The 57671-nt window shown below is 62.1% G+C and carries 49 protein-coding genes (2 of these 49 cut by a window edge); 27 read left to right on the plus strand and 22 right to left on the minus strand.

The window, feature by feature from the left end; translation table 11 throughout:
• The 3 genes from I7X13_RS16320 to I7X13_RS16330 form a co-directional block, all read left to right on the plus strand.
• Positions 1-100: the end of a T9SS type A sorting domain-containing protein gene (locus I7X13_RS16320; RefSeq protein WP_198076293.1), read on the plus strand. The gene continues 1340 nt to the left of window position 1, outside the view; 100 of the gene's 1440 nt are visible here — the last part of the coding sequence; its start codon lies off the left edge, out of view; its stop codon occupies positions 98-100.
• A 94-nt stretch (positions 101-194) separates the two neighbouring features.
• Positions 195-1106 carry a LysR substrate-binding domain-containing protein gene (locus I7X13_RS16325; protein WP_198076294.1) on the plus strand — a complete coding sequence of 304 codons (912 nt, stop codon included), beginning with the start codon at positions 195-197 and terminating at the stop codon, positions 1104-1106.
• An 83-nt stretch (positions 1107-1189) separates the two neighbouring features.
• On the plus strand, positions 1190-2221 hold the full coding sequence (locus I7X13_RS16330; protein WP_198076295.1) for a YeiH family protein: 1032 nt from the start codon (positions 1190-1192) through the stop codon (positions 2219-2221).
• Positions 2222-2251: 30 nt separating this feature from the next.
• Here I7X13_RS16330 and leuB read toward each other — a convergent pair whose 3' ends face one another.
• From leuB to I7X13_RS16355, 5 genes are all read right to left on the minus strand, one after another.
• Positions 2252-3370, minus strand: a complete 1119-nt coding sequence (leuB, locus tag I7X13_RS16335) for a 3-isopropylmalate dehydrogenase (RefSeq protein WP_198076296.1) — start codon at positions 3368-3370, stop codon at positions 2252-2254.
• A 12-nt stretch (positions 3371-3382) separates the two neighbouring features.
• On the minus strand, positions 3383-3979 hold the full coding sequence (leuD, locus tag I7X13_RS16340) for a 3-isopropylmalate dehydratase small subunit (RefSeq protein ID WP_198076297.1): 597 nt from the start codon (positions 3977-3979) through the stop codon (positions 3383-3385).
• A gap of 4 nt (positions 3980-3983) precedes the next feature.
• Complete coding sequence (gene leuC, locus I7X13_RS16345; RefSeq protein ID WP_198076298.1) at positions 3984-5378, minus strand: 3-isopropylmalate dehydratase large subunit; 1395 nt, start codon at positions 5376-5378, stop codon at positions 3984-3986.
• Positions 5379-5496: 118 nt separating this feature from the next.
• Positions 5497-5676 carry a hypothetical protein gene (locus I7X13_RS16350; RefSeq protein WP_198076299.1) on the minus strand — a complete coding sequence of 60 codons (180 nt, stop codon included), beginning with the start codon at positions 5674-5676 and terminating at the stop codon, positions 5497-5499.
• Positions 5677-5691: 15 nt separating this feature from the next.
• Complete coding sequence (locus I7X13_RS16355; RefSeq protein ID WP_198069956.1) at positions 5692-6858, minus strand: 2-isopropylmalate synthase; 1167 nt, start codon at positions 6856-6858, stop codon at positions 5692-5694.
• Between the two features lie 166 nt (positions 6859-7024).
• On the opposite strand from I7X13_RS16355, the gene I7X13_RS16360 reads away from it, so the two are divergent.
• From I7X13_RS16360 to I7X13_RS16370, 3 genes are all read left to right on the plus strand, one after another.
• Positions 7025-8569 carry a hypothetical protein gene (locus tag I7X13_RS16360; RefSeq protein WP_198076300.1) on the plus strand — a complete coding sequence of 515 codons (1545 nt, stop codon included), beginning with the start codon at positions 7025-7027 and terminating at the stop codon, positions 8567-8569.
• A 159-nt stretch (positions 8570-8728) separates the two neighbouring features.
• Entirely contained in the window at positions 8729-9265 is a 537-nt protein-coding gene (locus I7X13_RS16365) for a DUF4833 domain-containing protein (RefSeq protein WP_198076301.1), read from the plus strand.
• A 78-nt stretch (positions 9266-9343) separates the two neighbouring features.
• On the plus strand, positions 9344-12667 hold the full coding sequence (locus tag I7X13_RS16370) for a cyclic nucleotide-binding domain-containing protein (protein ID WP_198076302.1): 3324 nt from the start codon (positions 9344-9346) through the stop codon (positions 12665-12667).
• Positions 12668-12710: 43 nt separating this feature from the next.
• Here the strand turns inward: I7X13_RS16370 and I7X13_RS16375 are convergent, their stop codons facing one another.
• From I7X13_RS16375 to I7X13_RS21560, 6 genes are all read right to left on the minus strand, one after another.
• Positions 12711-13757: an adenylate/guanylate cyclase domain-containing protein gene (locus I7X13_RS16375; RefSeq protein WP_198069952.1), complete on the minus strand. Its 1047-nt coding sequence runs from the start codon at positions 13755-13757 to the stop codon at positions 12711-12713.
• 164 nt (positions 13758-13921) lie between these two features.
• Complete coding sequence (locus I7X13_RS16380) at positions 13922-14299, minus strand: response regulator (protein ID WP_198069951.1); 378 nt, start codon at positions 14297-14299, stop codon at positions 13922-13924.
• 50 nt (positions 14300-14349) lie between these two features.
• Positions 14350-16350 carry a tetratricopeptide repeat-containing sensor histidine kinase gene (locus I7X13_RS21555; protein WP_233454817.1) on the minus strand — a complete coding sequence of 667 codons (2001 nt, stop codon included), beginning with the start codon at positions 16348-16350 and terminating at the stop codon, positions 14350-14352.
• 156 nt (positions 16351-16506) lie between these two features.
• The gene (locus tag I7X13_RS16390) at positions 16507-17904 is read right to left on the minus strand and encodes a sensor histidine kinase (protein ID WP_211532092.1); all 1398 of its coding nucleotides are present in this window, start codon (positions 17902-17904) and stop codon (positions 16507-16509) included.
• Positions 17905-18041: 137 nt separating this feature from the next.
• Positions 18042-20237, minus strand: coding sequence for an ATP-binding protein (locus I7X13_RS16395; RefSeq protein ID WP_198076303.1), 2196 nt, complete (start codon positions 20235-20237; stop codon positions 18042-18044).
• 3 nt (positions 20238-20240) lie between these two features.
• On the minus strand, positions 20241-22478 hold the full coding sequence (locus tag I7X13_RS21560) for a tetratricopeptide repeat-containing sensor histidine kinase (protein ID WP_233454818.1): 2238 nt from the start codon (positions 22476-22478) through the stop codon (positions 20241-20243).
• 537 nt (positions 22479-23015) lie between these two features.
• Here I7X13_RS21560 and I7X13_RS16405 point away from each other — a divergent pair.
• Positions 23016-23621, plus strand: coding sequence for an HD domain-containing protein (locus I7X13_RS16405; protein WP_198069949.1), 606 nt, complete (start codon positions 23016-23018; stop codon positions 23619-23621).
• Here the strand turns inward: I7X13_RS16405 and moeB are convergent.
• Positions 23618-24721 carry a molybdopterin-synthase adenylyltransferase MoeB gene (moeB, locus tag I7X13_RS16410; RefSeq protein ID WP_198076304.1) on the minus strand — a complete coding sequence of 368 codons (1104 nt, stop codon included), beginning with the start codon at positions 24719-24721 and terminating at the stop codon, positions 23618-23620. The two genes, I7X13_RS16405 and moeB, sit on opposite strands and share 4 nt — an antisense overlap.
• Positions 24722-25248: 527 nt before the next feature.
• Here moeB and I7X13_RS16415 point away from each other — a divergent pair.
• The 7 genes from I7X13_RS16415 to I7X13_RS16445 all read left to right on the plus strand — a co-directional run bounded on the left by I7X13_RS16415 (position 25249) and on the right by I7X13_RS16445 (position 35914).
• Complete coding sequence (locus I7X13_RS16415; protein WP_198076305.1) at positions 25249-26322, plus strand: tetratricopeptide repeat protein; 1074 nt, start codon at positions 25249-25251, stop codon at positions 26320-26322.
• Between the two features lie 143 nt (positions 26323-26465).
• Entirely contained in the window at positions 26466-28520 is a 2055-nt protein-coding gene (locus I7X13_RS16420; RefSeq protein WP_198076306.1) for an OmpA family protein, read from the plus strand.
• A gap of 189 nt (positions 28521-28709) precedes the next feature.
• Positions 28710-32414: a hybrid sensor histidine kinase/response regulator gene (locus I7X13_RS16425; RefSeq protein WP_198076307.1), complete on the plus strand. Its 3705-nt coding sequence runs from the start codon at positions 28710-28712 to the stop codon at positions 32412-32414.
• A gap of 56 nt (positions 32415-32470) precedes the next feature.
• The gene (locus I7X13_RS16430) at positions 32471-33199 is read left to right on the plus strand and encodes a LytR/AlgR family response regulator transcription factor (protein WP_198069944.1); all 729 of its coding nucleotides are present in this window, start codon (positions 32471-32473) and stop codon (positions 33197-33199) included.
• Positions 33200-33234: 35 nt separating this feature from the next.
• Positions 33235-33858 carry a PKD domain-containing protein gene (locus I7X13_RS16435; protein ID WP_198076308.1) on the plus strand — a complete coding sequence of 208 codons (624 nt, stop codon included), beginning with the start codon at positions 33235-33237 and terminating at the stop codon, positions 33856-33858.
• A gap of 20 nt (positions 33859-33878) precedes the next feature.
• The gene (locus tag I7X13_RS16440; protein ID WP_198076309.1) at positions 33879-34949 is read left to right on the plus strand and encodes an ABC transporter permease; all 1071 of its coding nucleotides are present in this window, start codon (positions 33879-33881) and stop codon (positions 34947-34949) included.
• The gene (locus I7X13_RS16445) at positions 34937-35914 is read left to right on the plus strand and encodes an ABC transporter permease (RefSeq protein ID WP_198076310.1); all 978 of its coding nucleotides are present in this window, start codon (positions 34937-34939) and stop codon (positions 35912-35914) included. Before I7X13_RS16440 ends, I7X13_RS16445 begins: the two co-directional genes overlap by 13 nt.
• A gap of 783 nt (positions 35915-36697) precedes the next feature.
• On the opposite strand, the gene I7X13_RS16450 is transcribed toward I7X13_RS16445, so the two are convergent.
• The 7 genes from I7X13_RS16450 to I7X13_RS16480 form a co-directional block, all read right to left on the minus strand.
• Positions 36698-37609, minus strand: coding sequence for an SDR family oxidoreductase (locus I7X13_RS16450; RefSeq protein ID WP_198076311.1), 912 nt, complete (start codon positions 37607-37609; stop codon positions 36698-36700).
• Positions 37610-37629: 20 nt separating this feature from the next.
• The gene (locus tag I7X13_RS16455) at positions 37630-38283 is read right to left on the minus strand and encodes a peptidylprolyl isomerase (RefSeq protein WP_198069939.1); all 654 of its coding nucleotides are present in this window, start codon (positions 38281-38283) and stop codon (positions 37630-37632) included.
• An 85-nt stretch (positions 38284-38368) separates the two neighbouring features.
• A complete protein-coding gene (gene hemC / locus I7X13_RS16460) occupies positions 38369-39295 on the minus strand; it encodes a hydroxymethylbilane synthase (RefSeq protein WP_198076312.1) in 927 nt (308 codons plus the stop codon).
• A 96-nt stretch (positions 39296-39391) separates the two neighbouring features.
• Entirely contained in the window at positions 39392-40522 is a 1131-nt protein-coding gene (locus I7X13_RS16465) for a DNA polymerase III subunit (protein ID WP_198076313.1), read from the minus strand.
• Between the two features lie 3 nt (positions 40523-40525).
• Positions 40526-41065, minus strand: a complete 540-nt coding sequence (locus I7X13_RS16470; protein WP_198076314.1) for a hypothetical protein — start codon at positions 41063-41065, stop codon at positions 40526-40528.
• Position 41066: 1 nt separating this feature from the next.
• Positions 41067-42284 carry a GlmU family protein gene (locus tag I7X13_RS16475; RefSeq protein WP_198076315.1) on the minus strand — a complete coding sequence of 406 codons (1218 nt, stop codon included), beginning with the start codon at positions 42282-42284 and terminating at the stop codon, positions 41067-41069.
• A 172-nt stretch (positions 42285-42456) separates the two neighbouring features.
• The gene (locus I7X13_RS16480) at positions 42457-42723 is read right to left on the minus strand and encodes a type B 50S ribosomal protein L31 (protein ID WP_198069935.1); all 267 of its coding nucleotides are present in this window, start codon (positions 42721-42723) and stop codon (positions 42457-42459) included.
• A 234-nt stretch (positions 42724-42957) separates the two neighbouring features.
• On the opposite strand from I7X13_RS16480, the gene I7X13_RS16485 reads away from it, so the two are divergent.
• The 13 genes from I7X13_RS16485 to I7X13_RS16545 all read left to right on the plus strand — a co-directional run bounded on the left by I7X13_RS16485 (position 42958) and on the right by I7X13_RS16545 (position 54415).
• Entirely contained in the window at positions 42958-43383 is a 426-nt protein-coding gene (locus tag I7X13_RS16485; RefSeq protein WP_198076316.1) for a hypothetical protein, read from the plus strand.
• A 118-nt stretch (positions 43384-43501) separates the two neighbouring features.
• Positions 43502-44083 carry an RdgB/HAM1 family non-canonical purine NTP pyrophosphatase gene (gene rdgB, locus I7X13_RS16490; protein WP_198076317.1) on the plus strand — a complete coding sequence of 194 codons (582 nt, stop codon included), beginning with the start codon at positions 43502-43504 and terminating at the stop codon, positions 44081-44083.
• 136 nt (positions 44084-44219) lie between these two features.
• Positions 44220-44843, plus strand: a complete 624-nt coding sequence (locus I7X13_RS16495) for a uridine kinase family protein (RefSeq protein ID WP_198069932.1) — start codon at positions 44220-44222, stop codon at positions 44841-44843.
• A gap of 215 nt (positions 44844-45058) precedes the next feature.
• Positions 45059-45439 (plus strand): hypothetical protein, encoded by a 381-nt coding sequence (locus tag I7X13_RS16500; protein ID WP_198069931.1) that lies wholly within the window; start codon positions 45059-45061, stop codon positions 45437-45439.
• 111 nt (positions 45440-45550) lie between these two features.
• Positions 45551-46012: a DUF4268 domain-containing protein gene (locus tag I7X13_RS16505; RefSeq protein ID WP_198069930.1), complete on the plus strand. Its 462-nt coding sequence runs from the start codon at positions 45551-45553 to the stop codon at positions 46010-46012.
• A gap of 20 nt (positions 46013-46032) precedes the next feature.
• Positions 46033-46407: a hypothetical protein gene (locus I7X13_RS16510; RefSeq protein ID WP_198076318.1), complete on the plus strand. Its 375-nt coding sequence runs from the start codon at positions 46033-46035 to the stop codon at positions 46405-46407.
• Between the two features lie 135 nt (positions 46408-46542).
• A complete protein-coding gene (locus I7X13_RS16515; RefSeq protein WP_198076319.1) occupies positions 46543-46917 on the plus strand; it encodes a hypothetical protein in 375 nt (124 codons plus the stop codon).
• A 158-nt stretch (positions 46918-47075) separates the two neighbouring features.
• On the plus strand, positions 47076-50057 hold the full coding sequence (secDF, locus tag I7X13_RS16520; protein WP_198069927.1) for a protein translocase subunit SecDF: 2982 nt from the start codon (positions 47076-47078) through the stop codon (positions 50055-50057).
• 139 nt (positions 50058-50196) lie between these two features.
• Positions 50197-50808, plus strand: coding sequence for an RNA polymerase sigma factor (locus tag I7X13_RS16525; RefSeq protein ID WP_198069926.1), 612 nt, complete (start codon positions 50197-50199; stop codon positions 50806-50808).
• The gene (locus I7X13_RS16530) at positions 50798-52360 is read left to right on the plus strand and encodes a porin family protein (RefSeq protein ID WP_198076320.1); all 1563 of its coding nucleotides are present in this window, start codon (positions 50798-50800) and stop codon (positions 52358-52360) included. The genes I7X13_RS16525 and I7X13_RS16530 overlap by 11 nt, the downstream gene beginning before the upstream one ends.
• Positions 52361-52443: 83 nt before the next feature.
• Positions 52444-52842: a c-type cytochrome gene (locus I7X13_RS16535; protein WP_198076321.1), complete on the plus strand. Its 399-nt coding sequence runs from the start codon at positions 52444-52446 to the stop codon at positions 52840-52842.
• A gap of 23 nt (positions 52843-52865) precedes the next feature.
• Positions 52866-53456, plus strand: a complete 591-nt coding sequence (locus I7X13_RS16540) for a YceI family protein (RefSeq protein ID WP_198069923.1) — start codon at positions 52866-52868, stop codon at positions 53454-53456.
• Between the two features lie 41 nt (positions 53457-53497).
• Positions 53498-54415, plus strand: a complete 918-nt coding sequence (locus I7X13_RS16545) for a DUF5777 family beta-barrel protein (protein WP_233454819.1) — start codon at positions 53498-53500, stop codon at positions 54413-54415.
• A 75-nt stretch (positions 54416-54490) separates the two neighbouring features.
• Here the strand turns inward: I7X13_RS16545 and I7X13_RS16550 are convergent, their stop codons facing one another.
• From I7X13_RS16550 to I7X13_RS16560, 3 genes are all read right to left on the minus strand, one after another.
• On the minus strand, positions 54491-55093 hold the full coding sequence (locus I7X13_RS16550) for a NifU family protein (RefSeq protein ID WP_198069922.1): 603 nt from the start codon (positions 55091-55093) through the stop codon (positions 54491-54493).
• A 105-nt stretch (positions 55094-55198) separates the two neighbouring features.
• Positions 55199-56278, minus strand: coding sequence for a chorismate synthase (gene aroC / locus I7X13_RS16555; protein WP_198076322.1), 1080 nt, complete (start codon positions 56276-56278; stop codon positions 55199-55201).
• 59 nt (positions 56279-56337) lie between these two features.
• Positions 56338-57671 carry the 3' portion of a BatD family protein gene (locus I7X13_RS16560; RefSeq protein ID WP_198076323.1) on the minus strand. 205 nt of this gene lie beyond the right edge of the window, so the window shows 1334 of its 1539 coding nt (coding positions 206-1539); the start codon falls outside the window, past its right edge; its stop codon occupies positions 56338-56340.

Raw genomic sequence — 57671 nt, forward strand, 5'->3', positions numbered from 1 at the left:
CACCGCCGAGCTCAACGCCGCCAAGCTGGCCCCCGGCCTCTACACCTGCCGCCTGACCGTGGACGGCGTGGCCCTGAGCCGCCCGCTGAGCGTGGAATAATTTGCCCTTTCTTTTCCACATTGAAAAGCTCCGGTCAATTCTGGCCGGGGCTTTTTTGTGTGCGTTTGAAAGCGGCCAGCGCGTACTTTCGGCCATGTCTGATTTTCGCCTTCGCGTGTTCCAGGCCGTGGCCCGGCACCTGAGCTTCACCAAAGCGGCCCAGGAGCTGTTTGTCACGCAGCCGGCCGTCACCAAGCACATCCACGAGCTGGAAAAGCACTACGGCCAGCGCCTGCTGGAACGGCGCGGCAACCGCGTGGCCCTCACTGAAGCCGGCCGCCTGCTCCAAAGTCACGCCGAGGCCGTGGCTGCCTCCGCCCAGCAGCTCACCGACCAGCTCCTGACTCTGCGCGACCCCGACGAGGCTGCCGGCCGCCTGCGCCTGGGCGCCAGCACCACCCTCTGCCAGTACGTGCTGCCGGGCGTACTGCCCGCCTTTCAGGCCCGCCACCCCAACGTGCAGCTCACCCTGGCCAACGCCAACTCGGAGCACATTGCCGAGGCCCTGCTGCGCGGCGAACTTGACCTGGGTTTCGTGGAAGGCCGCTCCCGTAGCCGCGACCTGCACTACGAATTGCTGCTGCCCGATGAGCTGGTGGCCGTGCGCCGGGCCACGCCCACCGGCCCGCCCGCCACGCCCCTGCCGCTAGCCGAAGCCCTGGCCCACCCGCTGGTGTTGCGCGAGCGCGGCTCGGGCACACTCGAAGTGCTGGAGTTTGCCCTGCGCGAGCTCAAAATCAAGCTCAACACGCTGCCAGTGGCTTTTTATTTCGACAACACCGAATCCATCAAAGGCTACCTCGAAGCTGCGCCCGAGGCAATGGGCTTTGTATCGTGCCGGGCGCTGGCCCGCGAACTCACCGCCGGCCGGCTCGAAATTGTGCCCGTGGAAGGCCTGCGCCTCACCCGGCAGTTTGAGGCCGTGTGGGTGCAGGGCAAGCAATTACCACGCGCCGCCCAGCGGTTTCTCAGCTTCGCCCAGCAGCAGCTTAACCCCAATGTATAACCACTGGTAATTTAGAATAACCTTTTTCAATTACCTATCCCCTAGGCGTCGCCGTAAATTTGAGGCACTCACTCTCCTGCCTCATGGCCCATCCCACCCTGTTGCCTCCTACCGCGCCGGCCCCCGCCAGCCCGGCCGATACCACTGGTATTTTCCGACACTTCCACACGCCCCATCTGGTACTGGGCCACCCCATTACGGGCCGGCAGGTGGTTTTTGGGCTGCTGTTGGTGTTCTGCCTCACGCCGTGGGCCTCGCCGCCGGTAGCGCTGGCGCTGGGCCTGCTGCTGGCCCAAACGCTGGGCAACCCATTCGCCCGCCAAACCAAAATGGCCACGGCCAAACTGCTGCAATACTCGGTGGTGGGCTTGGGCTTCGGCATGAATGCTCACGCGGCGGTGCAGGCCGGCCGCGAAGGCATTCTGTTCACAGTAGCGTCCATCTTCGGCACGCTGGTACTGGGATATTTTGCGGGGCGCTGGCTGGGCCTGGGCCGCCACGTCACGCATCTTATATCCTGTGGCACTGCCATTTGCGGGGGCAGCGCCATCGCGGCCGTGGGGCCGGTTATCAAAGCGAAGGACGAGGAAATGTCGGTGGCGCTGGGCACGGTGTTCGTGCTCAATGCCATTGCACTGTTCGCCTTCCCGCCCATTGGCCACGCCCTGGCCATGACGCAACAGCAGTTCGGCCTGTGGTGCGCCATCGCCATTCACGACACCTCGTCGGTGGTGGGCGCGGCCAAAGTCTACGGCGACCAGGCCCTGCAAGTCGCCACCACCATCAAACTGGCCCGCGCCCTCTGGATTATCCCGGTTAGCATCGGCACCGCCCTGCTTTTCAAACAGAAGGGCGTTAAAATCAAAGTCCCCTATTTCATCTTCGGCTTCATCGTGGCTATGCTGCTGAACACCTACGTGCCCGCACTGCAACCATTAGGACCAATTGCGGTGAAGTTGGCCAAAATCGGCCTCACGGTCACGCTGTTTTTCATCGGGGCGGGGCTGTCGGCGGCCACGCTGCGCACGGTAGGGGCCAAGCCATATTTGCTGGGCGTGCTGCTGTGGGGAGTGATTTCGGGCGTCTCGCTCTACGTTATTCTGCACACGATATAAGAAGCAGGGCCGAAAAAGGACGCCCTATCATCAAATAATCGTGCTGACGCCAATTTCCACGTTGTTCTTGTTCCACTGCTTCTCGTTGGAATCGGCAATCCAGAAGGCGATGTAATTGCCCACTTCCTCGGTGGTATAAGGCGCGGTAGGGTTCAGCTCGGGCGTCAGAATCCCGTTGTTAAGGGCCTCGTCCACGGCCTCGCGCACCAAGGCCGCTTCGGCAGGTAGCTCCAGATGCTCCAACAGCATCGCGGCCGACAGAATGGCGGCAATGGGGTTAGCAATGCCCTTGCCCTTCGCCTGCGGGTAGGAGCCGTGAATGGGCTCGAACAGCGCCACCGCCTCGCCGATGGAGGCCGAGGGCAGCAGGCCCATGGAGCCGGCAATGACCGAAGCCTCGTCGGAAATAATATCGCCGAACATGTTCTCGGTCAGAATCACGTCGAACTGCGTGGGATTGAGAATGACCTGCATGGCGGCGTTGTCCACAAACAGGTAATCCACCGTCACTTCTGGGTAATGCGAAGCCATTTCGCGCACCACTTCGCGCCAGAGGCGGGAGGTTTCCAGCACGTTGGCTTTATCAACCAGCGTCAGCTTCTGCCGGCGGCCGGCGGCGGCCTGAAACGCCAGGTGCGCGATGCGCTCCACCTCGGGGCGGCTGTAGGTGCAATGGTCATAAGCGGCCTCGCCGTCGGCGGTGCGGCCTTTGTTGCCGAAGTAGATGCCGCCAGTCAGCTCCCGGAAGATGACCAGGTCGGTGCCCTGGATGCGCTCCTTTTTGAGGGGCGAATGGGTCAACAGCACGTCGTAAGCCGTGACAGGGCGGATGTTGGCGAACAAACCCAATTCCTTGCGCAGGCGCAACAGGCCCTGCTCGGGGCGTACCCGGGCGCTGGGGTCGTGGTCGTACTTCGGGTCGCCGATGGCGCCCAGTAGCACGGCATCGGCGGCGCGGCAGGCTTCGAGGGTTTCGTCGGGCAGCGGGTTGCCAGTGGCGTCGATGGCACAGGCGCCCATCAGGTGCGAGCTCAGGTCGAAGCGGTGGTCGAACCGCTCGGCTACGGCTTCGAGCACTTTTACGGCTTGCCGGCACACTTCCGGCCCGATGCCATCGCCGGGCAACACAGCTATTCTTTTGCTTACCATCTTCTTAGTTGCTTACCAGGTCCAGGTTCGGTTTTGTTCGTAGGTTTCGATGGCGGGCTTCTGGCTCACCAGATAGTCGATGTCGTCGTAGCCATTAATCAGGCATTCCTTTTTATAGGCGTCGATGTCGAAGTGGAAGCTGTCGCCGGTGGCGGGCACGTGCAGCGTCTGCTCAGGTAGGTTCACCACGAATTGGGTGTCGCCGTCCTTTTCGGCGAGGGCAAACAGGCGGGCCAGCTCGGCCTCCGTCACTTGCAGCGGCAGCAGGCCGGTGTTTAGCGCGTTGCCCCGAAAAATATCGGCGAAGTAGCTCGAAATCACCACCCGAAAACCGGCATCATATAGCGCCCATGCCGCGTGCTCACGACTGGAGCCGCAGCCAAAATTCTTGCCTGCCAGCAGAATCTGGCCGGCATAGCTCGCATCGTTGAGCACAAAGTCGGGTTTCGGCGTGCCATCGGCGTGGTAGCGCCAGTCGCGGAACAAGTTTTCGCCGAAGCCTTCCCGCGTGGTCGCCTTCAGGAAACGGGCCGGAATAATTTGGTCCGTGTCGATGTTTTCGAGCGGCAGCGGCACGGCGGCGGAGTACAGGGTTTGAAACTTTTCCATGGCTCTAGTTCAAATACTGCGTGATATCCACAATCCGCCCTTGCACCGCCGTGATGGCCGCCACTAGCGGACTCGCCAGCAGCGTGCGGGAGCCCGGCCCTTGCCGCCCTTCGAAATTTCGATTTGAAGTGGCCACGCAGTAAGCGCCGGCCGGAATTTTGTCCTCGTTCATAGCCAAGCAGGCGCTGCAACCGGGCTCGCGCAGCTCGAAACCGGCGTCGGCCAGAATCTTGTCGAGGCCCTCGGCTCTGGCCTGCTGCTCCACCTGCTTCGAGCCGGGCACAATGATGGCCTCCACGTGCCCGGCTTTTTGCTTGCCCTGCACGTAGGCCGCCACCGCCCGTAAATCCTCGATGCGCGAGTTGGTGCAGCTGCCGATGAAAACGTAGTTAATTTCCTTGCCCAGCAGCGACTCGCCCCGCTGAAAGCCCATGTATTGCAACGACTTGTCGAAGCTTTCCGCCTCGCTGGCCGGTACTTCGCTGGGGATGTGGCCGTTCAGGGCGATGCCCATGCCGGGGTTGGTGCCGTAGGTTATCATCGGCGCGATGGCGGCGGCATCGAAGCGGTGCTCGGCGTCGAACACCGTGTCTTCGTCCGAAAACAGGGTTTTCCAGTAAGCCACGGCTTGGTCCCAGGCAGCTTCTTTGGGCGCATACGGCCGTCCTTTCACGTAAGCGAAAGTCGTTTCATCCGGCGCGATGAGGCCGCCGCGGGCGCCCATTTCGATACTCATGTTGCAGACCGTCATGCGGCCTTCCATGCTGAGGGCGCGCACGGCGCTGCCAGCGTATTCTACAAAGTAGCCGGTGGCCCTGCCCGTACCAAGCTGCGAAATCACGTAGAGAATCAGGTCTTTGGCCGTGACGCCGGGCCGTAGCTCGCCATCCACCGAAATGCGCATGCGTTTGGGGCGGCTCAGCAGCAGGCATTGGGTGGCCATCACCTGCGCCACCTGGCTGGTACCGATGCCGAAAGCCACCGCGCCAAATGCGCCGTGCGTGGAGGTGTGGCTGTCGCCGCACACGATGGTGGTGCCGGGCAGCGTAAGGCCCAGTTCCGGACCAATGACGTGCACAATGCCCTGGCGCGAGTGGCCCAAGCCGTATAGCTCCACGCCGTATTTGGCGCAGTTGGCTGTCAGCGTATCCACCTGCGAGCGGCTCAAAGGCTCTTCAATCGGCAGGTGCTGACGGCGGGTGGGCACGTTGTGGTCGGCCGTGGCCAGGATGCGCGCCGGGCGAAACAGCGGCAGGGCACGGGCTTCGAGCTCGTCGAATGCCTGCGGGCTGGTCACCTCGTGGATGAGGTGCCGGTCGATATACACGATGTCCAGACCGCCGGGCGCGGCTTTCACCACGTGCGCCTCCCAGATTTTATCGAATAAGGACTTGGCCATGGGAGTTGGGTGTAGAGACGCAATATTTTGCGTCTCGGCGTAAGGGTGGTTTTAGAGGGGAAAACGGGGGCAATATTGTTCGGACGAACCTTACGCCGAGACGCAAAATATTGCGTCTCTACATCGTGCGTCCTTCCGCTTGCGTGAAATCAGCGGCAGTGGGTGCTGCCTGCTGAATCACGGCGACGGCGTAGCTAATCCAATCGGCGCAGCGCTGGGGGAGCGACGCCGGTTGGTCGGGCTGGTGGTTTTCGGGGGAAGCGGTTAGGCTGGTATAAACTACTTCGTTGGCAAGCATAGTGTTAATTTTTAATCAATTAGCGGTTACGAGTTTTTCCTGCTCCACCAAGCGGTGCAAGTCTTTATCGACGACCTCGCGCTGGCGGTCGGCGAGCTGCAGGAAGCTGGCGTAGGCCTTGTTCAGCTCAGGCTTTTCGAAATCGTAGCCCAGCTTCTGGAGGCGGTAGGCCAGCGCGGCGCGGCCCGAGCGGGCCGTGAGCACGATGGACGAATCGGCCACGCCCACTTCGCGCGGGTCGATGATTTCGTAGGTTTCGCGGTGCTTGATGATGCCGTCCTGGTGGATGCCGCTGCTGTGCGAAAAGGCGTTGGCGCCCACAATGGCCTTATTGGGCTGCACGGGCATGGTCATCAGGTGCGACACGATGGCCGAGGTTTCGGCCAGCAGGCGGGTATTGATATTGGTATTTAGGTTTAGATAAGGGTGCTGGCGCAGTATCATCACCACTTCCTCCAGGGCCGTGTTGCCGGCGCGCTCGCCCACGCCGTTTATCGTGCACTCAATCTGCCGGGCGCCGTTCATCACGCCCGCGATGGAATTGGCAGTGGCCAGGCCCAGGTCGTTGTGGCAATGCGTGGACAGCCGCACGGTGTGGATGCCGCGCACGTTTTCGTGCAGGAATTTGATTTTGGCGCCGTACTCCTGGGGCAGGCAGTAGCCGGTGGTGTCCGGAATATTGAGCACCGTAGCGCCGGCCCGAATGGCCGCCTCGCACACTTGGGCCAGAAAGTCGTTATCGGTGCGGCCGGCGTCTTCGGCGTAAAACTCCACATCCTCCACAAAGCTTTTGGCGAGCTTCACGGCTGCAATGGCGCGGGCCAGCACGTCTTCGCGCGTGGTGCAGAGCTTGTGCTGAATGTGCACATCGGAAGTGCCGATACCGGTGTGGATGCGTGGATAGCGCGCCGGGCGCAGAGCTTCAGCGGCGGTGCGAATGTCATTTTCGACGGCCCGCGAGAGGCCGCAGACCGTTGCTTCGCGGGTTTGGGCGGCAATGGCCTGCACGGCGGCAAAATCGCCGGGGCTCGACACCGGAAAGCCGGCCTCAATCACGTCGACGCCGAGCTGTTCGAGCTGGCGGGCAATGAGCAGTTTCTCGTCGCGGTTTAGCTTGCAGCCCGGCACCTGTTCGCCGTCGCGGAGCGTGGTATCGAAGATTTGGATTTGCTGGGTGGCCATGCGATAATCGCCCGGAATCGAGGGGCTGCGGTTGTGAATAGATTGGCAAGAAGGCCCCCGCGCCAGCGCCGCAAAACCGTGTTTTTGGAAAATCTACTATTTCCAAAAGTTGGTTTTTATCAAATAACCATTTGCTTATCAAAAACTTGATTTATCATTCCATACAATGCCTACCAAAAGTCCGGAGCCCGTTTTTCAGCTGATAAAGTCCTTGACGCGGACCGAAAAGCGCCATTTCCGGCTGTTCACCAGCCGGCCGGGCGCGGGCGAAGACCTGAAATTTCTGCTCCTTTTCGATGCTCTCGACGCGCTGGAAACGGCCGACGACGCAGCTGTGCTGGCCCAGGTGCCCAGCCTGAAACGCGCCCAGCTGGCCAACCTCAAGGCCAACCTCTACCGCCAGCTGCTGGCCAGCCTGCGCGTGTACCACGCCGGCCAGAACCCCGACATTCAGCTGCACGAGCAGCTCGACTACGCCCGCGTGCTCTACAACAAGGGCTTTTACCAGCAGGCGCTGCGCATGCTGGAAAAGGTGAAGCAGGGCGCGCGCCAGGCCGAAATGCCGCACATCGTGCTGCTGGTCCTCGATTTTGAGAAGCTCATCGAAAGCCAGTACATCACCCGCAGTCTGAAGGACCGCGCCGATACCCTCACCGCCGAAGCCACCGACACCGTGGCCCACCTGGCCAACCAGCACGCGCTCAGCAACGCCTCGCTGCGCCTCTACGGGCTGTATCTCAAGGCCGGGCACGCCCGCAACCGCGCCGACCACGAGCGCATCACGGCGTTTTTTCGGACCCACATGCCCGCGGTTCCGGCCAACGAAGGCGGCTTTTTTGAGAAGCTGTATTTCTACCAGGCCCACGTGTGGTACCACACGCTCGACCAGGATTTCCGGGCCGGCTACCGCTACGCCCAGAAGTGGGTGGACTTGTTTGAGGCCGCCCCGCAGATGAAGGAGCTGCAAACCATGCTCTACATCAAGGGCCTGCACAACCTGCTGGCTTCGCTTTACAACCTACTTTACTACAGCAGATTCAAGCAGGTGCTGAACATCCTCGAAGAGTTTGCCGCCAACCAGACGCGCCGCAGCAGCCCGAACACCGAAATACTGCTCTTCCAGTACCTTTTCACCAACCGCATCAACGCCTACTTCCTTGAAGGCCGCTTCACCGAGGGCCTGGAAATCATTCCGGACCTGCTGGAGCAACTGGAGCGCTACAAGCCCCAACTCGACCTGCACCGCACGCTGGTGCTCTACTACAAAATTGCCAGCCTGTACTTCGGCAGCGGCGAGTTTGAAAAAGCCATAGAGTACTTGAACCTTATTATTCAGCACAAGGAGCTGAGCCTGCGCGAGGACCTGCAATGCTTCGCCCGCATCCTGAATTTGATTGCCCACTACGAGGCCGGCGACGACGCCAGCCTCGATTACCAGATTCGCTCGGTGTACCATTTCTTGGGCAAGATGGACGACCAGCAACCCATGCAGGTCGAGATTTTCCGGTTTCTGCGCACGGTGGGCAGCATTGCGCCACACGAGGTGCGCGAGGCGTTTATCCGGCTGCGCAACAAGCTCATCGTCATCGCCGCGATGCCCTACGAGGGCCGGCCATTTCTCTATTTGGATATCATTTCGTGGCTGGAAAGTAAGATTGCCGGGGTGCCGGTACAGGAGGTGATGCAGCGGAAGTTTCGGGGGATGAAGTGATGTAGCGTGGACCTCACCCCCGGCCCCTCTCCCGCGGAGCGGGGAGCCAGTCGTTAGCAGGATAAAAGCCGTCAGGCTCCCCCTCTCCGCGGGAGAGGGGGCCGGGGGTAAGGTGACGCCGGCCGTACCTTTGCGGTCCCATTCACGCGCTCAAAAACAATGTCGGCAACGACCTTCCTGCTGCTTTTCAACCTGCTTTTTGCTCTGCCGCCAGCCCCGAAACCGGCCACCGTATTCCCGGTGCCCAGCGGCGTGCCCAATCAGCTTTTCTACCTGCAGCGCGACCCGAATACTAACACCGTCATCTACCAGCTGAACGTGGACCGCGCCGGCCACCTCAACGAAGACGAGCCCGTGAACGTGTTCTGGATTCGCTACGACGAGCACGGCGAGCGCAAGGACCTCAACTTCATCCAGCGCAAGTTTGCCTACGGCCTCACGGCCGAAAAGCTGGCGACGGATAAGTACGAGCTAAAATTTGCGGCTTACAACAAGGTCCGGTTCTACCTGCTGCGCTCGCCCACGGACAAGGCGCTCCACGTCTACACCACCATCGCCGGCAAGCAGATTCAGCTGGAACGCGTGTTTTTGCGCATTGAGGGCGGCACGTTCTGGGTGCCGAATGTGAAGTACATCGAATTCAAGGGCCTAAATACGGCTACCCTCCAACCGATAGTGGAGCGGATAACGCTGTAGCGTGCACTCTGCGAGTCCGCGCTTCACTCCGTGTATCTTTGGCTACGGCCGTGCCCCTTGGCCCGGCCTCTTTTCTGCATGATTTCGGCCGCTTCTCTGCAAAACCTGTTCGGCATCAAAGCCAGCGAAACCCGCACTGTGGGGCTGTTTTTGCTGCATAATTTCCTGCTTGGCATTGGCTCGGTGCTGGTGTACGTGGCGGCCAATGTGCTGCTGCTCGAGCACAACCCCGAGCACAGCCTGCCGCTGGGCTACATCGTGGGCGCGCTGGCCATGATGGCCGTGGGCAAGGTTTACACCCATTTCGAGCATCATTACCTGCTGAAAAAACTGGCCGTACGCGTACTGCTGGCCGTGGTGGCGCTGGTGGGCGTGCTGGGCGTGCTGGTGGTGCTGGGGCATTCGGTGGCGGCGGCCGTGGCCATTATGGCCGGCTACCGCGTCATTTACTTGCTCACCAATCTCGAATTCTGGGGCGTTTCGGCGGTGGTGTTTGATGTGCGGCAAAGCAAGCGCCTGTTCAGCATCATCAGCTCGGGCGACATGCCGGCCAAGGCTCTAGGCGCAGTGCTGGCGGCCCTCATTCACGGCGACGCGCAGCTGCCAGTGCTGCTAGGTGTGTCGTTTGTGGCCTACCTGGGGGCGTTGCTCACGCTGCGCGCCACGCTTAGCTCGCACGTGGTGGAGGCTACGGCGCGGCCGGTACGGGCGGTGGCCCGGCCCCAGAAGAAACTGGTGCAGCAACTGTTCGGCGGCAGCCAGCTGGTGCTGGCTATGTGCCTGAGCTTGGTGACCATCGCGGGGGTGATTACGGCCGTGGAATACATGTTTTTCCTGAACGTGAAGCACAAATTTCATGCTTCGGAGGACGTGATGCAGTCGGTAGGCTGGATACTGGCGGCCACGTACTTAGCCGCCACATTCTTCAAGCTGCTGGTGAGTCGGCAGGCGTTGGAGCGCTACGGCGTGCAATGGTCGTTGCGGCTGCTGCCGGTGGTGGCGCTGGTAGCGCTGGCCGTGTTTGGCGGCTACAAGGTAGCCAGCGGCTACTCGGCCACCGGGCAGCTGGCGTTCTACTGCGGGCTGTACCTGCTGCTCGAAGTGCTGCGCCGCACCGTATTCGACCCTGTGTTTCTGGTGCTGTTTCAGCCGCTGGCCCCGCCGCAACGGCTAGCTGCTCACACGTTGGCCAAGGGCTTTTACGAGCCGGTGGGCATGGCGCTGACGGGCGTGCTGTTCTTCGCGCTGCGCTCGTCGGGTTTGCTCGATGGCAGCCTGCCGTTCTTCTGGATGGGCGCGCTGCTGCTGTTATCCCTGCTGTTTCTGCGCCGCACTTACTTGAATTATCTGGCCGAGTTGAAGGAAGGCCTAGGCCGCCGCTTCGCCGAAACCGCCGACCTGGCCCTGCCCGATGCGGCCCGCCACGTGGTGCTGGCTCATCTGCTCAGCCCCCACCCCACCGAGGTACTGAATGCCGTGGCTTGGCTGCGCAAGCACGAGCCCAAGTCGTTGCCCGAGCACACCCCGCGCCTGCTGGAATATCCCGACGAGCGGGTGCGCCTGGCCCTGCTGGCCACGCCCGAAGCCCGCCCCCTGCCCGTAGAAGCCCTCCAGGGCCTGGCCCTGCGCGACCCCGCCGCCGCCGTGCGTGAAGCCGCCGCCCATCAACTGGCCGCCGCGATTCCCGACGCGCCGGCCGTAGCCGCCCTGCTCACCGCCGACGACTTGGCTGCCCGCCAGGGAGCCATTCGGGGCAGTCTGGAAGCAGATTCTCAGCACGAGGCCGCCCAGCATAGCCTCTACCGCCTGCTACCGGGTGCGGGAAATAACCCTGGCCCCACGGCCGAACTGGCCGCGCTGGCTTTGCTTCGGTTTTTTCCACTTGATATTCAGAACGAGTTAATCAAACGCCAGCTAGCCAGTCCCAAAGTGGAAGTAGCACAGGCCGCCCTCCGCGCTATCGGTGCGACGGGGCATCTCGAGCTGGCTCACCACCTGCTGACGGCCATCAACGACAAGCACCGCTGGCAAACGGCCGCCGATAGCCTTGTGGCACTGGGCCCCGCCGTGGTGCCGCTGGTGCGCGAGGCCCTGCTGCACGACGCGGAGCCCGCCCACCCGCAGCGCTTGGCTTCGGTGCTGGAGCGCCTCGATACGTCGGCCAGCCGCGCCGCGCTGGTGGAGCTGGCCCGGCACCCGCACCTGTTTTCGCGCGGGGTGGCGCTGCGAGCGTTGCGCCGCTTCCCGGCCCGCACGGCCGACCGGCCGGTGTTCGAGCAATTGCTGCGCGAAGAATTTGCCCTGGCCGCGCAGCTGCTGCAGGGGCTGGTGAATACCGGCGGCAAGCACTTCGCAGCCACTATCGACTACGAGCTGACCTTGCTGCACCAGCGCGTGTTTGGCCTGCTGGCCCAGCTTTACGATGCCGAGCTGGTGGCCACCGCGCAGCGCAACGTGGCGCACGCCGCCCGCGAGCGCCAGGCCAACGCCCTCGAAATTCTCGACAACCTTATTCCGCGGCCCATTTATCAGGGCTTGCAGGCTTTGCTTGATGATTCGCCGGTGGCGGAAAAGGCCCGGCTGTTTGCCAGCCTCACGGCGCGTAGTGCGCCCGCCCGGCCGCACCCGATGGTGGCCATGGGCGCGGCCTCGGCAGCGGGCAGCGCGGTAGCCCCGCCCCCGCACTTGGTGGCCGAGGTGCCGCCCACCTCCGAGCCCCTGCCCACGCTGCTGCTGCGGCGCGGCCATGCCGCTTTCACGTCGTGGACGCTGAGCGTGGCCCTGCGCCACTGGCAGCCCACCGAACCCGATGCGCTGGAACTACTGCGCCCCTACCTCACTTCGCATTACCTGCTGCTGCGCGAAAGCGCCCAACTGGCTGCTGCCGCGCTGGCGGCCCACCGAGGCCAGCCCTTATCCGCCCTCAACCTGCCCGTCATGAGCCATTCGCACGCGACCACTGAGTCTAAAATCTCCGCTCTGGAGCGGGTGGTGGTGCTCAAAAGCACCGCCCTGTTTGCCACCACGCCCGAAAACGTGCTCAGCAGCATCGTGCCCATCATGAAGGAAGTGACATTCCGGGAGGGCGAGGAGATTTTTGCCAAAGGTGACATTGGCACCTCGCTTTTCATTGTACACGATGGCCAAGTGGGCGTATTCAACGGCCCGCAGCAGCTGGCCACGTTCGGGCCGGGCGACTTCTTTGGCGAGCTGGCCCTGCTCGATGCCGAGCCGCGCTCGGCCACGGCGGCGGCCCTGAGCGAGGTGCTGGCTTTCCGTATCGACCAAGAAGATTTCTACGACGTGATGGAGGAGCGCGGCGAAGTGCTACGCAACATCCTGCGGATGCTGTGCCAGCGCATCAGGACGCAAAACGAGAAGATGCGGGATTTGGTAGGGTAAACATCTGTCATCCTTCGCTCCGCTCAGGATGACAGATGTTTATCTACTCCACCACCTCGTAAATCTTCACCGGCAGGGCCTTGTTCTTCAGCGTTACCTCGCTCACAAACTGGCAGTGGAAAGACTCTTTCACCCGCTCGTACACGGCTTCGCTGATAATAATCTGGCCAGCTTTGGCGGCCGACTGCAGACGCTGCGACATGTTTACCACGTCGCCAATAACGGTGTAATCCAAGCGCTTGAGGGAAGCCGAGCCGATGTTGCCGGACACGACTTCGCCGGTGTTTACACCAATGCTCACTTGGGGGCGGTAGTCGAAGCCGGGGGGCAGCGGGGCTTGGCTTTGCTGCAGGGCGGTGCGGGCCGAGAGGGCCGCATCGATGGCACGGTCGAGGTGGTGTTCGCCGCGGAATACGGCCATCACGGCGTCGCCCATGAACTTGTCGACGTGGCCGCCCTGGGCTATGAACTCCTTCACCACCAGGTCAAAATAAGTATTGAGCAGGCTTACTACGTCGGTGGGCGGCAGCTTTTCGGCCAGGGCCGTGAAGCCGCAGATGTCGAGGAAAACCACGGTGGCTTCCACGGTTTCGGAGGCCAGGAGGCGGTTTTCGAAGTCGGGCCGCGTCATGAAATTGAGCACGGTTTCATCCACATACATCTTCAGGATGTTATTTTCCTGGATGGCACGTAGGGTGTCGCGCAGCTGGCGTACCTGGTCGGCGGTTTTTTCGATGGTCAGCTCCAGGTCGGCAAAATCGACGGGCTTCACCACGAAATCGAACGCGCCTCGGTTCATGGCCGTGCGCAGGTTGCCCATGTCGCCGTAGGCCGACACGATGACCGTTTTCATGGCCGGGTGCTCGGTGTGGGTGCGCGTGAGCAGCGTGAGGCCGTCCATCACCGGCATGTTGATGTCGCTGAGGATGACGTCGGTATCCGGGTTTTCGGTGATGCGCTCCAGGGCTTCTTGGCCGTTGGTGGCGAAGAGAAACTCGTAGGTACTCTCCCGGATTTTGCGCCGAAACTTCTGCTTGATAAGCAGTTCGAGGTCGGCTTCGTCATCGACCACCAGAATCTTGGTTTTCATAGGGGTTGGCAGAAGGCGAATAATTGGACGAAAATACGTCAGAAAAGGATGGCACTCATGTGGCCGCTGTCATTCCGACGAAGGAGGAATCTGAGGACTGTTCACTACTTGGTTTTCTCAGATTCCTCCTTCGTCGGAATGACAGCCTGTGCTCGGATGCTCTCTTACGGAAGCAGGTGCTGAAGCTTTTCTTTCAACACGGCAAAATCCACGGGCTTGGTCAGGAAATCATTGGCGCCCAGGCTCATGGCTTGCTGGTAGCTGGCGTTGTCACCGTAGGCCGTAATCATCATCATGGTGGTGGGCGGCATTTCAAACTCCTCCTTGACGTGGCCGAGCAGGTCGAGGCCGCTCATGCCGGGCATGTTGATGTCGGAGAGAATGATGAGGACTTCGGAGTGGTGGGCGCGCAGGTAGGTCAGGGCTTCCTCGCCCGAAAAGGCGAAACTGAAGCTCATCTCGCCGCTGCGGATTTCGCGGCGGAAGCGCTGCAGAAACAGGTCGCGCACATCGGTTTCGTCGTCAACAACCAGAATTTGCATGGGGCGGAGGCGGGGAAATTAGTCGGGCCAAAGGTAGGGCGCGGGGCGGCTTAGGCCGGCAGGCCGATGATGAATTCGGTGCCTTCGCCCTCGCGGCTTTGCACGGCCAGCGTGCCACCATGGCCCTTGGTCACAATCTCGTGGCTCATGGACAGGCCAAGGCCCGTGCCCTCGCCCACCGGCTTGGTAGTGAAAAAAGGCTGGAACACCTTGGCTCTTATCTTCTCCGACATGCCCGTGCCGTTGTCGCGAATACTGATTTCAACCTGCCCCGCCACCACCCGGCTGCTCACCGTGAGGGCCGGCTGGTACTCGCCCCCGGTCCCGTCGTGCTGGCGCTGGCGCTGCTGCACGGCATGAAAGGCGTTGGTAAACAGATTAATCAGCACTCGGCTCAAGTCCTGCGGCACTACCGATACCGGCGGCAGGGCGGGGTCGAGCTGGGTGATGAGCTCGGCGGTGAAGTTCTTCTCCTTAGTGCGCAGGCCCTGGTAGGCCAGGCGCAGGCTTTCCTCGATGAGGGCATTGAGGTCAGTGGGCAGGCGCTGGCTGGTGCCGGTGCGCGAGTGCTCCAGCATGCCTTTAATGATGGACGTAGCCCGCTGCCCGTGCTGACTGATTTGCTTGAGATTCTGCTTCAATCCGTCCAGGATTTCGCGTTCCAGGGTGGTGTCGCGGGTGGGGTTTTGCGGGTCGCCGTTTATTTCGTCCACCAGCTCGGTGCTGACTTCGGCAAAGTTCTTCACGAAGTTGAGCGGGTTTTGCAACTCGTGAGCAATGCCGGCGGTGAGTTCGCCCAGAAAGGCCATTTTCTCGCGCTGCACCAGCTGGTCCTGGGCGGTTTTTAGTTCGGCCAGCGACTGCTCCAGCGCCCGGCGGGCGCGCTCTTCCTGGCGGCCGTGGCGGGCCAGAATAAAGGCCAGCACCAGCAGGCCCACCAGCCCCGCCACCAGCCCGGCGGTGCGGTAGCGGGCGCGCAGCGCGGCTTGGCTAGCAGCCACTTCCTGCATGCGCTGCTGCTCGCGGTAGTTGAGGCTTTGCAGGCGCATCACCTTCTCCTGGCCAAACAGCGTGTCCTTCATCACCAGCATGAGGCTCTGGTACTTGAGGGCGCTATCGGGGCGGCCGCGCTGCCGAAAATCCTGGGTGAGCAGGGTGCTGGCGTTGAGCACGCCGCGCAGGAAGCCGTTGGTCTGAGCTGCCTGGCAGCCCAGCCGGGCGTAGTAAATGCTGGAATCGGCCTGGCCTATTTTCTGATACAATTCGGCCAAACCCACGTAGGCAAAATTGAGGCTGCGCAGGTGGTGCACCTTCTTCGATTCGGCAATGCTTTGGCGGTAGAAGGTGCGGGCCTGCGCCACTTGCCCGCTTTTGCGGGCCACGTTGCCCAGGCCGTACAGAATGTAGTTGGTGGGCGTGTGCAGGCGGCGGGCCAGGGCATAGGCGCGCTCCTGATAAATCCGGGACGAGTCAATCTGGCCGAACAAATCATACGCCAGCCCGATGTTGCTTAGCTCAATCACCATCCGGTGCTCGTCGTGCAGCTGCTCGCCAATTTTCAGGGCCCGGAAGTAATACCCCAAGCCTTGGCGCTTGTCGCGCAAATACACGTAGATGATGCCGATGCTGCGCAGGTTCTGGGCTATCAGGCCTTGGTCATGAGTAGCTTCGGCGATGCGTAGCGACTGCTGGAACACCTCCAGCGAGCGCGCCAGGTTGCTTTCGCGCAGGGCGGCCCCCAGGCGGTTGAGGGCCGCGCCCTCGCCCTGCTGGTAGTGGATGCGGCGGGCCAGGGCCAGCGCTTTGTTGGCATACACGGCGGCCGAATCGGTGTGCTGGGTCCAGAGCTGGTCACTGATTTGGCAAAGCAGCGTCACCCGGTCGTAGTCGGTTTGGGGCAGCGTCAGCAGATGGCGCAGGCTGTCCACGGCCGCGCCAGGCGAAGGGACAAAAGCCGCCGCCGGCCCTGGGCCAGCCAGCAGCACGGCCAGCAATATGCCCAGCCAGCCGAGCCTGCGAAAAGCTGAAACCCGGGTAATAAGAGAAATCAACGAACCGGTTCTTAGAAAGACAAACAATGAAAGCCGGCACTTATTCAATTAAGCAGCAGGCCAAAGCCCAGCCCTAACCGCTAAGTATGCGCCATAGTTCAGCGGCTTAGCATTGGGGGCTGGTGGTAGAACCAGAAAGAGACAATAGCGAGCAATTTAGCCCACTTGATTAATAGGCAAGCTAATCAGAAACTCTGTAAAGCTGCCCTCCTGCGACGTGACGGAGAGCGTACCGCCGTGGCCCTGGGTCACAATATCATAGCTCAAACTCAGGCCCAGGCCGGTGCCCTCGCCGGTGGGCTTGGTGGTGAAGAAGGGCTGGAAGATTTTGGCCCGCACGGCTTCCGGTATGCCTTGGCCGTTGTCGCGCACCCGGATTTCTACCTTGTCGCCCACCCGCCGCGTGCTGATGCCCACGGTGGGCGCGTAGCCGGCCTCGGCGCCGCGCTGCTGGCGCTGCCGCACGGCGTAAAAAGCGTTGCTGAGGAGGTTGAGCAGCACTCGGCCCAGGTCCTGAGCAATGGCCTCAACGGGCGGCAGGGCGGGGTCGAAATCGGGCTTGAGCGTGGCGTTGAAGGTTTTGTCCTTAGCGCGCAGGCCGTGGTAGGCCAGGCGCAGGTACTCGTCGGCCAGCTGGTTGATGTCGGTGGGGGTGCGCTCGCCGGAGCTGGTGCGCGAGTGCTCCAGCATGCCGCGCACGATGCTGGCCGCCCGCCCGCCGTGCTGGCTGATTTTGAGCAGGTTTTGCTTGAGGTCGGCCAGCAGCTCGGCTTCCAGCTCCAGGTCGCGGGTAGGCTTGGCTTGCTCTTCTTCGAGCTCCGTGATGAGCTCGGCGCTCACGTCGGCGAAGTTGTTGACGAAGTTGAGCGGATTTTGAATCTCGTGGGCAATGCCAGCGGTGAGCTCGCCCAGGCTGGCCATTTTTTCGGACTGCACGAGCTGGGCCTGGGTAGTGCGCAATTCTACCAGGGCACTGCTTAGCTCCTGGGCCTGGTGCGTGAGGGCGACGGTGCGCTCGGCCACCAGGCGCTCCAGCTCCGCGTTTTGGGCTTCAATGAGGCGCTTGGCTTTTTCTTCTTCTTCGCGCAGCGCCTGCTCTTTTTCGAGCTGCTTTTTCTGGCTGCGGGCAATGAAAATAAACGTAATCAGCCAGATAATGACGAAGCCCTGCGTGGTATCGAGGAAGGCATCGAAGCTCTTGGGAATCTTGCCATTGGAGTCTTCGATAATGATTTCGAGCACCTTGTAGACCACAAACGGGGCCATGGCAAACAGCAGCGTGCGCGCCGGGCGGTAGTGCCGCAGGGCCAGCAGCACGCCCAGCAGCCCAAACAGCACCAGCAACCAGTACACATCGCCCAAAATCGGCGACTTGAAATTGAAGGCCAGGGAGATGACAAACAACAACGCCGCCGGCGCCCAGATGTAGTTTAATGCTTTGTTCCAGCGGGGCAGCCGCTGCGGCAGGTCCAGAAACCGGCTCAGGCCGCGTGCCATGCCATACGCCATCGGGGCCAGGAAGAAGAGGTCGCCGTAACCAGCCGAGTGAGCCATAGAAAAAGGAGCGCAGAAGCAAGAAAGTAGAGCAGATGGGGCACGCGGGCCGCTACAAAGTTGGGCAGTGCGGCCGAATTTTCTTCGTATCGGGTTTTGGCTCCGCCCAAGCGGATAGAAATGTACTGCCCCGGCCGTTAGGCTTTGCCGCCCGGCGGCAGGCTGATGATGAATTCCGTGCCTTCGCCTTCCTGGCTTTCCACGGTCAGCGTGCCGCCGTGGCCCTTGGTCACTATTTCATGGCTCAGCGACAGGCCCAGCCCCGTGCCCTCGCCCACCGGCTTGGTAGTGAAAAAGGGCTGGAAGATTTTTTCGCGAATATGCGCCGGCATGCCCGTGCCGTTGTCGTGCACGGTAATTTCGATGGCGCCGGCGGCGGTCTGGCGCGTGCACACCGTCACGGTGGGCTGATAGGCTGCCGCGGCGCCTCCTTCCTGCTGGCGCTGGCGAACAGCATGCAAAGCATTGGTGCACAGGTTCACCAGCACACGGGTCAGGTCGGACGGCACCACGGGCACCGGGGCCAGATTGGGCGCAAAGTCCTGCACCAGCGTGGCGTGGAAGGTGGCATCCTGCACGCGCAGCCCCTGGTAGGCCAGCGCCAGGGCCTCGGCTACCAGGGCGTTGAGCTCGGTGGGCACACGCGGGGCGGTGCCGGTGCGGGCATGGGCCAGCATGTCGGTGATGATGGCAGAAGCGCGCTGGCCCTGCTGGCTGATTTTGAGCAGGTTTTGTTTCAGGCCAGCCATTATTTCCTGTTCCAGGCCGGCGGGCTGCGCGTTGGGGCTGTGGTCGAGCAGGCCCACGCTCACGTCGGCGAAGTTTTTCATGAACGCCAGCGGGTTCTGGAGCTCGTGGGCAATGCCGGCCGACAATTCGCCCACGAAAGCCCATTTCTCGGCGGCCACCAGTTGGCTTTGGGCGGCGCGCAGCTCGTCCTGCTGCTGCTTAAGCAGCGCATAGGCCCGCTGCTTTTCCCGGTTGTTGCGCCAGAGCACGGCGCTCAGGGTGCCCACGGCCCCCAGGCCCAGCAGAGCCCCCAGCAGCAGCCAGCCCTGCTGACGGTTGCGGGTCTGGATAAGCCGGCTATTGCTGGTGAGTATACCAATCTGGGCCTGTTTTTTGGCCAGCTCGGCGCGGTATTCCAGCACGGCAGCCTGCCGCTGCAAGTCACTACTGCTAAGGCTGTCACGGTACGCACCAAACAACTCCTCGTAGCGGTAGGCGGCCGCGAAATCACCGCGCCGGGCCGAGGCCTGGGCTAGTATCTGGCTGGCATCGCGGCTGTACTGCCGGGCCCCGCTGCGGCGCGTTGCCTGCAAACTCCGCAGGGCATAGATAATGGCGCTATCGGGGCGGCCGGTATGCAGGAACGCGCGGGCCAGTACGATCTGTGCCCGAGGCACTTCGCCCACGGTTTGCAGGCGCTGGGCACGCTGCAGGCTGCGGCGGGCGTTGGCAAACGCTTCGGGGTAATGGCCCTGGCGCTCCTCCATATCGCCGATGTTAATTTCCTCAAAAATCAACCCGGTTTCGTCATTGGTCCGCCGGAAGATGCTGGCATCCTGCTCGTAGCTGCGCTGGGCCGCCGCCCACTGGCCCTGCGCACGGTACAGGTTGCCCAGCCCGGTGTAGGCATGCCCGATGCCGTTCTGGTCGCCCGAGCGCCGGGCCCAGCGCAGGCCCTGCATAAGGTAGCGCCGGGCATCTTCATACTCGTGCAGGTAAGTGCTGGTAATGCCCAGTTGGGTATTGAGAAAGGCCAGCCACTTCTGGCTGTGGGCCGCTTTGGCCAGGGCCAGCCCCCGCAGGTTGGCTTGCAACGACTTGGCATACAGCCCTTGCTCCGAGTACACGCTCGACTGGTTGTAGAGGCTGCGGGTTTGCCCCAGCCGGTCGCCGCTCAGCTCAAAGTCGTGCCGGGCCTGCTCCGAAAGGCTTTCAGCCAGGGTGTATTCGCTGCGGTGGCGATGATAAAACCCCAGGCCCAGCTCGGCCTCGGCCGCGCCGGCGGTGTAGCCCAGCAGTTGCGCCAGCTGGCGCGCTTCCTCAAATAAGGCTGCCGACTCATCCGGAGCTTTGTTGCGCAGCTCCAGGGCCAGGCCATTGAGGCTTCTGACGCGCGCGGCGTCGGGCTGGGGATTGGCGCGCACTTCGGCCCGAAGGCTATCGATAGCGTGGGTTTGGAGTTGCGACTGAGCGTGCGCGGGCACAGACGCGCTCAGCAGCAAGCCGCCGGCCATGACTCCGCACAGGCCCCACGCCCGCACCGTGCGGCGCAGGCGGCTGGTCCAGCTGGCGGCACCCCGCGTCCGATTGGCTGACTTATCCACGGCTCAGGCGGGTAGTGTAATCAGAAACTCGGTGCCCTCGCCCTCGCGGGTTTCCACGGTGAGGGTACCGCCGTGACCCTTGGTCACAATGTCGTAACTCAACGACAAGCCCAGGCCGGTGCCCTCGCCGGGCGGCTTGGTGGTGAAGAAGGGCTGGAAGATTTTTTCGCGCACCTGCGGCGGCATACCCGTGCCATTGTCCGAAATGAGAATTTCTACCACTGGGCTACCGGTGGGCCGGCGGGTGCGCACCGTCACGGTGGGCTGGTAGCTGACGGGCCCGCCGGTTGCCTGCCGGGCCAGGTCGCGCTGGCGCTGGCGCACGGCGTGCAGGGCGTTGGTGCACAGGTTCAGCAGCACGCGGCCCATGTCCTGCGTCACCAGGGCCACCAGGCCCAGGCGAGGGTCAAGCTCCTTGCTCAGAGTGGCGTAAAAGTCTTTGTCGGTGGCGCGCAGGCCCTGGTAGGCCAGCGACAGCGAATCGGCGGCCAGGGCATTGAGGTCGCTGGGCACGCATTGGCCGGTGCCGGAGCGCGAGTGCTCCAGCATGTCCTTGATAATGGACGAAGCGCGCTGCCCGTGCTGGCTGATTTGCTGCAGATTCTGTTTCAGGCCGGCCAGAATCTCGGTTTCCAGCGCCGGGGCCTGGCCGTTGCTTTCGCCGTTCATGCCCTCCACGAGGTCGGTGCTGACTTCGGCGAAATTTTTCATGAAGGTGAGCGGGTTTTGCAGCTCGTGGGCAATGCCGGCCGTGAGCTCGCCCAGAAAGGCCATTTTTTCGGCCTGCACCAGCTGGCTTTGCGTTTGCCGCAGCTGGGCCAGGGTGCGCCGGTTCACCTGTAGCTGGCGGTAGATAAACAGACCCAGGCCCGATACCAGCAGCACGGTTACCAAGGCCCCCAGCAGCAGCCACTGGCCCAGGCGTAGGCGCACGGCCTGCACGGCCTGCGCCTGTTGTAGGCTGGCAATCTGCGCGTTCTGGGCCTGCTCCGTCCGCTCGCTTTCGTACTGCGCCACGTGAAAAGTGTTTTGGGCGGCATTCAGCGTGTCGGTCAGGGCTATGTAGGCGCGGGAATAGCGTTGGGCCTCAGCTGGCCGGTTGCGGTCATCATAAAAGGCGATAAGCTGCTTCAAATATTCGGGCCGCAGGCGCTCGATGCGGGCGGCCGTGGCCTTGTGGTAGGCTTGCAGCCAATGGCTTTCGGCGCGGGCATCGTCGTGCCGGGCCGTGTAGTACCTCGCCCAGGCGGCATCCAGCTCAAACTCGCCGGGCTTGCCCGACATGGGGATGTGCAGCGAGTCATCGAGCTGCTGGGCGCGCTTCAGGAGCTCGCCGGCCGGCCCTACGCGCTGCATCTGCAGCAGCACCCGGCCCTTTTGCACCAGCGCATAGGCCCGGCTGAGCTTGCGCTCGGCGGCATCGCCGCCGCGGGTGGCCAGCACCGAGTCCACCATGCGCAGGGCGGTGGTGGGGTGGTCGCCCTCGGCATATAGGCGCGACAAGGCTAGGAAGGTAAACACGCGCTCCATGCCCTGGATGCGCCGAAACGCGGGCAGGCGCAGGGCCTGGCCCAGGTACTGTACGGCCTTGGCGCGGTTGCCCCAGTCGGCGTACACGGCCCCGGCCACCAGCAGCTCGCGCACGTAGAGCGGCCGGTCGTAGGCGCGCACCAGGTCGGCGGCGCGCAGCGCGCTGTTTAGGGTGCGGTTGTAGTCGCCCATGCGCCGGTAGTAGCCGCCCTGCGATACATAGCAGGCGGCCACGTTTTCGGTGGCCCCGCGCAGGCGGTAGTACGCCAATTTTTCCTCGTAGTAGCGCTTGCGGGCGTCCGGGCGGTTCAGGCGGTTGTAGAGCGTCACCAGGTCAATCAGCAGCCACGGAATGGGACGGCCCAGGCGGTCGAACTCCGTCACGACTACTTTCATGGTATCCAAGGCAGCCGCGTCGGCGCCGCCCTGCTGCCAGAGCACCAGCCCGTTGCGCAGGTGGCGGTAGGGGGTCGCATCCAGCAGTTGTAGCTGCTGGTTCAGGCGCAGCAGTTGGTCGAGCAAGGGCAGGGCCTGCACGTTGGTGGGGTGCAGGTCGAGCAGGTGCTGCACCACCCGCAGGCGGGCAGTATCGGAGGTTTGTTGCGGCAGGGCGCGGGTCAGCGAATCATAATCGACCTCCCAATAGGATTGCCGAGCAGCCACCGACCCGCACATCACCCAGAAAATCAACGCCGTAAAAATCCATCTCATGGGCAAAGCTGGGTTTTGGCGGCGACAGAAAAGCTGATGACCTGCACGTATCGCATTCCGGGGCGCGCCAACGGCGGCCGGAACGAAAGGCGGTAGGGTTGGCGGGGCATCATCGCGGGTAGAAGCGAGTAAAAAATGGGTAAAATTATGGCCCGACCGCCGGGCCGGCCGTTAGCGCCAGGCACCGGCTATGCGCCGGTTTCCTTTGTTCCTGTAAAGATGAATTAATTACTCCACTTCCCTTATTATTAGCATCAACCCCAAAGAATACCTGGCTAATTTTCAATAAATTACCTTCTCACAAATCCATTATGGCGAGACAGTACACAGCTTCATCGCCAGTTAGGCGAATACGATATTTAATCAAGGTAGCGAATTATCTTGCCGCGCAATAAATCATATCTAAATTTATTACAGCGCCTCAATGCTTTAGGAGTGGCGCAGTAGTTGCGGGCGGCTTTCCGCGTGTTGCTTTTTTCGTTTTTTGGCCGGCGCGCCCGCCGGGTTTCATCGTCTCACCGCGTCCGTTCCCTCCGTATGCGAGCCCCATCTGCCGAAGCGTTTATCGTGCGCAAGCTGCGCCAGGGCCTGGCCCCCACCCTTTATTACCACAGCCTGGCCCATACCCTCGACGTGGCGCAGGCGGCCCAAACGCTGGCCGCTGCCGAAGGCGTGACCGACGGGGAAAGCCTGACGCTTCTCCGCACGGCGGCTCTGTACCACGATGCGGGCTTCCTGCACACCTATGACGGCCACGAGGCCCGAAGCTGCGACATAGCACGCGCCACGCTGCCGGAATTCGGCTATTCGCCGGGCCAGATTGAGAAGATTTGCGCCCTCATTACCGCCACCCAGTACCCGCAGGAGCCTCATTGCCACCTGGCCCAAATCCTCTGCGATGCCGACCTCGACTACCTAGGCCGCCCCGATTTTGTGCCCATCTCCACCAGCCTTTTCCGCGAGCTGACGGCCCGCCAACTCATCGCCAGCGAGCATGCCTGGTTCCAGCTACAGGAGCGTTTCCTCACGGGCCATCGGTACTGGACGGCCACGGCCCTGACCCTGCGTGCTGCCCCCAAGCAAGCCCGGCTCGACCACATCCGCGCCCGCCTGGCGGCCTGGCCCAGCCCGGCGACGGCTTAGTAATCGGCCAGGCCATTCCGAAGCGAGTACACTTCGGCAAAGCCACTGGCCAGCAGCAGTTGCGCGGCTTTTTGGCTGCGCATGCCGCTGGCACAATGCACCACTACCAGCACTTCGGGTTTCAAATCGGCTAGGTGCGCGGCCAACTGGCCCAGCGGAATCAACTGCCCGCCAATGCTGCGGCGGGCGTGCTCGTGCGGCTCGCGCACATCCAGCAGCTGGAGCGGCCGGCCGCTGGCTTGCCAGGTCTTTAGCTCGTCGGCCGAGACTTCGGGGGCGCGGGCCGGGGCCGCTTCGAGCGGCGCTTCGCCGCAAAACGCCGCGTAGTCGGGGGCCAGCGCGGTGCGCTGCTGGTTGGCCGCCACGGCCCGGAAACGGATGGCCTGGAAGCGCATGCCGAGGGCATCGAACAGCAGCAGGCGGCCGCTCAGCACCTCCCCTATTTCGAGGATAATTTTTAGCGTCTCGTTGGCCTGCATGGTGCCAATGAGGCCAGGTAGCACGCCCAGCACGCCGATTTCGGCACAGTTGGGGGCGTCGCCGGGGGCGGGCGGCACTGGGTGCAGGCAGCGGTAGGTGGGGCCGTTCTGGTAGTTAAACACCGAAACCTGCCCCTCAAACTTGAAGATGGCCCCGAACACCAGCGGCTTGCCCAGCACCACGCAGGCATCGTTGACGAGGTAGCGGGTGGCGAAATTATCGGAGCAGTCCACCACCACATCGTATTCCGCAAACAGGGCCAGCGCATTGGCCGCCGATAGCACCACCTGGTGCGGCTGCAATTCGATGAAGGGATTCTGGGCGTGCAGTTTTTCGGCGGCCACCACGGCTTTGGGACGGCCTACGTCGGCGGTGGTATAGAGCACCTGGCGCTGCAGGTTGCTGTCGTCCACTGTGTCAAAGTCGAGCAGGCCGAGCGTGCCCACGCCGGCGGCGGCCAGGTATTGCAGCACCGGGCAGCCCAAACCGCCGCAACCTACTACCAGCACCCGCCCTGCTTTCAGCTTCTGCTGGCCGGCCGCGCCAATTTCGGGCAGCAGCAAGTGGCGGCTGTAACGGTGGGTTTCGGCGGCGGAAAGCGGGGCGGTGGCTGGGGTCATTTTGGTGGCAGATTTTCGGTGCAGGATGTTGATTCGGTTAAACAATCGGCCGGGACGATTGGCGCGATATATCAGCAAATTTCGGGCAAATGCCACGCATCAGCAGCTATTGCGCTTACGGCTTCGCTCCGGCCAACGCTACAGCGGGCCGTTGCATTCAGGCCAGCCACCGCCCTACATTTGCCGGATTAGCCCCAAGCTCGGCCAATTGGAAAACGGAATTTCATACCCGCTTTCTAGTTAACATAATAATAAAATGGCTTGAAAAACTCGATTTTAAGCCACTGTAGGCTTGTTTGAGGCCCGCATAAATGGCATTCACGCCTAACCATAGCCTATTACCCGGCCGCCGCTCAGGTCTACTGCTCAAGCAATCGAATCAGCAACCGGCGTCCACATCAGGCTCTCCCCTCCAAGAGAGAGGGGTCGGAGGTGAGGTGTCTTGCCTGGTGCATTATCAGCAGTCTGAAATCAGAAAATCCAATATCTTCGCTACCCACGCTTTCTATTTGCCCTAGCATCTGGCTATGATACAAAAGACTCTGTTTTTCTTCGTGTTGCTGGGTGCGCCGCTGGCCGGATGGGCCCAGGTCGATACCGTGCGGGCCAGCACGCTGCCCGGCCCGCAGCTGGCGGAGAAGGCGTATAACAGCGGCCTGGTTAGCTTCAGCAAGCAGAGCTACCCGGCGGCCCTGGCCAGCTTCGACCAGGCCATTGCCGCCAAGCCCGATTTTGCGGCCGCCTACACCAACCGCGCCGCCACCCACTACGAGCTAAAGGAGTACCCGCAGGCGCTGGCCGACTACGACCAGGCCCTCAAGCTGGAGCCCGGCAACTACGCCGGCTATTTCGGTCGGGGCCGCACCCACGAGGCCCAAAACCAGCTCAGCGAAGCCGAAACCGACTATTCCGAAGCCGTGAAAGCCAAGGTCGACTACGCGCCGGCTTGGTACAACCGCGCCGTGCTGCGCTTTGAAAAAGGCGACTACCAAGCCGCCCGCGACGATTTCGACGGGGCCATCAAGGCCGACCCCAAGCTGGCCTACGCCTACCACGACCGCGCCAGCACCCAGCAGAAGCTCGGCAATTACGCCGCCGCCGCCCTGGACTATACCGAGGCGCTGAGCTTGCAGCCCGAGCTGCTTTCGGCCCTGCTGAACCGCGCCACCGCCGAGCGCCACACCGGCCAGTTGCCCCAGGCCCTGAAAGATTACGACGCTTATTTGGCGAAGAAAACGGATAACGCCCTGGCCTACAACAACCGCGGCAGCGCCCGCTTTGAAAATAAGGACTACGCCGGCGCCATTGCCGATTTCAGCCAGGCCCTGCAGCTCGACCCAAAGTACGCCTACGCCTGGAACAACCGCGCCGCCGCCCAGCTCAAGCTGGAGAAATACGCCGATGCCGCCGCCGATGCCAGCGCCGCCCTCAAGCTGAAGCCCGACTACGCCGAGGCTTACCTCAACCGCGGCCACGCCCGCGAAATGCTCCGCCAGGCCGATGAAGCCTGTCAGGACTGGCGCAAAGCCGCCGAGCTGGGCATTGCCGTGGGGAATAACTACGCCGCTGCCGCCGGCTGCGCAGGCGAGGCGGCGGAGTAGTGCTGTCAGTTCAGATTATAATTAAGCCCGTCATGCAGAATGCAGCGAAGCATCTTGCCCGCAGCAAGTAATTCCATCGCTCCAACGAAGCGGTAAAGATGCTTCGCTGCGCTCGGCATGACGACCTTTTATTCCTAGCCACCATGTATTTCCGCCTGCTATTCCTCCTGATTCTCGCCAACGCAGCCCGGCCAGTTGCGGCACAAAGCGTGGCCTTCACCAAGGACAACTTTGGCGATAACAAGGAAGGCTTGCGCGAAGCCAACCGCGAGCTGAAAGCCGGCGACGACGACTACCGCGCCGACCCACCGCGCTACGCCCAGGCCCTGCCGCACTTTCTAGCGGCCCAGGAATTTAACCCCAACAACGCGGCCCTGAACGTTAAAATCGGCGACTGCTACCTGAATTCGGCCACCAAAACCGCTGCCCTGCCCTACCTGCAAAAGGCGGCCAAGCTGGACGCCACCGCCGATGCCCGCACCCACTACCTGCTGGCCCGCGCCCTGCACCTAAGCGCGAAGTGGCGCGAGGCCATGGCCGAATACCAGCTGGCCACGCCCGTGGGCAGCAACACGCGCAACGGCAGCGCCGGCACCATCACGCCCAACGACTTGCAACGCCGCATTCAGGAATGCCGCAACGGGCAGCAGCTGATGGCCAAACCGACGCGGGTGTTTATTGATAACGCGGGGCCGGAGCTGAATTCGCAGGCGTCGGACTACGGCCCGGTAGTGTCGGCCGATGAGTCGACTATTCTGATTACGTCGCGCCGCGAGGGTTCGACTGGCGGCAAGAAGGACCCGGAGGGCAACGGCTATTTTGAAGATATTTACCAGTCGACCTGGAAGGGCAAGGCCTGGAGCCGCGCCGCCAACCTGGGCGCGCCCGTGAACACCGACGACCACAACGCCACCGTGGGCCTGGCCCCCGACGGCCAGCGCATGCTGGTGTACGTGGGCACCAACGGCGGCGACCTGCTCGAAACCACCCTCAGCGGCACGGCCTGGGACAAGCCCCGCCGCCTCAACAGCCGCATCAACACCAACGCCCACGAAACCTCGGCCAGCTATTCACCCGATGGCCGCTACCTCTACTTCGTGAGCGACCGGGAGGGCGGCGCGGGCAGTTCCGACATCTATAAAGTCGACCTCGACGGCAAAAACACGCCCGTGAGCCTGGGGCCGGCCATCAATACCGCTTATGGCGAGGAGGGCGCCTTTATGGCCCCCGATGGCAAAACGCTGTACTTTTCGTCGGAAGGGCACAACTCGATGGGCGGCTACGACATCTTCAAATCGGTGTTTGAAAATGGCAAGTGGAGCACGCCAGAGAACCTGGGCTGGCCCATCAATACGCCCGATGACGACGTGTTTTTCGTGACCTCGGCCTCGGGGCGGCACGGGTACTACAGCAGCGACCGGCCCGGCGGGCTGGGGGCGAAGGACATCTACCGCATCACTTTTCTCGGGCCCGAAAAACAGCCTTTGCTGAGCGAGGAAGACCAATTATTGGCCTCGCGCCTCGCGCCCATCAAGCAGACGGTGCTGGCCCCGGCGGTGGCGGTGGCCACGGCCCAGGTCACGATTCTGAAAGGAACCGTGACCGACGACGCCACCAAGCAACCGCTCGACGCGGCCATTGACCTGATTGATAATACCAGCGGCCAGACCATTGCCAACTTCCGCAGCAACGCCACCTCGGGCCGCTACCTCGTGAGCCTGCCTTCGGGCACCAACTACGGCATTGTGGTGCGACAGGACGGCTACCTGTTTCACTCCGAAAACTTCGACCTGCCCGCCGGCGCAGCTTTTGCCGAAGTGGTGAAGGACATCCCGATGAAGAAGCTGGAAGTGGGCACTACCATCGTGCTGCGCAACATTTTCTTCGATACCGGCAAGGCCACGCTGCGCCCCGAAAGCACCGCTGAGCTGGAGCGCCTGCAAAAGCTCCTCACCGAAACGCCCGCCCTGAAGCTGGAAATGGCCGGCCACACCGACGACGTGGGCGAGGCTGCCATGAACCAGGACCTCAGCCAGCGCCGCGCCCAGGCCGTGGTGACCTACCTCACGCAGCATGGCATCGCGGCGGCCCGCCTCACGGCCATGGGCTATGGCGAAACCCGCCCCGAAGTGCCCAACACCAGCAAAGGCAACCGCCAGCTCAACCGCCGCACCGAATTCAAGGTGACAGCAAAGTAGGTAGCGCGCACATTTAGTCCTCTGGTCCACTCGAATGCGCGGACTCGCAGAGCCCACGCTACAATCGAGCAAAACCCCGATTTCACCGAGCCTAACTCTGTGATAACCGGAAAGTACGCCCGCCGCTCATCGGCCCGTTCTACCTTGCAGTGTCAAACAACTGCCCATTCGGCAAGTGGCGTTTTCTGCTTGAAACTACTTCTCCGCTTTCTCTACATTCGCCGGCTGGGCTTCGTGCTATTGGCGTTGCTCAGCTTCCTATTGCTATGGACGCGGCCGGCCAGCGCCCAGCAGGCATACCTGCGCCAGTTTGGTCCTGCTGAAGGGTTTCGGCCCGCCTTTGTATATGCCCTGCTGCAGGACCGACAGGGCTACCTCTGGCTGGGTACCGGCGAGGGTCTCGTGCGCTACGACGGCACGCAGTTTACCACCTTCACAAAAAAAGACGGGCTGGCCGAGGACTTTGTGGTGTCGCTGCGCGAGGAGCCCGCCACCGGCCGGCTGTGGGTGGGCCATTACCAGGGCGGCATTTCAGTAAAAAAAATGGCCAGCGGCGCATTCAGCCCCGCTAAGCGCAGCGCCGTGCCCGCCGGCCTTAGACTGCCCGCCGATGGACCGCCCCCCATTGATTCTGCCGCCATTGGCCGCTACCTGCGCCGCTACCACCTGCGCCTACCCGAAGGCACCGAGGCCACCTGCCTGCTCGAAGACCGCGAAGGCAACGCCTGGCTGGGCACCGCCGGCCAAGGCCTGCTGCGGCATTCGGACCGGCACCTGCGGCTGGAACCGTACCCAGCTACCTCGACGGGCCAGCTGCCGGCCCTTGCTACAATGCATCAAAAAGGGTTGGCAGAAGCCTGGGCCGCTTTTGGCGGCAATCGGTTTTTTCAGCTTCACGCCAATCGCCTCGCTCCGGCTCATCAGGGTGATTTCGTGGCCCCGGCTCTGAGCGGCGGCTCGGTGAAAGCGCTGCTGCCACGCCCAGCGCGGCTAGGCGGCGGGTTCTGGATGGGTACCTCTACGGGCCTCTACATGGCTGCCACGCCTGGTCGTACCCTGCAGGCAGTAGCAGGATTATCAAACAACTCTGACATTAACGTCACGGCCCTGGCCTACGCGCCCGGCTCCGGCCTGTGGGTGGGCACCGCCGCCGATGGCCTCTACCTGCTGCCCGCCGATTCTTCGCAGCGCATCCGCCATTTCACCACTGCCAACGGCTTGCTGCACAACACTACCTACGCCCTGCTGGCCGACCACACCGGACGCATCTGGGTAGCAACGCACGGTACCGGCATTGCCGCTTACGACCCCGTGATGGACGATTTTGTGCATTACCGTCTCGGTTCTGTGGGGCTCGATGCCAGCAGCCTGGCCGAGGATGCCGACGGTCGCATTTGGGTGGGCACCGAGGGCCAGAGCATCTACTGCCGCCAGCGTTCCGGGCAGTGGCAGCAGCTCACTGCCGCCAGCCAGCTGCCATCAGACTACGCATACGGGATGCTGCCGCTGCCCGCCGCGCCTGGCCACGTCGGCCCGCAGCTGCTGCTGGTGCACCGGCAGAGCCTCACGCTGCTCGATTGCCGCACCCGTGCTTTCACCTCCCTCGCCGCCACCGACGACCCGCTGGTGCGCGACTGCCTCGGCCCGGCTGCTCTGGCCGCCGGCCCCAGCTCCGGCGCGATAGCGTGGCTGAGCACCCGCGCCGGCCTGCTGCGCGTGGACGTGGCCGCCGCCCGCCGCCTCGCGGCCGCCCGCCAGCCCGGCCTGGCCATTACCGCAGTCGAAGTCGACGGCGAAGCCCGCGTCCTCGATGCCCTGGGCTGGCTCTCGGCCACCCGCCACCGCGTCAATTTTACCTTTCAGGGTATCAGCCTCAATCCCGGTGCCGCCCTCACCTACCAGCACCGCCTGCGCGGCCTCTCCGACGAATGGAGCCGCCCCAGCGCCGCCCCCGAAGCCCAGTTCCCGGGCCTCGATGCCGGCCAGTACGTATTTGAGGCGCGGGTGCGGCGCGGCAATTCTGGTCCGTGGAGCCCGGTGGTAGCCGCTTCATTCGGCGTGGCCACGCCGGTGTGGCGTACCTGGTGGTTCCGCACGCTGGCACTGCTGGTGCTGGCCGGACTGGCCTACGGGGTGGTGCGCTTCCGCGAGCGCACGCTGCGCCGCACGCAGCTGGTGCTGGAGCGCACTGTGCGCGAGCGCACCGCCGAGCTACGCCAGCAAAAAGCCCATATCGAAGACATTAACGCCGATTTGGTGGTGGCCCGCGACGCGGCCGAGGCCTCGCGCCGGGCCAAGGCGCAGTTTCTGGCCAACATGAGCCACGAAATCCGCACGCCGATGAATGCCGTCATCGGCCTCACCAACCTACTGCAAGCCACCCACCCCAACCCCGAGCAGGCCGAATACCTCACGGCCATCGAGTCGTCGTCGCAAAACCTGCTGGTCATTATCAACGACATCCTCGACAGCTCGAAGATGGAGGCCGGCAAGCTGACGCTGGAACAAGTGCCCTTCCGCCTGCCCGAAGCCGTGCGCCGCCTGGGGGCCATGTTCAAGTTTGCCACTGAAAGCAAGGGCCTGTTTTTGAAGGTAAACGTAGCCGACAACGTGCCCGCCGCCGTGCTCGGCGACCCCGTCCGCCTCAACCAGGTACTGGTGAATCTGGTGGGCAACGCCATCAAGTTCACCCGCGCCGGCGGCGTCACGGTAACGGTGGAAGCAGTGGCCGGGCCGGATTCGCCAACCCATCAATCCACCAATCCGCGCATCCGCTTCGCGGTGCGCGACACCGGCATTGGCATCCCGCAGGACAAGCTGGGGGCCATTTTCGAAGATTTCTCCCAGGCCAACACCTCCACCACGCGCGAGTTTGGCGGCACCGGCCTGGGCCTGAGCATTGCCCGCAACCTGGTGCAATTGCACGGCGGCCAGCTCGGCGTGACCAGCGAGGAAGGCCAGGGCTCCGAGTTTTTCTTCGAGCTGCCCTACGAAGTGGCCGACGCCAGCGCCGCTCAGCCCGAAGCCCACGCCGGCCTGCTCACGCCCTTCGAGCCTGCCCTGCGTGTGCTGGTGGCCGAAGACAACGCCCTCAACCAGCTCGTGGCCCGCAAAACCCTTGAAGCCTGGAACGTGCAGGTCGTCATCGCCGACAACGGCCGCCTGGCCGTGGAGGCCGTCACGGACGCGGCCCAGCCTTTCGACGCCATCCTGATGGACGTGCAGATGCCCGAGCTCGACGGCTACGGCGCCACCCGCGAAATCCGCCGGCACTTTCCCAATGCCGACCAGCTGCCCATCATCGGCCTCACCGCCTCCGTGCTGCCCGAAGACCGCGCCCTGGCCCTGGCCGCCGGCATGAACGACACCCTCGCCAAGCCCTTCGAACCGGCCGTGCTCTACGCCCGCCTGGCCCACTTCACTTTAGGGCAGGAGGGTATGGGGGTAAGAAGGCAAGAAGTAACTGATACGCTCATCCAGCACGATGAATCTACTGAGAAACAATCAACTCATACCCTCGCCCCCTCCTACCCTCCTACCCTAAAAAACCCTCCTACCTTAATAAAGCCCGACTGGCACCTGCTCGAAGAACTGGCTGGCGGCAACGAAGGCTTCCTGCGTCAAATCATCACCACTTTCCTGTCCGAGGCCCCGGCCCTGGAGGCGCTGATGGCCGCTACCTGCCCCAGTGACCCCGCCGCGCTGGCCAGCACTGCCCACAAGCTCAAGGGCCAGGTGGCCTACTTCGGCGTGCCCGTGCTGCACACCCAGCTCGACGAGCTGGAACGCGCCGCCCGCCACCCGGCCCTGCCCTACTGCGAGCCGTTGCTCGACACCATCCGCCAGCAGCTGGCTGAGCTGTACCCGCAGTTGGAGGAGCGGGCCGGAACTTGAAAACTGAGCGGTACGCCCTACATTCGTTACCCAAACTCCCACTGTTTTGCTTTCTCATGGCTGTTTCAAATCTGCGTTGCTTGGTGGTTGATGACGACCCGCTGTCGGTTCAGATAGTGCTCAACTGCATTAATAACACGCCATTTCTGACGGCTGTTGGCAGCTTCACCAATCCCGTCGAAGCCGCCGAAGCGCTGCGCACCGCGCCCGTCGACCTGCTGTTTCTCGACGTGGAAATGCCCCTGCTCTCGGGCATCGAACTGCTGGGCATGCTCCAGAACCCGCCGCTGGTGGTGCTCATCACCAGCAGCAAAGACTACGCGGTGCAGGCCTTCGAGCACGCCGTGGTCGACTACCTGGTGAAGCCCGTCAGCTACGCCCGTTTTCTGCAAGCCTCCCAAAAAGCCCTGGAAATGGCCGGGCGCCGCGCCACCACCGCTGGCCCCGACGGCATTGAAGCGTCCGATGCCGACGCCGATTTCACCTTCGTAAAAGTCGACAACAAGCTCGTGCGCGTTGGCTTCGACGAAGTGCGCTACGTGGAAGCCCTTGGCGACTACGTACACATCGTCACGGGCCAGAGCAAGCTCATCGTGTACAGCACCATGAAGGCCGTGGAAGAGAAGTTTCCCAGCAGCCGCTTTGTGCGCGTGCACCGCTCATTTATCGTCAATTTCAACCGCATTCAGGCCCTCGAAGACAATTCGGTCATCGTGGAAGGCAAGCACATTCCCGTGGGCCAGACCTACCTGCGCGAGGTCATGCAGCGCCTCAACAAATTCTAGCCGCCGCGCCTTTTTTCCTTGCCGAACCTTCTGCTATGCGCTTTTCACCAGCCATTATTTCCGCCAAAACTGCGCTGCTGGCCGGCCTGCTCGTCTTAGCGGGCTTTGCCGCCCAGGCCCAGCAGGCCGGCGATACCACCAGCGTGGGCTGCGGTCCGCCCCTGCCGCGCATGCTGTGCGTCGACCTCGACGGCCGCCCGTCCATCGACGAGCCCGCCGGCCCCTTCACCTACCAGTGGCACATGGGCGACGGCACCACCCTCACCGGCCCCACGGTGAGCCACTGCTACAAAGAGCGCAAAAACTACGTGGTCGAGCTCGACGTCATCGTGGACAAAACCGGCGAAATCCGGCGCGGCCAGAAGTACATCCCCGTCAACCTCGTGCAGCAGGACATCGTAGACTTCACCGCCTCGGCCACCCGCGTGCGCGTGGGCCAGCCCGTATCCTTCGATTCGCCCGAGGCCCAGCTCCTTACCTGTCGCAACGTGCAGTTCATCTGGGACTTTCGTGATGGCACCATCGTGCAGAGCCGCACGGCGCAGCACGTTTTCCGCCGGCCCGGCACCTACGCGGTGCGCTTCAGCATGCGCGGCTACGGCTCGCAGGCCTGCGTAGCCAGCCACTGCGTCTCGCGCGAAATCGTGGTTGAGCCCTAAATGCCAGTGTGGCGTAGCGCATGGGCCGTTTTATTTTCCGGCGTCTGGTCCGCACCTTCCTCGCAATCTGGGCTCTGGCCTCGGCCGTATTTCTGCTGAGCCGCCACGACCTCGACACTGCCCTCCGTCTGGCCCTGCCCGATGCCGCCAGCCAAACAGGCACTAGCCCCGCCTTGCTCCCCCAAAGCCAGCAGGCTGCCCTACAAGCCCTCCGCCAGCGCTTCGGCCTCGATTTACCCGTTTTCTACGTGAGCTACGGGCCGGTTTCGCCCGCTGGAGCACCAGCCTGGCGCTGGAACGGCCGCCGCAACCAGTACCACCAATGGCTGCGGGACCTGGCGCGCGGCAATTTGGGTACCTCATTTAGAACGGGACAAGGCGTGGCCGGGCGCCTGCGTCACGCCCTGGCTTTCACGTTGCCGCTCACGGGCACAGCGGCCGTGCTTGCGGTGCTGGGCGCGCTGGCCCTGGCCCAGCGCCTGGCCACAACGCCGTGGTGGCAACGTCCTCTGCGCGTGGTGCTGGTGGCCGTGCACGGGCTGCCGCTATTCGTGGTAGCCCTGATACTGCTGCTGGTGTTTGCCAATCCCGACGTGCTGGACTGGCTGCCCGCCTACGGCTTCGGCCAGTCCAGCGACCTGGATTTGGACGCGGGCCAGCATCTGGCGGATATACTCCTGCACTTAATTCTTCCCGTGTCAGCCCTGGTGCTCACGGCCATGCCCGAACTCACGCTTCAGCTCACCGCCGCCATACAGCAGGAATTGGGCAGTGCCTACGCCACTACGGCCCGCGCCAAAGGCCTTTCCGAAGCGGCCGTAGTCCGGCGCCATGCCCTGCGAAATGCTCTGCTGCCCACCCTCGCCCAGATTGCTGAATTTCTGCCGGCCCTCGTGGCCGGGGCCGTGGTGGTGGAGGTGGTATTCGCCCTGCCCGGCATGGGCCGCCTGTTGGCCGAAGCCTCCGCCGCCCGCGACTACCCCGTGCTGATTGGCGGCGTACTGCTCACCGGCGCGGTTCGCCTGCTGGCCCTGCTCCTCGCCGACCTTTGTTACTTTTGGGTCGACCCTCGCATCCGTTGGCAGTCCTGACCACATTCCGTCCCACCTGGCTGCAACGGCTGGCGCTGGCCTGGCTGGCCTTGCTGGTACTACTGGCAGCAGCAGCGCCCCTGCTTCCCCTGCCCTACCCCCCCGGTGTGCCCGACTTGGCTTATATGGCCGAGCCACCATTCAGCGCCGCTCGCCACTGGCTCGGCACCGACCCTCAGGGCCGTGATGTGCTGAGCACGCTGGTATTCGGTGCCCGCACAGCTGTACTGCTCACCTTGCCGGCCGCCCTGCTGGCGGCACTGGTTGGGGGCTTGGCCGGGGCCGCCGCCGGCTTTTGGGGAAATACGGCCCGGGTTTCCTTGCCCTATTGGTTAATGGGGGCGGGCAGCGTGTGGTGGGGCTTGCAGCTGCCATCTCCCGTACTGGGCCTGGGGCTGATACTCATTGGCGCCATTCTGGCTACAATCTCACATTTCCAAAGCCGCACACTGCCCACCTGGTCCTTCCCAATCAATGCGTTGGTAATGGGTACGGCCACGGCCCTCGATACCGTTCCGCGGCTGATTGTAGTAGTAGCACTCGTCGCCAGCATTGGCCTGTCGGCTTCCGGCCTGCTGGCGGTGCTGGTCCTGACCACCTGGCCCCAGTTGGCCCGGCTGGTGCGCGCCCAAATGCTGCGCGTTCGCCAGTTGCCGTTTGTAGAAGCCGCACGGGCGGCCGGTCTTTCGGAGTGGCAAGTGTGGTTCCGGCATGCCCTGCCGCATGCCTTGCACCCGCTCCGCACCGCATTACCGCTGAGCATAGCGGGCCTGCTGGGCCTGGAAAGCACCCTGTCATTTCTGGGCATTGGCTTGCCCCCGGAGGTAGCTAGTTGGGGCCGGCTGCTCGCCACTGTGCGCGATGAGCCCAGTGCTTGGTGGGTGTTACTCTTCCCATCATTACTACTCACCATGAGCATATTAAGCCTTAATGCTCTGAGCCGCTTCTCAACACCCAAGGCTTAGTCGCTTGGCGGTTATAGGTGGCACTTATTTGATGCTTCCGAAGGGATTAAGCAGGTGAATTGAATGTCACAAACCGTTATTTTTTGTAATGACAAAGCAGCGATTCAATAGCTCAGCATTATAATACAATGGATTGAAAAACAGAATAATATTACAAATAAAACCTTTTTCCAAATCTTATAATTTAACATTTTATTTATTTAAAATAGAATCAATTCAATAAATACACCTAATTTATCTATGTCACAATTACCACCAATCTGTCCTTTTCCTGGCGTAGTAGAGGCCGTAACATTGTATTGCTTTTAATAAGAAACCCTCGTTACTCTCCTGAGTATCGCACCTTTTCTACCCCTCGTTTTATCTATATCCGTATGTATCTGCTCATCTACCCATCGTTAAGCACTCCTCGCCGGCCGAAAGCCCCGAAAGAAGCCGCTCGTCCTATTTCCGTAGGCATCGATTTCGTCACTCCCGACGGAATGGTAGTGCCCCGGGCCCTGGGCGAAGCTGCGCTACTGGGCCACACCGCAGTTTTGGTCGGGGGACTTCTGGTTGGAGTATGGCCCCAGGCTTAAGCCGGCATTTTCGCCGCTATTCCGCCTTTCCTGCTTTTTAATTTCCAGTCCCTAACTACCTACCCTATCTGGTATCATATTCTACCCATAATCCAGTATCTACCGCTCACCGGCTACCCCTGCTGAGCTTCAACCCGCCGTCTGCCCCGGCGGGTTTTTTTTTGCCCGATTCATAGGAGGTTAATACTCGCTAACGGGCTAAGCGCTAGCGTGCGCTGATTTCGTTTTGGGCGCTTACCAAGGCAATGCCTTCGGCAAAGGAGCGGGGCTGGTAGCTAAGGTCACGCTGAGCTTTGCCGATGATGAAGCCGGTGCGGGCAGGCCGCCGGGCCGGCTGCGTAAAGGTGGTGGCATCTACCCGCTCAATCAGGCCGGCATCAAGGCCAAAATAATCGGCTACGCGCAAGGCCATGGCATAGGGCGTGAGCATTTCCTCGCCGCTGATGTGGTAGATGCCCTGAGCAGACTGCCGGGCCAATAGCCAGCAGCCTTGGGCTAGGTCCTCGGCCAGGGTGGGCGTGCGCCACTGGTCGGCCACTACTTTGATGGGCTTGCCGGCGCGCAGTGAGTCGCGGACCCAGAGTACCAGATTGGTGCGGCCGTAGTCGTGCGCCACGCCGTACACCAGCACGGTGCGGGCAATGGCCCACGGGCCGGTGCTGGACTGCACAGCCAGCTCGGCGGCCAGCTTGCTTTCCCCATAGAAATTGACTGGCCCCGGGGTAGCATCTTCAGCCATTGGGCCGGCTTCGCCACTGAAAATGAAGTCGGTGCTGAGGTGTGTGAGGTGAATGCGCTGCCGGACGCAGGCCTGCACCAGGTTCTCGACGGCCGTCACGTTGTGCTGCCAGCAGGCTTCGCGGTTGAGCTCGCACTCGTCCACGTTGGTCATGGCGGCGGTGTGAATGAGGTGCGTGGGCTGCTCCTGGGCCAGCACCTGCTGCACCTGGGCGGCGTCGCTCACATCCAGCACCACGAAACGGACGTCAGGATAAAGGGCGGCCAGCTTATTACCCCCCCGCGACGTGGCCACGAGCTCTACCTCGGGCTGCTGCCGCAGCAGGGCCACCAGCTTCTGGCCCAGCAGGCCATTGGAACCCGTGAGAAGGATTTTCATGCGGTGCCCTTTGCAGTCGGTTACGGATAGGTGTAGCCGTATTCCTTCGTGATTTTTTTGCGTTTCAGCTTCTCCACTTTCATGGTCATTTTGGCGTCGCCCAGCGGGTGGTCGCGGCCGTCTTTCGGGAGCTTGGCAATTTTATCAATCACGTCGAGGCCCTGGATTACCTGGCCAAATACGGTGTACTGGCCATCGAGGAAGTGGGCGCCGTCGTGGTTTTCAACCAGATAAAACTGGGTGATGCTGCTGGGCGTGCCGGCCGGGCCGCCCATGCGGGCAGCGGCCACGGCCCCGTAGTTGTGCTTATGGCCGGGGGCGAGCTCGGCCGGGATGGTGCCTTCGTTGGGCTGGCCGAGGCCGTCGTTGCCGGGGTCGGCATCCTTGGAATTGGCATCGCCGCCCTGAATCATAAAGCCGTCGATGATGCGGTGGAAACTGGTACCGTTGTAGAATCCGCTCTGGGCTTTTTTCAGAAAATTGGCTTTATGCAAGGGCGTGTCATCAAACAAGACCAGGCGAATAACGCCCTGCGCCGTGGTGATGGTCACGACTTCATCCTTGCCCTTATGCTTGACGGGCTTGGCTGGCTTATCGGCCGCGAACGAGGGAGAGGTCAGCCACAGCAGGGCCAGAAACACGGTGCCAGCCCAAGAAAAAAGAAAGGATTTCATAAAAGGATAAATCAGGAATGCGGGGATAAGGCCCCAAAACTACACGGATTTGCAGGCCCCGACCAAGCGCCCGGGCTGCTTGCCCTTAACCGCGGTGCTCGCGGATGCTGGCCAGGATTTCGCGTCCGCCGCGTCCCAGCACGGCATCGGCTACCGATACGCCCAAAGCCTGGGCTTCGGCAGTGGTTTCGACGGTCTGAATTTCCTCCACGTACTCTTCGCCGTTGAGGCTGATGAGGCCGCCATGCAGGCGCAGCCGGCCGCCTTCGAGGGTGGCCAGGGCGAAGGACGGGATGCTGCACCCGCCCTCCATGGTGTGCAGAAAAGCGCGCTCGGCCAGCAGGCAGGTATGGGTGGCGGAGTGGTCGAGGGCGGCTTTGAGGCGCGCTTTCAGGGCTTCATCTAGGTCGGCGGCGCACTCGATGGCGATGCTGCCCTGGCCAGTAGCGGGCACAAACTGGTGGGCCGGCAGCGTATGGCGCACCAGGTGCTCGTAGCCCATGCGGTGCACACCGGCGAAAGCCAGTACCAAGGCATCAAACTGGCCTTCTTCGAGCTTGCGCAGGCGGGTTTGGAGGTTGCCGCGGGCTTCGGCAGTTTCGGCGTGGGGGTAGAAGCGGCGCAGTTGGGCCTTGCGGCGCGTGCTGCTGGTGCCCAGCACGATGCCCGGCTTATCGAGAGAGAAATGCTCGTCGTAGCTCAGCACCACGTCGTTCACTTGCTCGCGCTCCAGGAAGGCCAGCAGCTCCAGCTCGCGCGGGATGCTGCTTTGCACGTCCTTGGCCGAGTGCACGGCGAGGTGGGTTTCGCCGCGCAACAGGCTGGCTTCCAGCTCTTGGGTGAACACGCCTTTGGAGCCAATTTTGGCCAGGCTGCGGTCCTGCACGGCGTCGCCGGTGGTTTGCATGGGCACGATTTCGGTTTCGAAACCGGCTTTTTGCAGCAGGTGGGCAACGTGCTCCGTCTGCCAGAGGGCGAGGCGGCTGGCGCGGGTAGCAAGGCGGATGGTCATGCGGAAAAGGTTGGGGGTTGAGGGTTAAGCGTTGAGTGATTCACGCGAGAAGTTGAATCAGCCACTGCAGCTCATTCACCCCTCAGCATTCAACACTCAAGCCTTGAGAAAGCCGCCCAGTCGCAGCGAGCTATCCACAAACACCATTTTGGCGTTGGCGTTGCGCTCGATGTGGTAGTGGGCGTCGGTCAACTCTTTGGTTAATAAATCGGCGTTGCGAGGGGTCACGAATTTCGCGAAACCGGTAACAAACTGCTGCTCGCCATTGGCCAGGTGCGGCACAAATTTCGGGTCGATGCCGAACAGCAGCACCTTGCGCAGCAGGCCCAGCGAGTAGCTCAGCAGCTCCTTCTGATTTTCGCGGCCCAGCTTTTGGAACTCTTCGCTTTGCTTGATGATATCGGCCGCTTTTTGGCTGTAGCATTGGCGCATCCACTTCGCGAAGAACTCGAAGTAGTCGTGGTCGGCATTGGCGTCGCGGCTGGCGATGGCCGCCCCCAGGCTGCCTTCGGCTAGCTGGGCCACTTGGCGGGCTTTCACCTCGGGCACGTGGTAGACATCGCGCAGGTAGGCCGTGAGGTCGTCTTCCGAAAACGGGCGCACCACCACCGGCTGCACCCGGCTGATGATGGTGGGCAGCAGTTGCTCAGGCGCGTGGCTCACGAGCAGAAAGATGGTGGCGGGCGGCGGCTCCTCCAGCAGCTTTAGCACGGCGTTGGCGGCGGCGGGGTGCATGAGCTCGGGCAGCCAGACGATGACGATTTTGAAGCGCGCCTCAAAGGCTTTGAGGCTTACCAACTTCAGAATCTGCACGGCCTCGTCCTTGCTGATGTTGCCCTGCTTGTTCTCGGCCCCAATGTGCTGCATCCAGTCATTGAGGCCCTGGTAGGGATTGTCGAGCACGAAGGCCCGCCATTCTGCCATGAACTTGCTGCTCACCGCGTCCTTGATCACCGTTTTGGTGGTGGTTACGGGCATGATGAAGTTCAGGTCGGGATGGGCGAGCTTGGCTATTTTGGTGCAGGCCGGGCAGTGGCCGCAGCTGTCATCGGCATCGGCGGCACGGGCTTCGCAGTTCAGAAACTGCGCGTAGGCGAGGGCCAGCGCCAGCGCCGCGCCCCCCTCCTGCCCCCGAAAAAGCTGGGCGTGCGCCACGTGCTGCCGCTGCACCGACTGGCGCAGCAGGGCTTTGACGGCGGACTGGTTGGGAATGTCTTGGAACAGCACGGCTTAATTGACGCTTGGCTTCAGGAGCTTCTGACACGACTTGTGCTGCCAGAGTAGCTTGAGCGAGTTGGAATAATCAGTATCGAAGCGAAGCAGCTGGATTTCGGAAAGCACGAAGGGTGGGTTGCCATTGTCGCGCACCCGCACGGTGCAGTTTGGTGAAAACGTATCCATCCACAAATGCACCGCGTCAGCCTCATTCACCCAGCCGAAGAACGTGCATTCTTCCTCATCTGTGAATTCAACCAAGCCATAATGCTGCTCTACCCAACGCATCATATCAACCAATTCCAAAAAGGCAAAATTCGAGGGCAAGGTTGGCTGAACGCCTTTCAGCTTTAGCACCTGCTCGACTTGCTTGCGGTCCCGATGCGGCTTACGAGATACAATGTGCTCTTTTACCAATAAAACATAGCCGTCGATTCGGTAATCGTTTGGAATGGCGCGCAGCAAGAGCCAATCGTCGTTTTCGGCGAGCCACAGGCCTACCTCATCGGTTTCCCAGCCAGCCAGCTGCACGTATTCGACGCGGTAAGGCTTCATCTTACTTTGCCTTCTCCCAAATCCGGTCCTCGGCCGTCACCTCAAACACCACCTTCATAATTCCCCGTTCCACCGCATCATACGGCAGATTACGCCTGGCCATCACGCGCTCGGCCACCTCGTTCACTTTGGGCAACTGGAAAGTTTCGAAGCCTGCTGCGCCGCCCCAGCTAAAGCTCGGGATGAAATTGCGCGGGTAGCCGGCCCCGAAGATGTTGGCCCCCACGCCCACCACCGTGCCGGTGTTGAACATGGTGTTGATGCCGCACTTGCTGTGGTCGCCCATCATCAGGCCGCAGAAAGTCTGGCCGGTGTCGACGAAGCGCTTGGTGGCGTGGCTCCAGAGCTTTACGGGCGCGTAGTTGTTTTTGAGGTTCGAGGTGTTGGTGTCGGCCCCCAGGTTGCACCACTCGCCCAGCACCGAGTTGCCGAGGTAGCCCTCATGGCCCTTGTTCGAGTAGCCCATCAGGATGCTGTTGCCCACTTCGCCGCCCACTTTCGAGAACGGGCCCACGGTGTTGTCGCCACGCATGTTGGCCCCGGCGTTGATGTGCGAGCCCTCGCACAACGCCAGCGCGCCTTTGATGATGGCGCCCTCGTGCACCTGCGAGTTCTTGCCCAGGTAAATCGGGCCGTCCTCGGCGTTCAGAATAGCGGCCCGAATTTTCACGCCTTCCTCGATGAAGATATTTTCGGCCCCGTACACAATGGTGTGCGCGTCGCCCACGGGCTGCGAGGTGCGGCCTTTAGTGAGCAGCGCGAAATCGCGGCGGATTTCCACGCCATTGCGCAGAAACAGCTGCCACGGCCGGTCAATCACCGTCACGGGCTCGGCCACCTGCTTTTCCTCTTTCAGCCCATCCTGCACCAGCTCGGCTACCAGCGAGGCATCGGCAAGGTGGGCCGCCACCAGCAGCTCGTCGCAGTACAGGCCCTGGCCGGGCTGCAGCGCCAGCACCTGCTTCACCAGCACCGCATCGGGGCACACGGCGCCGTTGATAACCAACGCCGGGCCAGTCACCACGCCATCGGCGCACACCGGGAACTTGGCCTGCAGGTAGGGCTGCGTGAGGTAGCCCACGGTGGGCGCGGCCAGGTGCCGCTGCCACTTCTCGGCAATGGTGAGAATGCCGCAGCGCAGCGCCCCCACGGGCCGCGTGAAGGTAAAAGGCAGCAGGTGCGGCCGGATGGCCGGGTCGTCGAACAGGAGAACGTGCATTTTTCTTAAGCGCTTAGCTAATAGCCATTAGCTGTTAGCGTTTGTCAGGAGGTACAAATTTACGGCTACGGCTTTCGCCACGGGCAATAAAAAACTCCTTCCGGCGAAACCGAAAGGAGTTTTCGAAAAGCTAACGGCTAACAGCCAAGAGCTAGCAGCTACTAAATAGCAATTACTTGCTGGTGCTGTTCTGCTCTTTTTTGGCGTAGCGGCTGCGGAATTTCTCCACGCGGCCGGCCGTGTCGATGAACATGTTTTTGCCCGTGTAGAAGGGGTGCGAAGCAGAGCTTACTTCAATTTTCACCAGCGGGTACGTTTTGCCGTCTTCCATCGTGATGGTGTCGGTCGGCTTCATCGTCGAGCGGGTGATGAACTTAAAGTCCGAAGAGGAGTCCTGGAATACGACTTCCTGGTACTCGGGGTGGGTGTCCTTTTTCATATCGAGAGGTCGGTTTTTACCGGTTGAACCCTGCCGATTTTGCGGAAGGGACTGCAAAAGTACGGCTTAGCTCGGAAATACCCAACTCTGCGTCCAATATTTTCGCCGCAGCCGGCCGCGCCACCCCGTGCGACTGAGCTTGTTGACTTTCTGAAAAGGTTGTACATTTGAATTCGGCCCGCACTCAGAGCCGGCCCGTTGCGCGTGCTGAAACCTATACCCGTTCGCCGTCTGTTGCGCCGTTCCGGCCCCGTAGCGCTGCTGCTGGTGCTGTGGAGCGCCGCCATGGTGTACGCAGCCACGCTCACGGTGTTCACGGCGGCCTATTCCGGTGCCATCGTGCGGGTCGACTGGGAAGTGAATTCTGAAACCGACGTCACGGGCTTCGAGCTGGCCCGCAAAGGCGCTACTGAATCCAGCTACACCGTGGTGAATACCACCGCTGCCACCGGCATGCGGCACTACCAGTACCTCGACGCCAACGTGTACCGCACCACCGGCGGCACCACGCCCGCGCCGCCTTCGGCCGGCAATGGGCCTTACACCTACCGCCTCACCGTGCGCGGCCCCGGGGCCGACCAGAGCTACCTCACCGTACTGGCCGGCACGCCCAGCGCCGTGCAGCGCTCCTGGGGCACCATCAAGTCGATGTTCCGGTAAATTGCGGATTAATGGATTTGTGAAGTGGTGGATTAGTTCTCATGCAAAAGCCGCGTTATGGCAAACGCGGTTTTTTTATGCCATTTTTGACAATCCACTAACCCGCCATTCCACTACCATGCGCCTCTGCTTCGCCTCTAATAATGCCCACAAGCTCGATGAAATCCGCCCGCTGTTGCCGGCCGGCCTTGAGCTGCTGAGCCTGGCCGACATCGGCTGCCACGAAGAGCTGCCCGAAACCCAGGACACGCTGGAAGGCAACGCCCGCCAGAAAGCCGAATACGTGCGCCAACACTACGGCGTGGCCTGCTTCGCCGATGATACCGGCTTGGAAGTGACCGCCCTGAATGGTGCGCCGGGCGTGTATTCGGCCCGCTATGCCGGCCCGCAGCGCCTGGCCGAAGACAACGTGGCCAAGCTGCTGCAGGAGCTGGCCGGCCAGCCCGACCGCTCGGCGCGCTTCCGCACGGTGGTGGCGCTAGCCGGAGCCGACGGCACCATGCACGAGTTTGCGGGCGAGGTAGCCGGCGTTATCACGGAAGACCGGCGAGGCACTGCCGGCTTCGGCTACGACCCCGTATTTGCCCCCACCGAGGGCGACGGCCGCACGTTTGCCGAAATGAGCGGGGCCGAAAAAAACCGCATCAGTCACCGGGCACGGGCTGTGGCCGGGCTGGTAGCTTTTTTGAATGAGGAATAAGGAAAAGGGGATAGGGGATACGGGAAGCGGGATACGGCATAGGATAAGGCCCATCGTACCCTAGCGGTGTATCAACATACTGCTTCTTCTTCCTCCCTCTCCCATATTCCCTGTCCCCAAACTACCTTTGCCTGCTATGCAGACCCCCTACTTAATTGGCATTACCGGCGGCAGCGCCTCTGGCAAAACCACCTTCCTGCGCCGGTTGCTGGAAGCATTCCCGGAGGAACAGATTTGTCTTATCTCGCAGGACAACTACTACCACCCACGCGAAAAACAGCTGCGCGACGACATGGGGGTGGAAAACTTTGACCTGCCCGCCAGCATCGACGCCGCCGCTTATGCCGCCGATGTGCTCAGCATCAGCCAGGGCAATGAGGTACGCCGCAAGGAATACACCTTCAATAATGCCGCCGTGACGCCGCAGGAGCTGGTGTTTCGGCCCGCGCCCATTGTGGTGGTGGAGGGCATTTTCGTGTTTCACTTCGAGGAAATCGCCAAATTGCTCAACCTAAAGGTCTACATCGATGCTCAGGAGCATGTGAAGCTGCACCGCCGCATCATCCGCGACCGCGACGAGCGGGGCTACGACCTGGCCGACGTGCTCTACCGCTACACCCACCACGTAGCCCCCACCTACGAGCAGTTCATCGCCCCCTACAAGCACTACGCCGACATTGTGATACCCAATAACCGCCATTTTGAGCGCGGATTGGAGGTGCTGGTGGGTTTCCTCCGCACCAAGGTGAACGCGGAATAATAAGGTACTTTGAGAAGACTAAAACGGCTATGGCCGGTCGCGCTGCATAGCCGCGGCCGGCCATAGCCGTTTCATCTTTTTTGTCAACTTCATCAAAGTAGCAGTTAAAATAGATTATATTGGACGCATAAATCGCATTTGCGGCCGTCCGGCTTGAGTTGGCCCAGCGTTGAATTACTCCGTATAACCCTCTTTTACACCCTATTCCTACAACGATGAAAGGTTCTTTTTACTTAGTGGTGCTGGCAGTGGCGGGGTTGACCAGCTGTGATAAAAACGGCCAATCGGGCGTGCTGCAGCACCCGCCGGGAAACGCCGCCCTGCGCGTGGCCGTGACGCCCGACAAGGAATACGACGAAGCGTTCGAAGCCTCGACCCGCAAGCTCACCGACACCACTTACCTCATCATCACCAAGGCCGAGCGCGGCAGCGTGTTTGCCGTGCACACCGGCCCGCTGCCCACCGCCGACCACGCCGTGTGCTTTGCCAGCACCTACAATCCCGGCTTCCGGGAGTGCGTGCAGGAGTATTACCACAACGCCGGTGGCGTGGCCATTCAGAACAACGAAGCCGGCTGGTGGGCCACGCCGCTGTAGTTGTTAGGGCAAGAATTTTTAGGGCGTGATGGTAGGAGGGTATGGGGGCGGGAGTTATTACTATTGCAAAAACTCCTGCCCCCATACCCTCCTACCATCACGCCCTAAAGAATGTATAGCAAAGCAGAAATCACCCAATTGCGCCAGGCGTTCTGGACAACTTTTGGGCAATACATGGCCCCGATTCCTTCGGCCGAGGGCGACACTACTAATTGGATAAATTACAAGACGGGCCTCAAGCACGTGTATTTTCGGATGCAGGCCGATAAACGACAGGCCAGTATTGCCATCGAACTCACGCACCCCGACGCGGGCATCCGCGAGCTGTTCTGGGAGCAGTTTCTTGAGCTGCGCACGCTGCTGCACGAAACCCTCGGCGAAACCTGGACCTGGGAGGCCGACGCCACCGACGCGCAGGGCCAGCCGCTGAGCCGCATCTACCAAGACTTGCCCGGCGTGAACCTGTTCAGCCGCGACGACTGGCCGGCGCTTATTTCGTTTTTCAAGCCCCGGCTCATGGCGTTGGATGCGTTTTGGGCCGATGCGCAGTATTCGTTTGAGGCGCTAAAGTAAGCGGGCGCTATATTGCCGGCATGTCTACCAAAATTACTCTTGCGCTGGGCGTGGTGGCGCTGTTTGCCTACATCGGAGTTTCGTACGGCATCCGGCAACGCTTCCCGCTCACAGAAGTGGCCGCTGATACGGCGCTGAAAGGCCGCGTCAGCGGTGTCTTTCAGGTTCAGAGTACCCATTTCTTTTTCCTGAACGACAAGACGACCACCCGGTACGATTTCGACGACTTCGCACCGGTTCCGGGCCAGGAACTACTCCGGCAGGATGGCAGCCTGGGCGAATACCTGCACGTTGGCGACTCCATCAGCAAGCACCCCTATTCCGTGGAGCTGACCGTGCGGCGGGGCGAGCGCCTGTCGCGGTGGGTGTGCCCGCCGGCAGCCAACGGCCAGTAGATGCCGATTGGGCAACGGAGGCAAGGGGATTTGCAACCTCATTTCCAGCATAATGAGGCAGCTTTTGGAGCTGCCAGCAACCTCGTTGCGCCCATTCGCGCCAAATTGGTATCTTTGCAGACCCCGTTTGCCGCCATGTCCCAACTGATTGCTCGTTTTTGGTTTTCGCTCCGCTTCGCCTGGCTTGCCGCCACGGTGCTGCTGGTGCTGGGCCTGAACCAGCGGGCCGTGAGCGTGCTGCGCCCCGTGGGCAAGGCCGAAACCACCTGGGCCGCCCCCACCCGCGCCACCGTCGTCAAGCAAAAGGTGCTGCTGGAGGCTACGGCCTCGCTCAAGCATTTTGTGGCGCCGCTGGGCACGGCTTGGCTGCCGCTGCCGGCCACTGCGGCCACCTGGCTGCCCACGCTGCGCTGGCAGCTGGCCGCACCGCGCCCGCTGGCGGGCATTCGCGCCGGCGAGATTTTCCGGGCGCGGCTGCTGGCCGTGGCCCTGTCGCCGCAGGCCCCATAATGAAGTGTTGAGTTTTGAGGGTTGAATGTTGAATGACTATTCGCCGAATGGCTGATGGCTCACGCAACAGTCAATCCTCTTTTTTTCGCTTCGCTTATTCTCCGCTTTCAAACACGGGAATTCAACCCTCAACATTCAAATCTCAACACTTCTAAATAATGCGTAACAAAGGATTAATCATCGCGCTCACCCTCGTCGTCACGGCGTTGTGCGCGTACTTCCTGTTCTTCACCTACGTCTCGCGCGGGGTGCAGCAGAAAGCCGTGGCTTATGCCACCAAAAACGGCAAACTCGACGAAGCCCAGCGCCAGCACTACCTCGATTCGGTGTGGCGGGCGCCGGTGTACGGCCCCTTCACTTACCGAGAAGTGCGCCAGAGCGAGCTCGGCCTCGGCCTTGACCTGAAAGGCGGCATGCACGTGACGCTGGAAGTTTCGCCGGTGGAAATTGTGCGCGCCATGAGCGGCAACAGCAAGGACCCTGCTTTCAACAAGAGCCTGGCCGATGCCCAAGAAGCGCAGAAGACCAACTCGGGCACGCCATTCACGGCTCTCTTCGCCCAGGCTTGGCAGCAGAACGCCGCCGGCCGTCCCCTGGCCAGCATCTTCGCTAACACGACGAACAAGAGCCGCAACATCGACATCAACTCCTCGAATGAGAAGGTAATTGGCGCGATTGACAAGGAAGTTGAGGAAGCCATCGACCGCTCGTTCAACATCCTGCGCACCCGCGTCGACAAGTTCGGCGTGAACCAGCCCAGCATCCAGCGCGTGAAAGGCACCGGTCGTCTGCAAATCGAACTGCCCGGTGTGGACAACCCCGACCGCGTGCGCAAACTGCTGCAGGGCCAGGCCAAGCTGGAGTTCTGGGAAGTATGGAACCAGAACGAAATCGGCCCCTACCTGGTGGCCCTCGACAAGCAGCTGCAAGCCAAGGACGCCGTTGCGAAAGCCGGCCCCGCTGCTACCACCGACACTACCGCTACCGCCGCCGCTGGCGATTCGACCTCGCTGGCTGCCCAGCTCGCCAAAAAAGACAAATCCGGCAAATCGGCCGCTGACTCGGCCACAGCCAACAAGGGCGGTGCCCTCGCCAAGCTCTTCACCATGCCCGGCCGTCTGGGCGTGAACCTGCGCGACACCTCGGCGATGAACAAAATCCTGAACTCGGCCGAAGCCAAAGCTACCCTGCCCCCCACCCTGGCCCTGCTCTGGAGCCTGAAGCCCACCACCATCGACAAGCAGGAGTACCTGGAGCTGATTCCGGTGCGCAAAACCCGCGACGGCGTGCCCCCCCTGGGCGGCGAAGTAGTGAGCGATGCCCGCGCCGACCTCGGCCAGAACGGCCAGCCCGAAGTGCTGATGAGCATGACGCCCTCGGGTGCCCGCAAGTGGCAGAAAATGACCGCCGCCAACATTGGCAAGCAGGTGGCCATGGTGCTGGATAACTACGTGTGCTCGGCCCCCGTGGTGCAGAGCGAGATTTCGGGCGGGGGCACCAGCATCACCGGCAGCTTCGCGGTAGAAGACACCCAGGATTTGGCCAACCAGCTGAAAGCCGGTAAGCTGCCCGCTCCCACGCGCATTGTGGAAGAGGCCGTGGTAGGTCCGTCGCTCGGCAAAGAAGCCATCAACCAGGGCTTGTATTCGTCGCTGGCCGGTGTGGTGATTATCATGCTGTTCATGGCCTTCTACTATGGCCGCGCCGGTATCGTAGCCGACATCGCCCTCCTCTTCAACATCTTCCTGATTCTGGGCGTGCTGGCGCAGTTTGGCACGGCCCTCACGCTGCCCGGCATCGCCGGCCTGATTCTGGTGATGGGCACCTCGGTGGACGCCAACGTACTGATTTTCGAACGAATTCGGGAAGAACTGGACCACGGCCTCATCCTCACCGATGCCATCAACAAAGGCTACTCGCGTGCGTTCTCGGCTATTTTTGACTCGAACGTGACCACCATGCTGATTGCCGTAATCCTCGGCTTCTTCGGCACGGGTCCGGTGCAAAGCTTCGCCGTGACGCTGGGTATTGGCGTGTTGACTTCGTTCCTGTCGGCCGTGTTCGTGTCGCGTCTCATCATTGAGTGGATGGTGAAGGGCAACGAAAACCACCCGATGACCTTCAGCACCGCCATTTCGCGCAACCTGTTCAAGAACCTGAACTTCGACATCGTGGGCAAGCGCAAAATTGCCTATACCTTCTCGGCGGCCTTCATCATCCTCGGCTTCGTGCTGATGTTTGTGCAGGGCGGCCCGAACCTGGGCGTGGACTTCAAAGGCGGCCGTGCTTACGTGGTGGACTTCAACAAAACGATGGTAGCCTCCGACGTGGCCGACAAAATCCGCCCCGTGTTTGAAGGCGCTGGCCTCGAAGTGAAGCAGTACGGCGCCCCCGACCGCCTGCGCATCACCACCGGCTACCTAGCCGAAGATGAGAGCGTGGCCGCCGACCAAAAGGTAGTAGCCGCCCTCAACCAGGGCTTGCAGGCCTACAGCGCTGATGCCCCGGTTATCAAGTCGACGTCGAAAGTGGGTGCCACCATCGCCGACGACATCAAGCGCACCTCGGTGCTCTCTCTGGGCCTCACGCTGCTGGGCATCTTCGTGTACGTGCTGTTCCGCTTCGAGAAGTGGCAGTACTCGATGGCTGCCGTGGTGGCCCTCTTTCACGATGCCCTGCTCGTGATTGCGGCCTTCCCGATTGCCCGTCTCTTCGGCCTGAACTACGAGATGGACCAGATTTTCGTGGCCGCCCTGCTCACGGTTATCGGCTTCTCGATGAACGACACGGTGGTTATCTACGACCGGATTCGTGAGTACCTGCGCGAGAACCCCAAGCTGACCTTTGCCCAGGTGGTGAACCCGGCCCTGAACTCGACCTTCTCGCGCACCATGATTACGTTCACCACGGTGTTCCTGGTAGTGTTCGTGATGTACGTGTTTGGTGGCGAAACCCTCCGTTCGTTCTCCTTCGCCATGATTATCGGCGTGATTTTCGGCACGTACTCGTCGCTGTTCATCGCCACCCCGATTATTCTTGACACTTACGGCAAGAAAGAGGAGCGTGAGCGCAAGGCTGCTGGCGAGGACGTGACCGGCCTGCCCGGCGACGCACCCAAGCTGAGCACGGCCAACGTGTAACGAATTCCCTTATCAGGACGCAAAACGCCCTGCATCATTCTGAGAAAGCCCGGCCCTGTGCCGGGCTTTTTTTGTATCGAAGCAACCGAATTTGCTTACCTTCCGAGTGGTCTAATAAGAAGCCTGCTACCTGCCATCGATGCTGCACATTTCCCCACCTAATTCTGCCCCACCGCCGCTGTCCGAGCTGCTGGCTGCCTGCGTGCGACAGGAGCGAGTGGCCCAGCGTCGGCTCTACGGCCAGTTCCACGGCTTTGCGATGGGCATTTGCCTGCGCTACGCCCGCGACCGTGACCAAGCCCTGGAGGCAGCTAACGACGGCTTCGTGAAAGTTTTCCGCGACCTGTACCGCTTCGATGCCACCCGCCACCCGGACGATGTGCTGGGCTCGTTCCGGGGCTGGCTCAAGCGCATCATGATTCACACGGCCATCGACCACTACCGCGCCAATGAGCGCCACCAGCACCAGCAGGAACTCGACGACGCTACCCTGAACCAGGCCGACCAAGGCGCCACGCCCCTCGACTCGCTGAGCTACGACGAACTACTGGCGCTGGTGCAGCGCCTGCCGCCCGCCTACCGGGCGGTGTTCAACCTGAATGTGATTGATGGCTTCGGGCACGAGGAAATTGCTGAGCAGCTGCATATCTCCGTGGGCACTTCCAAGTCTAATTTATTTAAAGCCCGGGCCCATTTGCGGGCCATGCTGGCCCAGATTACCCCCTCTCCAGCAATTCGATATGTGGTCTGATAACGATATAGATAACGCGTTCCAACGGCTGAACCCGCCGGAGCCGGAACCAACACCTTTCCCGCTGGATGCCTGGCTGCGGCTGGAAACCGAGCTGGACAAGGCCGTGATTGAACGCGCCGTCCGGCGGCGGGTGTGGAAGTTTTTTGTGGCCGAAGTGGCCGTAGTGTTGCTGATTGGACTGGGCTGGATGCTGTGGCCAACCCAGCCCAGCCAGGTAGCTGAAAAGTCTTCGAAACCAATGGCGGCCGCTGGCAGCACAACGCCTGAGCATGGCTCGAACCAGCAGACCGCAGACCAACCGGATGTTGCCAGCGCAGCGACAGCGGCAGGTAGAAAAGCTCGTAATACTGAAGCAAGCACCAGCGCGCTAGCCAATCCCACGGCGGCGGCCCCAGAAACACAGCCTTTGCAACCGGTAGTGCCTTCGGCTACTGCCAGCACCGCATCAGTTGCGACAACATCGGTTCCTGCACCTGCAACGGCAGTTGCCCATCGGCGGCGCAAGCTGGCCGCGCTCCGGCCGGCCTATCTGGCTGGTTTTGCCTCCCGCAAAGCCCGGCAAGCCCGCGGCTACGAGCGCAGCGCAGCCGAAACGTCAGTACCTGCCGCAGCAACGCGGAAAATCAGTACCATCGCCCCAACAGTTGCCGGCTCCCCTGGCCAGCAGCCGACGGCGGGCAGTGCCGCCGGGCACGCCGCAGTACCAGTCGAAGCCAACGCGACGGCCGTTGCTTCGGGCCGGCAGCATCGCGAAAGCCCCTTGCCTTCGCTAAGCCGGGCGGCCGTTTCCGGCGCGGCAACGCCAGTTGATGCGGCGCCGGAAACGGCCGCTGAGACTGCAGCAGCAGTTGCGCCGCTGGTGCCCATTGCAACCCGGCTGGAGGTAGCTGCTACGGCTGGCCTGCCAGCCCCGCTGCTGGCCGCCGCCGCGGTGCCCGCCAACTTACCCATCCCGCTACGGCAGCCCCATTTCTACGTTGGGCTGGTGGCCGCGCCCGACCTGAGCACAGTTAAATTTGTGGACGTGGAGCGCCCCAAACTCAATGTTGGCGTGGTGCTCGAATACCGCCTCACCAACCGGCTGCTCGTGAGCACCGGCCTGCTGCGCGTCAACAAAGAATATTACGCCCGCCGCGAAGACTACGACTGGAGCGCCTACCCCCGAGCGGCCACCCGCAATTTCTACTGGGTCGACGGTGCCTGTACGGTGCTCGACGTGCCGCTGAACCTGCGCTATGATGCCGTGGTGCGGCCGCAGGCGCGGCTGTTTGGCGCTATGGGCCTCTCCTCCTTCTTCATGCAGCGCGAGCAGTACAGCTACGACTACACCGAGAACAACTCGACTTACCTCTGGGAGCGCAGCTACGTGAACGAGAACCAGCACCTGTTCAGCGTGCTCAATCTGTCGCTTGGCTACGAGCACAGCCTCGGCCCCCACTGGCGCGTGCAGGCCGAGCCCTACGCCAAGCTGCCCCTGGGCGGCGTGGGAGCAGGCAAGGTGCGCCTGACCAGCGGCGGCATTTTCTTCGGGCTGAAGTACGGCTTCTAGCCCCCGCGGCCGTCCAGAACGTGTATCGCATCGGTCCAAAATCACATCACTTTTTGTTGTTTCCACTTTTGTCCCTTCTTGGCATGCCCTTTCTCGCCTCTTTTTCTGTATCTATCCGGCCGGCTTTGCTGAGCGCCGTGGCCACGGCGCTGCTGGGCATGGCGGCCAGTTGCACATACTCGCACGGCGATCCCGCCCCGGCCTGCGACGTGCCCAGCGAAACCATCACCTACGCCGGAGTCATTTCTCCCATTTTTGAGGCCAACTGCCGGCGCTGCCACGGCGCGGCGGTGTACGCCACGCTGGGCGGCGGCAACGACTTCAGCAGCTACGCGGCCATCAGCAGCTACCCGCAGGGCACCCTGCTGGGCTCCATCAAGCACGCCCCCGGCTACGATTTTATGCCCAAAGACGGCGGCAAGATTTCGGATTGCGACATCGCCCGCATCGAAGCCTGGTATGCCAAGGGCAAACCCCAGTAACCCCACTCCCTCCCCTCTTTGCTATGAAACGCTCCTTCTTTCTGCTATCAGCCTGCTTGTTGTTCTCTGCGCTTGCGGGCGCACAGGCGCAGAGCAAGTACATGACCAAAACGGGGCGTGTGTCGTTTTTTTCGGCCACCCCGATTGAGGACATCGAAGCCAAAAGCCAGCAAACGGCGGCCATTCTCGATTTTGGGACGAGCCAGCTGGCCTTCTCCGTACCCATCAAAAGCTTTGTGTTCCGGCGCACCCTCATGCAAGAGCACTTCAACGAGAATTACATGGAGTCGGACAAATTTCCCAAGGCCACCTTCACGGGGCGTTTTGTGGGGTTTGATGCCGCTACATTGGCCACTGCCGGCCCGCACAATGTGCCGGTAGAAGGCGACCTCACCCTGCACGGCGTGACGCACCACATCCAAGTGCCGGCCAGCGTGGAACTGAAAGGCGGCCAATTGCTGGCCTTTGCTACCTTTCCAGTAGCTTCGGCCGACTATAATATTGAGATTCCGCTGCTGGTGCGCAACAACATTGCCAAGGTCGTGACCGTGCGCGTGGCCCTCTCCTGCGACCCCGTGGCGGGGGCCGTGGGTGCCGCCACCGCGCCCCGCTAGTTGCCGTCGTTCTGTTCTTCGCTTTCTTTCCTGCTTTCCTTATGACTCAAAATCTTTACCCTTCCCGTGGCTTCCTGGGCTTGTTGGTGGCCGGGCTGCTGGCACTGGCCAGCCCCGCCCGCGCCCAAACCGACCTGCTGCAGGACCTCGAAAGACAAACCGCCGACTCGACCAAGCGCGAGGTGGTGGCGGCCACGTTCAAGGGCACGCACATCATCAATGCGCAGTCGGTCGAAACGCCGGGCCAGGGCACACTGGCCTTCCTCATCCAGCACCGCTTCGGCACCCTGAATAGCGGCGCTTATAATTTCTTCGGCCTCGACCAGGCCGTACTGCGCCTGAGCTTCGAGTATGGCCTGACCAATCGGCTGGCCGTGGGCATCGGCCGCAGCAACATCGAAAAAACCTTCGACGGCTTCCTAAAATACCGGGCCTTGCGGCAAACCAGCGGGGCGCGGCCCATGCCGGTATCGGTCACCCTGTTTGCCTCGGCAGCCATCACCACGCTCAAGTTTGGCACCCTGCCCACGGAGCGCACCACGGCGTCGCGCCTCGACTATACCTACCAGGTGCTGATTGCCCGCAAGGTTAGCTCGGGCCTGTCGTTGCAGCTCATGCCCACGCTCATCCACCGCAACTACGTGCCCCTGGCCGGCATGCAGAACGACGTGTATTCTATCGGCGGAGGACTGCGCCAGAAGCTCACCAAACGCATTGCCCTCACCGCCGATTATTTCTACGTGCTACCCGGCTACGCGGCCGACAACTTCCGCAACGCCCTCGGCGCGGGGTTCGACATCGAAACCGGCGGCCACGTTTTCCAGCTGCACGTCACCAACGCTCAGGGCATGACGGAGAAATTCTTCGTACCCCAGACCAGCGGCGATTTCTTCAAGGGCGACATCTACTTTGGCTTCACGGTGGCGCGAAATTTCACGGTCAAGTCGCAGCTAAAATAACTTAGCATCACGCCATCAAAAAGGCCCGCCTGATAATTCAGGCGGGCCTTTTTGATGGCGTTAAATTGCGAGCAATTACACCGTAATACCTTCGGCCACTACGCTTTGCACCTCCGGCACCATACGCTTGAGCAGGTTCTCGATGCCCGATTTCAGGGTAACTGTGGCCGAGGGGCAGCCGGAGCACGAGCCTTGCAGGTTCACGGTCACGATGCCTTCGTGGTAGCTTTTGAAGGTGATGTTGCCGCCGTCCTGCTCCACAGCGGGGCGCACGTAGTTATCGAGCAGGTCGATAACTTTCTGGGCAATCTGGCCTTCCTGCTGGGTGGGGTCGCCGGCGGTGGCAGCTTGAGCGGCCTTCTGCTCGGCGGCGGGGTCCACGAGGAAAATGGGGCCGCCGGCCTCCACGTAGCTTTTCAGGAACTGCCGCAGCTCGGGGATGAGCTGGGTCCAGGCCAATTCGGGCTGCGATTTGGTGACAGTAACAAAGTTCTGGGCGATAAACACGCGGCCTACGTAGTCGAACCCGAACAGCTCCTGCGCCAGCGGCGAGTTGGCGGCGGCTTCGAGGTTGGGGTAATCCACGCTCACGCCATCCACCAGCAGGTTTTGGTTGAGGACGAATTTCATGCTCTCCGGATTGGGAGAGGCTTCGGCATAAATGGAAACAGCAGACATAGTTTCGGGGCTTAAAATCAGGGGGAAGCGCCGCCGTGGCGGCAGCTGCAAAGGTACAACCGCGACAGGGCCGTAGAGGTTGCAAATGTACCTACATCATTTCAGTTATACTCGGTTGGCACGGGCGCGGAGCAGCAAATCGGCCAGCACGAGTTGGGTCATGGCTTCCACAATGGGCACGGCGCGGGGCAGCACGCAGGCATCGTGCCGGCCCCGGCCCACCAGCGTGATGGCCTCGCCCTGGTCGTTGATGGTTTGCTGGGGCTGGAGCAGCGTGGCCACGGGTTTGAACGCCACGCGGAAATAAATATCCTGACCGTTCGAAATGCCGCCCTGGCTGCCGCCACTGTGGTTGGTGCGCGTGCGCACGGCCCCCACTGCGTCAGTATAAAACTCATCGTTGTGCTGCGAGCCGGGCAGTTTCGTACCCTCAAAGCCGGAGCCAATTTCAAAGCCCTTCACGGCATTGATGCTGAGCATGGCCTGCCCCAGCAGGGCCGGCAGCTTGTCAAACACCGGCTCGCCCAGCCCGGCGGGTACGTGCCGCGCCACGCCCGTAATCACGCCGCCCACGGTGTCGTGCGCCGCCTGCGCAGCCCGGATGCGCGCTTCCATGAGGGCAGCCGTTTCGGGGTGCGGGCAACGCACCAGGTTGCTGTCGATGAGGCTCAAATCAAGCAATTCGTAGCCCACGGGTACTTCCACTTCCCCCACGGCCGAAACGTAGGCTACCGTTTCGATGCCGAAATGGGCCAGCAGCTTGGCCGCCACGGCGCCGGCGGCTACGCGGGCGGCCGTTTCGCGGGCCGAGCTGCGGCCGCCGCCGCGGTAGTCGCGGCGTCCGTACTTGGCGTCGTAGGTGTAGTCGGCGTGGCTGGCGCGGTAGGCGTGCGCTATGTGCGAGTAGTCGTCGGAGCGCTGGTCGGCATTGGGGATGAACAGGCTGATGGGCGTGCCCGTCGTCACGCCCTCAAACAGGCCCGACTGAATGTGCACGGTATCAGCTTCCTTGCGCGGCGTGGTGAGGTCGGACTGGCCGGGCCGCCGCCGGTCGAGCGCGGCTTGAATGTGGGCGGCATCCACGGCCACGCCCGCCGGGCAGCCGTCGATAATCACGCCGATGCCCGCCCCGTGCGACTCGCCAAACGTGGTGATGCGAAAGAGAGAGCCGAAGGTATTGGACATTTTTTGGTGCTTGGTTTTTGGTGCTTAGTGCGTGGCACCATTCATAAATCCTCGCAAAACTACGCCCGCCGCCCGGCCCGCCACCAGCCAAAGGCCGCCACGCCCGCCAGCCCGATGAGCAGCCAGTCGGCATAGCGCCGCACGTCGCGGTACACGTCCAGTGGCTGCATGGTGGTGTCGGCCCCAGCCAGCGCCGGGCCGTAGAACGGGTCATCCGCGGGGCGGGCCAGTGGTTCCACGGCGGCTACCACGCCCTGCACCAGGGGGCGCAAGCCGGGCCGTAGCACATTGTAGCGGCCCGTATTGGGGTTGAACACTGTCAGGTGCAACAGGCTGTCCAGCGGCAACACGCCGGGCCGCCGGGCCACCAGCCGGTACCGGAATAGCTTGCGCCCACCGCCCGGCGCAGGCTCCTCGCGCACTTCGGGCCCGTACACGTCGAGGCCAGGCCAGGCGGCCACCGTTGGGGCCAGCACTGCCGCCAGATTGCCCTGCCCAGCCACGCCAAAGGTGTACGTGAACGACTCGCCCACCCGAAACTTGGTCCGGCTGATGGCTTCCTGCAATTCGAAGCGGCCCACGGCCACGGGGCCGCCAGGCGTGGCCTGCGGCAGGGGCTGCACGGCCACCGCCAGGCCGGGTGCGGTATAGGTTTTGTAGCCCGCCAGGCGGTTGTCCTGGCCGGGCTCGGGCTTTTTCAGGAGCTTGAACTTCACCATCGTCAGGGCCAGGGGCGGGAAGCGCAGGGGCTGGGCGGTGAGGGGGTAGTAGAGGTTTTCGGCCAGCCGGAAGCGCAGGTATTTCTGGCCCAAGTGCCGCACGGTGTCGGGCGTCACGCTGGGTTCGGGGCCGGGCTCCTGCCAGGCGGTGGGCTGGTGCAGTTCGTGCAGCAGCGGCGGCAGCTGGTCGGTAAAATCGTGGAAGGCCAGCAGAGCTTGGTCCTCGGGCTTGAGGTAGAAATACAGCCCCACGCGCACGCCCTCGCCCACGAACACGCGCGACCGGTCGGCCACCACGGCCAGAAAGGCGTGGTCGGCGCGTTCCTCGTAGAGCACCGGCTTGGGCTTGCCAAATAGCTTGTCGAGGTCGCCCACGGCCTGCAGCGGCGCGGTGGGGTTCACTGGTTTGGTAATGGAACCGGGGTTGGGCAGGGCCGGCCCCACCCGCACGGTGGCGGCCTTGCTGCGCAGCAGCACCCCGTTCACCGTGAGTTGGAAGGGCTTGATGACGATTTCGCCCTCGCCGTAGGGCACGTAGCGCTGGGTAATGGTGAGGTCGGAGAAGCGCCGGCCCTGCACAATGCGCGTGGTGGTGGTGCTGGTTTTGCCGGTTTTCTTGAAGCCGTCCAGTTCCGGAAACTCCGAATACTTGTCGAGCACGCCCCCGCGCAGCC

The sequence above is a fragment of the Hymenobacter negativus genome (assembly GCF_016056375.1).
Taxonomy (GTDB): Bacteria; Bacteroidota; Bacteroidia; order Cytophagales; family Hymenobacteraceae; genus Hymenobacter; species Hymenobacter negativus_A.

What these genes read in the sequence shown, in the direction of transcription:
- I7X13_RS16325 (WP_198076294.1), top strand. Translation starts at nt 195, where the DNA reads ATGTCTGATTTTCGCCTTCGCGTGTTCCAGGCCGTGGCCCGGCACCTG.
- I7X13_RS16330 (WP_198076295.1), top strand. Translation starts at nt 1,190, where the DNA reads ATGGCCCATCCCACCCTGTTGCCTCCTACCGCGCCGGCCCCCGCCAGC.
- leuB (WP_198076296.1), bottom strand. Translation starts at nt 3,370, where the DNA reads ATGGTAAGCAAAAGAATAGCTGTGTTGCCCGGCGATGGCATCGGGCCG.
- leuD (WP_198076297.1), bottom strand. Translation starts at nt 3,979, where the DNA reads ATGGAAAAGTTTCAAACCCTGTACTCCGCCGCCGTGCCGCTGCCGCTC.
- leuC (WP_198076298.1), bottom strand. Translation starts at nt 5,378, where the DNA reads ATGGCCAAGTCCTTATTCGATAAAATCTGGGAGGCGCACGTGGTGAAA.
- I7X13_RS16350 (WP_198076299.1), bottom strand. Translation starts at nt 5,676, where the DNA reads ATGCTTGCCAACGAAGTAGTTTATACCAGCCTAACCGCTTCCCCCGAA.
- I7X13_RS16355 (WP_198069956.1), bottom strand. Translation starts at nt 6,858, where the DNA reads ATGGCCACCCAGCAAATCCAAATCTTCGATACCACGCTCCGCGACGGC.
- I7X13_RS16360 (WP_198076300.1), top strand. Translation starts at nt 7,025, where the DNA reads ATGCCTACCAAAAGTCCGGAGCCCGTTTTTCAGCTGATAAAGTCCTTG.
- I7X13_RS16365 (WP_198076301.1), top strand. Translation starts at nt 8,729, where the DNA reads ATGTCGGCAACGACCTTCCTGCTGCTTTTCAACCTGCTTTTTGCTCTG.
- I7X13_RS16370 (WP_198076302.1), top strand. Translation starts at nt 9,344, where the DNA reads ATGATTTCGGCCGCTTCTCTGCAAAACCTGTTCGGCATCAAAGCCAGC.
- I7X13_RS16375 (WP_198069952.1), bottom strand. Translation starts at nt 13,757, where the DNA reads ATGAAAACCAAGATTCTGGTGGTCGATGACGAAGCCGACCTCGAACTG.
- I7X13_RS16380 (WP_198069951.1), bottom strand. Translation starts at nt 14,299, where the DNA reads ATGCAAATTCTGGTTGTTGACGACGAAACCGATGTGCGCGACCTGTTT.
- I7X13_RS16390 (WP_211532092.1), bottom strand. Translation starts at nt 17,904, where the DNA reads ATGGCTCACTCGGCTGGTTACGGCGACCTCTTCTTCCTGGCCCCGATG.
- I7X13_RS21560 (WP_233454818.1), bottom strand. Translation starts at nt 22,478, where the DNA reads ATGAGATGGATTTTTACGGCGTTGATTTTCTGGGTGATGTGCGGGTCG.
- I7X13_RS16405 (WP_198069949.1), top strand. Translation starts at nt 23,016, where the DNA reads ATGCGAGCCCCATCTGCCGAAGCGTTTATCGTGCGCAAGCTGCGCCAG.
- moeB (WP_198076304.1), bottom strand. Translation starts at nt 24,721, where the DNA reads ATGACCCCAGCCACCGCCCCGCTTTCCGCCGCCGAAACCCACCGTTAC.
- I7X13_RS16415 (WP_198076305.1), top strand. Translation starts at nt 25,249, where the DNA reads ATGATACAAAAGACTCTGTTTTTCTTCGTGTTGCTGGGTGCGCCGCTG.
- I7X13_RS16420 (WP_198076306.1), top strand. Translation starts at nt 26,466, where the DNA reads ATGTATTTCCGCCTGCTATTCCTCCTGATTCTCGCCAACGCAGCCCGG.
- I7X13_RS16430 (WP_198069944.1), top strand. Translation starts at nt 32,471, where the DNA reads ATGGCTGTTTCAAATCTGCGTTGCTTGGTGGTTGATGACGACCCGCTG.
- I7X13_RS16435 (WP_198076308.1), top strand. Translation starts at nt 33,235, where the DNA reads ATGCGCTTTTCACCAGCCATTATTTCCGCCAAAACTGCGCTGCTGGCC.
- I7X13_RS16440 (WP_198076309.1), top strand. Translation starts at nt 33,879, where the DNA reads ATGGGCCGTTTTATTTTCCGGCGTCTGGTCCGCACCTTCCTCGCAATC.
- I7X13_RS16450 (WP_198076311.1), bottom strand. Translation starts at nt 37,609, where the DNA reads ATGAAAATCCTTCTCACGGGTTCCAATGGCCTGCTGGGCCAGAAGCTG.
- I7X13_RS16455 (WP_198069939.1), bottom strand. Translation starts at nt 38,283, where the DNA reads ATGAAATCCTTTCTTTTTTCTTGGGCTGGCACCGTGTTTCTGGCCCTG.
- hemC (WP_198076312.1), bottom strand. Translation starts at nt 39,295, where the DNA reads ATGACCATCCGCCTTGCTACCCGCGCCAGCCGCCTCGCCCTCTGGCAG.
- I7X13_RS16470 (WP_198076314.1), bottom strand. Translation starts at nt 41,065, where the DNA reads ATGAAGCCTTACCGCGTCGAATACGTGCAGCTGGCTGGCTGGGAAACC.
- I7X13_RS16475 (WP_198076315.1), bottom strand. Translation starts at nt 42,284, where the DNA reads ATGCACGTTCTCCTGTTCGACGACCCGGCCATCCGGCCGCACCTGCTG.
- I7X13_RS16480 (WP_198069935.1), bottom strand. Translation starts at nt 42,723, where the DNA reads ATGAAAAAGGACACCCACCCCGAGTACCAGGAAGTCGTATTCCAGGAC.
- rdgB (WP_198076317.1), top strand. Translation starts at nt 43,502, where the DNA reads ATGCGCCTCTGCTTCGCCTCTAATAATGCCCACAAGCTCGATGAAATC.
- I7X13_RS16495 (WP_198069932.1), top strand. Translation starts at nt 44,220, where the DNA reads ATGCAGACCCCCTACTTAATTGGCATTACCGGCGGCAGCGCCTCTGGC.
- I7X13_RS16500 (WP_198069931.1), top strand. Translation starts at nt 45,059, where the DNA reads ATGAAAGGTTCTTTTTACTTAGTGGTGCTGGCAGTGGCGGGGTTGACC.
- I7X13_RS16505 (WP_198069930.1), top strand. Translation starts at nt 45,551, where the DNA reads ATGTATAGCAAAGCAGAAATCACCCAATTGCGCCAGGCGTTCTGGACA.
- I7X13_RS16510 (WP_198076318.1), top strand. Translation starts at nt 46,033, where the DNA reads ATGTCTACCAAAATTACTCTTGCGCTGGGCGTGGTGGCGCTGTTTGCC.
- I7X13_RS16515 (WP_198076319.1), top strand. Translation starts at nt 46,543, where the DNA reads ATGTCCCAACTGATTGCTCGTTTTTGGTTTTCGCTCCGCTTCGCCTGG.
- secDF (WP_198069927.1), top strand. Translation starts at nt 47,076, where the DNA reads ATGCGTAACAAAGGATTAATCATCGCGCTCACCCTCGTCGTCACGGCG.
- I7X13_RS16525 (WP_198069926.1), top strand. Translation starts at nt 50,197, where the DNA reads ATGCTGCACATTTCCCCACCTAATTCTGCCCCACCGCCGCTGTCCGAG.
- I7X13_RS16530 (WP_198076320.1), top strand. Translation starts at nt 50,798, where the DNA reads ATGTGGTCTGATAACGATATAGATAACGCGTTCCAACGGCTGAACCCG.
- I7X13_RS16535 (WP_198076321.1), top strand. Translation starts at nt 52,444, where the DNA reads ATGCCCTTTCTCGCCTCTTTTTCTGTATCTATCCGGCCGGCTTTGCTG.
- I7X13_RS16540 (WP_198069923.1), top strand. Translation starts at nt 52,866, where the DNA reads ATGAAACGCTCCTTCTTTCTGCTATCAGCCTGCTTGTTGTTCTCTGCG.
- I7X13_RS16545 (WP_233454819.1), top strand. Translation starts at nt 53,498, where the DNA reads ATGACTCAAAATCTTTACCCTTCCCGTGGCTTCCTGGGCTTGTTGGTG.
- I7X13_RS16550 (WP_198069922.1), bottom strand. Translation starts at nt 55,093, where the DNA reads ATGTCTGCTGTTTCCATTTATGCCGAAGCCTCTCCCAATCCGGAGAGC.
- aroC (WP_198076322.1), bottom strand. Translation starts at nt 56,278, where the DNA reads ATGTCCAATACCTTCGGCTCTCTCTTTCGCATCACCACGTTTGGCGAG.